The 57,671-nt window shown below is 39.8% G+C and carries 51 protein-coding genes, 2 tRNA genes and 1 pseudogene (1 of these 54 only partly in view); 28 read left to right on the forward strand and 26 right to left on the reverse strand.

Going from position 1 to position 57,671, the window contains the following annotated elements; genetic code table 11:
* Positions 1 to 1,242 carry the 3' portion of a transposase gene (locus ACZ5A8_RS15275; RefSeq protein WP_464530101.1) on the forward strand. It extends 45 nt beyond the left edge of the window, so only the last 1,242 of its 1,287 coding nucleotides appear in the window; the start codon falls outside the window, past its left edge; it ends in the stop codon at positions 1,240 to 1,242.
* Positions 1,243 to 1,749: 507 nt separating this feature from the next.
* On the opposite strand, the gene ACZ5A8_RS15280 is transcribed toward ACZ5A8_RS15275, so the two are convergent.
* Positions 1,750 to 2,883: an ABC transporter substrate-binding protein gene (locus ACZ5A8_RS15280; protein ID WP_464530103.1), complete on the reverse strand. Its 1,134-nt coding sequence runs from the start codon at positions 2,881 to 2,883 to the stop codon at positions 1,750 to 1,752.
* Between the two features lie 502 nt (positions 2,884 to 3,385).
* Between ACZ5A8_RS15280 and ACZ5A8_RS15285 the strand changes: the two genes are divergently transcribed.
* The 3 genes from ACZ5A8_RS15285 to ACZ5A8_RS15295 all read left to right on the forward strand — a co-directional run bounded on the left by ACZ5A8_RS15285 (position 3,386) and on the right by ACZ5A8_RS15295 (position 6,595).
* On the forward strand, positions 3,386 to 4,186 hold the full coding sequence (locus tag ACZ5A8_RS15285) for an ABC transporter ATP-binding protein (RefSeq protein ID WP_464530105.1): 801 nt from the start codon (positions 3,386 to 3,388) through the stop codon (positions 4,184 to 4,186).
* Entirely contained in the window at positions 4,170 to 5,180 is a 1,011-nt protein-coding gene (locus ACZ5A8_RS15290) for an ABC transporter permease (protein WP_464530107.1), read from the forward strand. Before ACZ5A8_RS15285 ends, ACZ5A8_RS15290 begins: the two co-directional genes overlap by 17 nt.
* Before the next feature lie 128 nt (positions 5,181 to 5,308).
* Positions 5,309 to 6,595, forward strand: coding sequence for a transposase (locus ACZ5A8_RS15295; protein WP_464530109.1), 1,287 nt, complete (start codon positions 5,309 to 5,311; stop codon positions 6,593 to 6,595).
* Positions 6,596 to 6,700: 105 nt separating this feature from the next.
* Here ACZ5A8_RS15295 and ACZ5A8_RS15300 read toward each other — a convergent pair whose 3' ends face one another.
* The 3 genes from ACZ5A8_RS15300 to ACZ5A8_RS15310 all read right to left on the reverse strand — a co-directional run bounded on the left by ACZ5A8_RS15300 (position 6,701) and on the right by ACZ5A8_RS15310 (position 8,493).
* The gene (locus ACZ5A8_RS15300) at positions 6,701 to 7,042 is read right to left on the reverse strand and encodes a hypothetical protein (protein ID WP_464530110.1); all 342 of its coding nucleotides are present in this window, start codon (positions 7,040 to 7,042) and stop codon (positions 6,701 to 6,703) included.
* A 183-nt stretch (positions 7,043 to 7,225) separates the two neighbouring features.
* Positions 7,226 to 7,909, reverse strand: a complete 684-nt coding sequence (locus ACZ5A8_RS15305) for a hypothetical protein (RefSeq protein ID WP_464530112.1) — start codon at positions 7,907 to 7,909, stop codon at positions 7,226 to 7,228.
* A 2-nt stretch (positions 7,910 to 7,911) separates the two neighbouring features.
* The gene (locus ACZ5A8_RS15310; protein ID WP_464530113.1) at positions 7,912 to 8,493 is read right to left on the reverse strand and encodes a hypothetical protein; all 582 of its coding nucleotides are present in this window, start codon (positions 8,491 to 8,493) and stop codon (positions 7,912 to 7,914) included.
* Between the two features lie 639 nt (positions 8,494 to 9,132).
* On the opposite strand from ACZ5A8_RS15310, the gene ACZ5A8_RS15315 reads away from it, so the two are divergent.
* A complete protein-coding gene (locus ACZ5A8_RS15315) occupies positions 9,133 to 9,381 on the forward strand; it encodes a DHH family phosphoesterase (protein ID WP_464534157.1) in 249 nt (82 codons plus the stop codon).
* The gene (gene engB / locus ACZ5A8_RS15320) at positions 9,356 to 9,985 is read left to right on the forward strand and encodes a GTP-binding protein EngB (protein ID WP_229391941.1); all 630 of its coding nucleotides are present in this window, start codon (positions 9,356 to 9,358) and stop codon (positions 9,983 to 9,985) included. Before ACZ5A8_RS15315 ends, engB begins: the two co-directional genes overlap by 26 nt.
* 103 nt (positions 9,986 to 10,088) lie before the next feature.
* Here engB and ACZ5A8_RS15325 read toward each other — a convergent pair whose 3' ends face one another.
* The 4 genes from ACZ5A8_RS15325 to ACZ5A8_RS15340 form a co-directional block, all read right to left on the reverse strand.
* Positions 10,089 to 11,795 (reverse strand): ATP-dependent DNA ligase, encoded by a 1,707-nt coding sequence (locus tag ACZ5A8_RS15325; RefSeq protein WP_464530115.1) that lies wholly within the window; start codon positions 11,793 to 11,795, stop codon positions 10,089 to 10,091.
* Positions 11,796 to 11,866: 71 nt separating this feature from the next.
* Positions 11,867 to 12,889, reverse strand: coding sequence for a homoserine dehydrogenase (locus ACZ5A8_RS15330; RefSeq protein ID WP_464534159.1), 1,023 nt, complete (start codon positions 12,887 to 12,889; stop codon positions 11,867 to 11,869).
* Positions 12,886 to 13,389 (reverse strand): amino acid-binding protein, encoded by a 504-nt coding sequence (locus tag ACZ5A8_RS15335; RefSeq protein ID WP_464530117.1) that lies wholly within the window; start codon positions 13,387 to 13,389, stop codon positions 12,886 to 12,888. Before ACZ5A8_RS15335 ends, ACZ5A8_RS15330 begins: the two co-directional genes overlap by 4 nt.
* 439 nt (positions 13,390 to 13,828) lie before the next feature.
* Positions 13,829 to 14,959 (reverse strand): helix-turn-helix transcriptional regulator, encoded by a 1,131-nt coding sequence (locus ACZ5A8_RS15340; RefSeq protein WP_464530119.1) that lies wholly within the window; start codon positions 14,957 to 14,959, stop codon positions 13,829 to 13,831.
* A 217-nt stretch (positions 14,960 to 15,176) separates the two neighbouring features.
* Between ACZ5A8_RS15340 and ACZ5A8_RS15345 the strand changes: the two genes are divergently transcribed.
* The 4 genes from ACZ5A8_RS15345 to ACZ5A8_RS15360 all read left to right on the forward strand — a co-directional run bounded on the left by ACZ5A8_RS15345 (position 15,177) and on the right by ACZ5A8_RS15360 (position 18,841).
* Positions 15,177 to 16,280 carry a chromosome segregation ATPase gene (locus tag ACZ5A8_RS15345; RefSeq protein ID WP_464530120.1) on the forward strand — a complete coding sequence of 368 codons (1,104 nt, stop codon included), beginning with the start codon at positions 15,177 to 15,179 and terminating at the stop codon, positions 16,278 to 16,280.
* 113 nt (positions 16,281 to 16,393) lie between these two features.
* Entirely contained in the window at positions 16,394 to 16,675 is a 282-nt protein-coding gene (locus ACZ5A8_RS15350) for a hypothetical protein (RefSeq protein ID WP_322225956.1), read from the forward strand.
* Positions 16,676 to 17,424: 749 nt separating this feature from the next.
* Entirely contained in the window at positions 17,425 to 18,570 is a 1,146-nt protein-coding gene (locus ACZ5A8_RS15355) for a hypothetical protein (protein WP_464530122.1), read from the forward strand.
* Positions 18,571 to 18,583: 13 nt separating this feature from the next.
* Complete coding sequence (locus ACZ5A8_RS15360) at positions 18,584 to 18,841, forward strand: hypothetical protein (protein ID WP_464530123.1); 258 nt, start codon at positions 18,584 to 18,586, stop codon at positions 18,839 to 18,841.
* A gap of 127 nt (positions 18,842 to 18,968) precedes the next feature.
* Here ACZ5A8_RS15360 and ACZ5A8_RS15365 read toward each other — a convergent pair whose 3' ends face one another.
* Together ACZ5A8_RS15365 and ACZ5A8_RS15370 are read right to left on the reverse strand one after the other, a co-directional pair.
* The gene (locus ACZ5A8_RS15365) at positions 18,969 to 19,295 is read right to left on the reverse strand and encodes a phasin family protein (protein WP_229391952.1); all 327 of its coding nucleotides are present in this window, start codon (positions 19,293 to 19,295) and stop codon (positions 18,969 to 18,971) included.
* A gap of 586 nt (positions 19,296 to 19,881) precedes the next feature.
* Entirely contained in the window at positions 19,882 to 21,345 is a 1,464-nt protein-coding gene (locus ACZ5A8_RS15370; protein ID WP_464530124.1) for an insecticidal delta-endotoxin Cry8Ea1 family protein, read from the reverse strand.
* A gap of 583 nt (positions 21,346 to 21,928) precedes the next feature.
* Between ACZ5A8_RS15370 and ACZ5A8_RS15375 the strand changes: the two genes are divergently transcribed.
* Both ACZ5A8_RS15375 and ACZ5A8_RS15380 read left to right on the forward strand, forming a co-directional pair.
* Complete coding sequence (locus ACZ5A8_RS15375; protein ID WP_464530126.1) at positions 21,929 to 22,552, forward strand: hypothetical protein; 624 nt, start codon at positions 21,929 to 21,931, stop codon at positions 22,550 to 22,552.
* Between the two features lie 151 nt (positions 22,553 to 22,703).
* Positions 22,704 to 22,961, forward strand: a pseudogene (locus ACZ5A8_RS15380) (hypothetical protein); the annotation flags it as partial.
* An 83-nt stretch (positions 22,962 to 23,044) separates the two neighbouring features.
* Here ACZ5A8_RS15380 and ACZ5A8_RS15385 read toward each other — a convergent pair.
* The 3 genes from ACZ5A8_RS15385 to ACZ5A8_RS15395 all read right to left on the reverse strand — a co-directional run bounded on the left by ACZ5A8_RS15385 (position 23,045) and on the right by ACZ5A8_RS15395 (position 25,956).
* On the reverse strand, positions 23,045 to 23,920 hold the full coding sequence (locus tag ACZ5A8_RS15385; RefSeq protein WP_464530127.1) for a DUF488 domain-containing protein: 876 nt from the start codon (positions 23,918 to 23,920) through the stop codon (positions 23,045 to 23,047).
* Positions 23,921 to 24,338: 418 nt separating this feature from the next.
* Entirely contained in the window at positions 24,339 to 25,655 is a 1,317-nt protein-coding gene (locus ACZ5A8_RS15390) for an ATP-binding protein (RefSeq protein WP_464530128.1), read from the reverse strand.
* Positions 25,656 to 25,827: 172 nt separating this feature from the next.
* Positions 25,828 to 25,956, reverse strand: a complete 129-nt coding sequence (locus ACZ5A8_RS15395; protein WP_255680687.1) for a hypothetical protein — start codon at positions 25,954 to 25,956, stop codon at positions 25,828 to 25,830.
* 571 nt (positions 25,957 to 26,527) lie between these two features.
* On the opposite strand from ACZ5A8_RS15395, the gene ACZ5A8_RS15400 reads away from it, so the two are divergent.
* Positions 26,528 to 27,115, forward strand: coding sequence for an Ig-like domain-containing protein (locus ACZ5A8_RS15400; protein WP_464530130.1), 588 nt, complete (start codon positions 26,528 to 26,530; stop codon positions 27,113 to 27,115).
* Between the two features lie 1,035 nt (positions 27,116 to 28,150).
* Positions 28,151 to 29,047 (forward strand): HEAT repeat domain-containing protein, encoded by an 897-nt coding sequence (locus ACZ5A8_RS15405; RefSeq protein ID WP_464530132.1) that lies wholly within the window; start codon positions 28,151 to 28,153, stop codon positions 29,045 to 29,047.
* A 137-nt stretch (positions 29,048 to 29,184) separates the two neighbouring features.
* Here the strand turns inward: ACZ5A8_RS15405 and ACZ5A8_RS15410 are convergent, their stop codons facing one another.
* On the reverse strand, positions 29,185 to 29,553 hold the full coding sequence (locus tag ACZ5A8_RS15410) for a cupin domain-containing protein (RefSeq protein ID WP_322223884.1): 369 nt from the start codon (positions 29,551 to 29,553) through the stop codon (positions 29,185 to 29,187).
* A 126-nt stretch (positions 29,554 to 29,679) separates the two neighbouring features.
* Complete coding sequence (locus ACZ5A8_RS15415) at positions 29,680 to 30,021, reverse strand: hypothetical protein (RefSeq protein ID WP_322223886.1); 342 nt, start codon at positions 30,019 to 30,021, stop codon at positions 29,680 to 29,682.
* A 628-nt stretch (positions 30,022 to 30,649) separates the two neighbouring features.
* Here ACZ5A8_RS15415 and ACZ5A8_RS15420 point away from each other — a divergent pair.
* The 4 genes from ACZ5A8_RS15420 (at position 30,650) to ACZ5A8_RS15435 (ending at position 32,877) form a co-directional block, all read left to right on the forward strand.
* Positions 30,650 to 30,829, forward strand: a complete 180-nt coding sequence (locus ACZ5A8_RS15420; protein WP_229390705.1) for a CsbD family protein — start codon at positions 30,650 to 30,652, stop codon at positions 30,827 to 30,829.
* A 499-nt stretch (positions 30,830 to 31,328) separates the two neighbouring features.
* The gene (locus ACZ5A8_RS15425; RefSeq protein WP_464530134.1) at positions 31,329 to 31,688 is read left to right on the forward strand and encodes a transposase; all 360 of its coding nucleotides are present in this window, start codon (positions 31,329 to 31,331) and stop codon (positions 31,686 to 31,688) included.
* 29 nt (positions 31,689 to 31,717) lie between these two features.
* Positions 31,718 to 32,134 carry a transposase gene (locus tag ACZ5A8_RS15430; RefSeq protein WP_464530135.1) on the forward strand — a complete coding sequence of 139 codons (417 nt, stop codon included), beginning with the start codon at positions 31,718 to 31,720 and terminating at the stop codon, positions 32,132 to 32,134.
* A 563-nt stretch (positions 32,135 to 32,697) separates the two neighbouring features.
* On the forward strand, positions 32,698 to 32,877 hold the full coding sequence (locus ACZ5A8_RS15435) for a CsbD family protein (RefSeq protein ID WP_229390706.1): 180 nt from the start codon (positions 32,698 to 32,700) through the stop codon (positions 32,875 to 32,877).
* 11 nt (positions 32,878 to 32,888) lie between these two features.
* On the opposite strand, the gene ACZ5A8_RS15440 is transcribed toward ACZ5A8_RS15435, so the two are convergent.
* A complete protein-coding gene (locus ACZ5A8_RS15440; RefSeq protein ID WP_464530136.1) occupies positions 32,889 to 34,133 on the reverse strand; it encodes a hypothetical protein in 1,245 nt (414 codons plus the stop codon).
* Positions 34,134 to 34,576: 443 nt separating this feature from the next.
* On the opposite strand from ACZ5A8_RS15440, the gene ACZ5A8_RS15445 reads away from it, so the two are divergent.
* The 8 genes from ACZ5A8_RS15445 (at position 34,577) to ACZ5A8_RS15480 (ending at position 43,250) form a co-directional block, all read left to right on the forward strand.
* Positions 34,577 to 34,708 carry a serpin family protein gene (locus tag ACZ5A8_RS15445; RefSeq protein ID WP_322224375.1) on the forward strand — a complete coding sequence of 44 codons (132 nt, stop codon included), beginning with the start codon at positions 34,577 to 34,579 and terminating at the stop codon, positions 34,706 to 34,708.
* A 951-nt stretch (positions 34,709 to 35,659) separates the two neighbouring features.
* The gene (locus ACZ5A8_RS15450; RefSeq protein WP_464530138.1) at positions 35,660 to 36,274 is read left to right on the forward strand and encodes a GNAT family N-acetyltransferase; all 615 of its coding nucleotides are present in this window, start codon (positions 35,660 to 35,662) and stop codon (positions 36,272 to 36,274) included.
* 248 nt (positions 36,275 to 36,522) lie between these two features.
* Positions 36,523 to 39,594: a HEAT repeat domain-containing protein gene (locus tag ACZ5A8_RS15455; protein ID WP_464530139.1), complete on the forward strand. Its 3,072-nt coding sequence runs from the start codon at positions 36,523 to 36,525 to the stop codon at positions 39,592 to 39,594.
* 48 nt (positions 39,595 to 39,642) lie between these two features.
* Positions 39,643 to 39,957, forward strand: a complete 315-nt coding sequence (locus ACZ5A8_RS15460; protein ID WP_464530140.1) for a hypothetical protein — start codon at positions 39,643 to 39,645, stop codon at positions 39,955 to 39,957.
* 172 nt (positions 39,958 to 40,129) lie between these two features.
* A complete protein-coding gene (locus ACZ5A8_RS15465) occupies positions 40,130 to 40,312 on the forward strand; it encodes a hypothetical protein (RefSeq protein ID WP_464530142.1) in 183 nt (60 codons plus the stop codon).
* Positions 40,313 to 40,619: 307 nt separating this feature from the next.
* A complete protein-coding gene (locus tag ACZ5A8_RS15470) occupies positions 40,620 to 41,828 on the forward strand; it encodes an AI-2E family transporter (protein ID WP_464530143.1) in 1,209 nt (402 codons plus the stop codon).
* Positions 41,829 to 42,455: 627 nt separating this feature from the next.
* On the forward strand, positions 42,456 to 42,653 hold the full coding sequence (locus tag ACZ5A8_RS15475; protein WP_048140583.1) for a CxxC-x17-CxxC domain-containing protein: 198 nt from the start codon (positions 42,456 to 42,458) through the stop codon (positions 42,651 to 42,653).
* 444 nt (positions 42,654 to 43,097) lie between these two features.
* Positions 43,098 to 43,250, forward strand: a complete 153-nt coding sequence (locus ACZ5A8_RS15480) for a hypothetical protein (RefSeq protein WP_464530145.1) — start codon at positions 43,098 to 43,100, stop codon at positions 43,248 to 43,250.
* Between the two features lie 541 nt (positions 43,251 to 43,791).
* Here ACZ5A8_RS15480 and ACZ5A8_RS15485 read toward each other — a convergent pair.
* The gene (locus tag ACZ5A8_RS15485; protein ID WP_464529342.1) at positions 43,792 to 45,036 is read right to left on the reverse strand and encodes an IS110 family RNA-guided transposase; all 1,245 of its coding nucleotides are present in this window, start codon (positions 45,034 to 45,036) and stop codon (positions 43,792 to 43,794) included.
* A 647-nt stretch (positions 45,037 to 45,683) separates the two neighbouring features.
* Between ACZ5A8_RS15485 and ACZ5A8_RS15490 the strand changes: the two genes are divergently transcribed.
* On the forward strand, positions 45,684 to 47,396 hold the full coding sequence (locus ACZ5A8_RS15490; protein WP_464530146.1) for a PGF-pre-PGF domain-containing protein: 1,713 nt from the start codon (positions 45,684 to 45,686) through the stop codon (positions 47,394 to 47,396).
* Positions 47,397 to 47,545: 149 nt separating this feature from the next.
* Here ACZ5A8_RS15490 and ACZ5A8_RS15495 read toward each other — a convergent pair whose 3' ends face one another.
* The 3 genes from ACZ5A8_RS15495 to ACZ5A8_RS15505 are packed head-to-tail and all read right to left on the reverse strand — an operon-like array spanning position 47,546 to position 50,351.
* Positions 47,546 to 48,331, reverse strand: coding sequence for an energy-coupling factor transporter transmembrane component T family protein (locus tag ACZ5A8_RS15495; RefSeq protein WP_464530148.1), 786 nt, complete (start codon positions 48,329 to 48,331; stop codon positions 47,546 to 47,548).
* A gap of 4 nt (positions 48,332 to 48,335) precedes the next feature.
* Positions 48,336 to 49,823 (reverse strand): ABC transporter ATP-binding protein, encoded by a 1,488-nt coding sequence (locus tag ACZ5A8_RS15500; RefSeq protein WP_464530149.1) that lies wholly within the window; start codon positions 49,821 to 49,823, stop codon positions 48,336 to 48,338.
* A gap of 3 nt (positions 49,824 to 49,826) precedes the next feature.
* Positions 49,827 to 50,351 (reverse strand): tryptophan transporter, encoded by a 525-nt coding sequence (locus ACZ5A8_RS15505; RefSeq protein ID WP_464530150.1) that lies wholly within the window; start codon positions 50,349 to 50,351, stop codon positions 49,827 to 49,829.
* 483 nt (positions 50,352 to 50,834) lie between these two features.
* Between ACZ5A8_RS15505 and ACZ5A8_RS15510 the strand changes: the two genes are divergently transcribed.
* Positions 50,835 to 51,746, forward strand: a complete 912-nt coding sequence (locus ACZ5A8_RS15510) for a hypothetical protein (protein ID WP_464530152.1) — start codon at positions 50,835 to 50,837, stop codon at positions 51,744 to 51,746.
* A gap of 197 nt (positions 51,747 to 51,943) precedes the next feature.
* On the opposite strand, the gene ACZ5A8_RS15515 is transcribed toward ACZ5A8_RS15510, so the two are convergent.
* The 6 genes from ACZ5A8_RS15515 to ACZ5A8_RS15540 all read right to left on the reverse strand — a co-directional run bounded on the left by ACZ5A8_RS15515 (position 51,944) and on the right by ACZ5A8_RS15540 (position 57,203).
* Positions 51,944 to 52,021, reverse strand: a tRNA-Glu gene (locus ACZ5A8_RS15515).
* A 630-nt stretch (positions 52,022 to 52,651) separates the two neighbouring features.
* A tRNA-Glu gene (locus ACZ5A8_RS15520) sits at positions 52,652 to 52,729 on the reverse strand.
* Between the two features lie 210 nt (positions 52,730 to 52,939).
* Positions 52,940 to 53,347, reverse strand: coding sequence for a helix-turn-helix transcriptional regulator (locus ACZ5A8_RS15525; protein ID WP_464530154.1), 408 nt, complete (start codon positions 53,345 to 53,347; stop codon positions 52,940 to 52,942).
* Between the two features lie 39 nt (positions 53,348 to 53,386).
* Positions 53,387 to 53,611 (reverse strand): LSM domain-containing protein, encoded by a 225-nt coding sequence (locus ACZ5A8_RS15530; protein WP_048134347.1) that lies wholly within the window; start codon positions 53,609 to 53,611, stop codon positions 53,387 to 53,389.
* A 531-nt stretch (positions 53,612 to 54,142) separates the two neighbouring features.
* Positions 54,143 to 54,544: a DUF3467 domain-containing protein gene (locus ACZ5A8_RS15535; RefSeq protein ID WP_461650716.1), complete on the reverse strand. Its 402-nt coding sequence runs from the start codon at positions 54,542 to 54,544 to the stop codon at positions 54,143 to 54,145.
* Positions 54,545 to 54,722: 178 nt separating this feature from the next.
* Positions 54,723 to 57,203 carry a DUF5814 domain-containing protein gene (locus ACZ5A8_RS15540; RefSeq protein WP_464530156.1) on the reverse strand — a complete coding sequence of 827 codons (2,481 nt, stop codon included), beginning with the start codon at positions 57,201 to 57,203 and terminating at the stop codon, positions 54,723 to 54,725.
* Positions 57,204 to 57,671 lie beyond the last annotated feature (468 nt).

A 57,671-nucleotide genomic window follows, 5' to 3' on the forward strand; every position in this document is an offset into this window, starting at 1 on the left:
GTAGTTAGCGGCAAAATAATTATTCCTTTGCCAAACGTTTTGTTTGGAAATCGATACTATCCTATGTTCTCCATCTTGTCTCCCACCCATTGTGATGCTTGTGACACTAACTTACATGTGAACTCTCATCACACTCGTCTTATTTTATCAAGTTACGGCACTATAGCACTCAACATCACATACTGGACTTGTCCTGTTTGTAAGAAACATTTCCATGATCAGATTATTGGTGTTCCTGGTTCTGCAAATTACAGTTCTGAGTTCTATGAAAAACAAATGTCTGTAAGATACAATGGTCGTTGCAGTCTAAACAATTCTCAACGAATTGGTGAAACATATACAGAAGGCTTGACAGCCTTCTGTGGAAGAGCTCCTTGTGCAACTTCAACCTGGTTATATGAACAAAAACAAGCAGAACTTTCAAAACAAGAACTATTGTCTCAAAACATAGGTTTTGACGGTACACTTTATATCGATGGAAAATGGATTAAAAGATGTGGGAAAAAGAAACTTGAAGATCTGTTAGGAAAAGAACTTTCAAAAAAGGAATGGAATAAGATACGTTATAAATCTGTTTACGTTGTTGCTACAAAGGAGAAAGTCATCCTGGATTTCGAAATTACAAAAAATTTACCCAAATCTGAAGACTTACTTCCTCTCCTTATTCGTATAAGAAATAGATTTCCAGAAAGTACAATACAAAAGATTGTCTCTGATGAAGATAAGGCAATCACAAAGGCTATAAAAGCTGTTTTTCCCGAAGTTGTTCATGGTTTCTGTATATTTCATCAGTTGAAAAATGTTATAAAAAGATATTCTGATGAGTTCAAAAGAATTGAAAATATTCCTGATGATGAAAAAGTCGTATATGATGAGATATGCCAATTGATACGCTCAGATACGGTTATCGATGCTGTCATACATTATCGAAATATCGTGAATTTACAAAGTAATCTGAAACTTTCTGAAGCTTCCAAGAACGCCATATCCTATGCAAAAGAGATATTCTCGAAGAATAAAGATTTGCTTAAAGAGGGTTTTATCCCTGAAACGGATAATACAATGGAGCAAATTTTTTCCTTGATATGTGACATAATAAACGTTACAAGGTCATTTAAAAGCAGTAGTGGATTAGCCAATTTTTGTTACAACCTTTTTACGTATTTCAATAAAAGATCTTTTTGTACTGGAAAATGGAGAGGTTTTTCACCCTTAATAAGGGCAAGATTACAGTACGGATAATATAAGAGAAGCAACCCTTTATGATGGCTACAATCTTGTAGCGATAGCTATCAAAAACTATCAAAAAAAACGACGAGATATAAAAAAGATATACTTTTATTGAAGACAAAAAGATAAAATTGACCAAAGTTCATTAAAATTTGAGGATTTTCTTGAAAATGGAACCAAACCAGAAAAAATTAAAAAAGACTCGTTTTCCTGCACACCGGTTTCTCGAAAACGTGACGGAAACTCTGCTAATTTGAATCCGCAACTTTGAATCCAATTCGAAAAAACAGGCTCATTTCCGCGTTCTTGCAGGAGTTAATTATAAAAATCAATAAAAGTGGAGACACCTGCTAGCAGACCCACATTTAAAATCCAGTCACTCTAAGCTTTACATAACAAAAATCGCATGTCTGTAAATATGAAGAGTATTATACTCTTCATTGTTTACGACTTTAACTTCCCTGCTTAATGATTCTTCTTACAGGCGATCCAATGTTATGGAGTTAGCAGTGACCGCGGTTAAGTATTCATTTCTTTATATTCCGATAACAGGTTCTGGTAGAACTGGTCATCCGGGTTTTCCGAAATCAACTCATCAAGTGCCTCTTTGTATACCGTGTTGTCGATATGGTCCTCAATCTTGACTTCCGTATCGATGTACCCACTGTCTTTCATCATCTGATAATACTCCTTTACACCATTTGTATTGGGATCAGGCGAAGCATAGAAATAATCGCTCCAGGTTGACTGGCGGATAGCTTCTTTATCAACATTGACATATTTCTGGATGTCGTCGACCGACTCATTCTGGTTCTCACTGAAGAACTTATACGCCCTTATCAGGCCCTTTTCAAATTTCACATAAGTATCCCGGTCTTCATTCAGGGTTTCGGTCTTCAGAGCAATCCGGCAGCATGGGTGGTTATCATAGTACTGATATGAGTATGACGCTACGGAAAGCCCCTGCTGCTGAGCAAGTATCTCATACGGAATCCATATTATACCGCCATCGGCTTTACCAGTCTTGACCGCCTCCAGTACCGCATTGGGTGAACCTAACTCGAGGAAAGTCACATCCTTCTTCCAGTCTATGCCTGCTTTCTTCAGTGCAGCTTTATAGATCAGGTCTCCATTGGACATTGCAATTGTAGCAATTTGTTTACCCTTCCAGTTGTTAAGGTCTGCCAGATCCTCTGCATCTTCGGGAGCAGCTACTAGAAACTGGCCTTCACTCATCAAACCGCCAATAATTGTAATGTCCGCCCCTTGCGCAATATAAGTGGCAGGGTCCGATGTACCGGCTCCCACTGTATCGAGCTTGTTCCCAAACAGTGCATTATAACCCTCTGTACCTTTTGTGAACTGATAAAGCTCGACATTTAAGCCTTCTTCGTCCCAGAAGCCTTCTTCCTTTGCCACAAAGATGAGTGCATCTCCGTTTGAAGGCAGGTATCCGTGCCTTACAGTCTTAACCCCGGAAGTCGAAGTACCTCCAGAAGTTGATGTATTAACACTCTGTTCGGCAGGGGTTGAAGTATTTGTTTTCTGTGAATCACCCGGATCGGAAGATCCTCCCTGGTCCAGCAGGATTATACTGACGCCTGCAAGCAAAATTAAAGCAATAAATATCCCTAATATATGTTTTTTATCCATAAGTACCTCCATTGAGGTTCTTCTGGCTGATGCCAAAAAACCGTTAACTGAGGTGTCCATAGGATAATAAGGGATTTATATATCGATATTCAAGTAAAAATGTCCTTCAATTACACATAAGCCGTTTAATTGAGGTAAAATTTCCTCATTTTTTCGATTTTTGTTCGTTACCGAAGCCTCTTTTGCCGCAAAAAATTCAAAAACGGAATTTCTTTACCAATAATTGCTCGATTCTCAGCCTATAAATCCCTTGTTTTCGTGCATATACCATAAGCAAAAATAAATAATCAACTGAAATGCAAAAGCGACACCTCGACCACGATTATCTTTTAATCTACGATCTGAGGCGTTATATGGTGTATCAGGTGTTATACGGTGTATTATATGAATTACAAATCAAACCTATATCTGGAAAAAAGCTCACATAATATATCCTTCCCTTCCGGATTTAAATTTTTATGGAGGGATAAAAACGGCAACAATTGATCTTAAGAATCTCTCATTGTCCTATGGAAATAACGGCACAGGCCATAAAGCCCTCTCAGATGTTAACCTGAGCGTAGATAATGGGGAGTTTATTTCCCTTATTGGCCCTTCAGGCTGCGGAAAAAGTACGATAATTGATGTGGTCTCTGGACTGCGCCCTCCGTCAGAAGGCTCTGTCCTCATAGACGGTGCCCGTGTAAAGGGACCTGGAACTGACCGCGGCACCGTATTTCAGGATTATTCTCTCTTTCCCTGGATGACCACATTTGAAAATGTCTGCTTTGCGATTGAGCATGCAAAAAAAACCGGGGAACGCAGAGATATAGAGAAAACGGCACAGAAATTTATCGAGCTTGTAGGGCTTGGAAAATTCAAGGATGCATATCCTGGCACACTCTCAGGTGGAATGAGACAGAGGGCTTCAATCGCCAGGATGTTCTCCATGGACCCTAAAGTCTTCCTTATGGATGAGCCCTTCGGAGCTCTCGATTCCCTCAACAGGATATATATGCAGGACCTTCTTCTGCACCTCTGGTCCGAAGGAGAGCAACGTAAGACTGTCCTTTTCGTTACTCATGACGTGGACGAGGCACTTTTACTTTCAGACAGAGTTGCTATCATGACACCTTCTCCGGGGCGTATAAAAGAGATAATTGAAGTCCCTTTTTCCCGGCCAAGGCTCCGTAAGGATCTCAGTATTGATCCCAATTACCTTGCCCTGAAGTCCCATCTGCTTTCGATATTATATGGTGAGATGGTAGAAGAGATAGAAAAAGAGGAAAAAGAACTGGAGGTATTTGATGACGTCCGAAAATAAATTCGTGTCTGGCACTGTAACCGGAAGGTTTAGTACAATTTCCAGAAATAGCCTCCGAGCAGGTATTGTTTTTGCCGTCCTGCTTGCCACCCTTGTCCTGACAGTTGCATTTCCCGATTCCCCCGAACAGGCGGCAAAGGACAATAGTGTATTCGTTGCCGTTATTCTTCTGCTCATGGTTGTATACTGGGTAAAAATATACCTTAACTATGATAAGATTGTTACAACCACCGATATATTCCTCATCATATCGTCGGGGCTGTTTCTCTGGGAACTGCTTCTGGGTAAATTTGCGCTGCTCGATTCGTTCATCTTCCCCGGTCCTGCAAAGGTTTTCATGGTCTTCCAGACCGATACTGAACAGATGGTAGATGGGGTGATCAGTTCTCTGGGCATCCTTTTTGCAGGGTACTCTCTTGCTCTTGCCCTTGCAATTCCCATAGGGCTTTATGCCGGCTGGAAAAAAAGGCTGTTTGATGTGGCTTATCCCATTGCAAAAACAGTGTCTCCTATCCCGGCGACCGTATATCTGCCGTATTCCATTGTGCTTTTGCCGACCTTCAGGGCATCTTCGATCTTCTTAATTTTCATAGGAGCATTCTGGCCCATCCTTGTTGGTTGTGTCAATGGAGTATTCTCAGCAGATCCCCGCCTTATCAACTCTGCCCGCACACTCGGTCTTTCGGACTACCAGATGATAAGGAAAATTCTCCTGCCTGCTGCGCTACCGTCTATATTTTCGGGTGCAATGATAGGGCTGATACTCTCATTTATCACGCTGACCGTGGCTGAAATGATCGCAGCAACATCCGGCCTTGGCTGGTATATCCAGTACTATCACCAGTTTGCAAATTATGATAAAGTGATTGCAGGCATGATCCTGATGATATTGGTTGTTATAGGGGTCATGAACATCTTTGACCGCATCCAGAGGCATTTTCTGCGATGGCATCCGGTACATGGACAAATGGAAAACTCTGCCTCTTCTCATTGATCATCCAAAAATCGCATTCAGAGGATCTCAATTTTAGAGACTTTTTATTATTTTCTGGTCTTCATATTTTCTCCATAAATCATGCAAAACAATAAAATTTTAATTATATTGAGATAAATTTTCTATTTATGGGAAAAGGAAATGTCTCAATAGATAAGTCAATGATAAAAACGGTAGTTGACGGTAAAATAATGATTCCTTTGCCAAAAGTTTTGGTTGGAAATCGATACTATCCTATGTTTTCCGTATTATCTCCTACTCATTGTGCTGATTGTGGCAATAAGTTACATGTGAACTCTCACTACACTCGTTTTATTTTATCAAGTCACGGCACTATAGCTCTCAATGTTACATACTGGTTTTGTCCTGTTTGTAAGAAACCTTTTCATGATCAGATTATTGGTGTTCCTGGTTCTGCAAATTACAGTTCTGAATATTATGATAAACAAATGAATGTTAGATATGATGGACGATGCAGTCTACACAATTCTCGGCAAATTGGAGAAACATATACAGAAGGCTTGACAGCCTTCTGTGGTAGAGCTCCTTGTGCAACTTCATTATGGTTATATGAACAGAAACATGCAGAACTTTCAAAGCAAGAACTTTTAGATCAAAAGATTGGCTTTGATGAAACATTGTATGTTGATGGGGATTGGATCAAAAAAGGCTGGAAAAAGAGACTTGAAGAGTTGATTGGAAGAAAGCTTACAGAAAAAGAATGGAAAAAAATGCGATATCAATCTGTTTACGTTATTGCTACTAAAGAAAAGGTAGTTTTGGATTTTGAGGTAACTGACAGATTACCAACGATTGAAGCTCTGATTCCTCTTTTCAGACGAATAAAAAACCGATTTCCTGAAGGCAAAATACAAAAAATTGTTTCTGATGAAGATAAAGCAATCATTGGAGCTGTAAAGAGTGTCTTCCCTGAAGTAGCTCACTCCTTTTGTGTGTTTCATCAATTAAAAAACGTTAGCAAGAGATACTATGAAGAATTCAACTCTGTTGAAGATATTCCAGATAATGATAAGGTTGTGTCCAATGAAATATATCAGTTGATACGTTCTGATACGGTCATCAGTGCTGTTGTATGTATTCAAAAGATACGAGAATTCTACTCTAATCTGGAACTTTCAAAAGCGTCTCAGAAAGCGATTTCTTATGCAGAAGAGATTTTCAAGAAAAATGTAAGCTTCTTGAAAAAAGGGTTTACACCTGAGACAGATAATACAATGGAACAGATATTTTCTTTGATAGGTGATATCGTAGACAAAGCAAGATCATTTAAAACCGATAGTGGCCTAACTAATTTTTGTTACAATTTATTTACTTATTTCAACAAACGGTGTTTCAGTACTGGTAAATGGAAAGGATTCTCACCCTTAATGAGGGCAAGATTCCAGTATGGATAAAAGTAAAGAGTAAATGGAAACTTTCAGTTTTAATCTGCAGCTTTACAGCGGTAGCTATCGAATAATTATGGCAAAAATAAGAAATTGATGTACAAAATCTAGATATTAGTGGAGCGACTTTTCCAAAATGAGGAAAAATGTTAAGGGATTTGGGTGAAATTCAATTGTTTTTTTAAAATTGGAGAAGAACCATAAAAAATTAAAAAGACTCAGAAATTCTTTGCCTCTCTTTAACTCTTTTTTGTAGTGTTGTGCAACCAAAGTCCCATTTAATTTTTCACTGTCAACGTCAAAATCTGAATCAAGATTTGTATTACTCTCAAATTGATAAGGCATAAATCCACTGCCCACATCAATCAAATTACTGACTTTATTTTTATCCAGAATATCTGTTATATATTTAAATTTATTTTCTTTGCTTAAAACAGCATCTTGTTTTAAACTCATTTTGTAAGTATAAAAAACGTTTCCATTGCCAGTAATTTGGGACAAGTGATATCACCATAAATAAGAATGATATAACCTATAAAAATTTATGTGTTTATGATAGTACGTTTTGATTTAAGATCAAATATTCATAAAATGTATAATCGATTAAATTAAGCGGAATAAATGTGGTATGAGATAATTTTAATATGCTTTAATTAGTAATTCTTTTTTTCCTGCGAAAAACCAGGTTCTAGAGCATATATATGCTATAGTACTAGTTATTTTAGATTTATTTCTTGGTTCTGAAATGAAACGAATTAATATTTTTTTATTTTCGTTGTAATTTTTAATAATTACTGTTAGTGGACATTGAATTATTTCTTTGCCCATATGATCAGTAATTGATATTTTCTTTATTGCATTTATATTAGTTTTAGAATCACTAGATTCAAAATCACTTCTAATCGTTACTTGATCAGGAAAATATTCTAATACTAAATAAAAATTGATCTGATTAACTAAATATTTTATGAAACTTGCTTTCCACATAAAAGAGTTTGACAATATGATTTCCAAAGATATTTGAGAATTCGAACCTGTTTTTAATTCAGATACACGATATATTTTTAAATAAGGCGACTCTTTTTCAATAGGATTACCAACACGAGTCAAATGAGTCAAATCAAGTGAGGAGACTTTTCGAGTCCTACCAACGAATAAAATAAATCCACCTATAATACTAAAAGATACTGGATATGTAGCTGCAAGACCATTTACTTTCCCAGCAATACCCAAACTAAAAAGTAATACAATACAGCCTAAATCATAAACATCAACTTTTTTTATAAAAGGAAGAAGCGTATTTATGATGCTCATCACAGACATAATCACACCATAAAGAAAGATCTAATGGAAAATGAAAGATACTGTAAGTCAGCATCAGAGTATATCATTCCAGAGATGTAAAAAACAACAGTAATGTTTTTATTTGTAACTTTTAATTTGTTGAGTCTCAATTTGTTGTTTGTTATAAGTTTAAGTATATTTTGAGAGTTTCCATCATAAAATACTTTTTCTATTTGCTCCAAAAGCGCATCTTCAAAATAATTTTCTCCTAAAAATTCGGCGTCTTCGATTGAATAATTATTTTCAACCATAAAGGTAGCTAAATTAAAAAACTTATCATCAGGGAATTCAAATAATTCATAGTCTTTATAATTCCGTAGTGTCTTTGCTAACTTATTTGGAGCTTCTATTAAACAAAATATTTTGTCATTAGATGAAATATCTTCCAAATGAATGTCGTTTTTTAGCAATTCAGTTCTAACTTCAGTATATATTGACTTACTAATATATATTAATTGGTAAAATTGAAACTTATTTTCACCCTGCTTTTTTAAAAGACGCGGTGGAGTATTAACTCTTACTTCTATTTCTTCATTATAATGTGTGCATGTAATTGTCTCCACTTTTGTCATCCCCTATGTAAACATTACAGAGATTTCTGTCTAATGCATAATACGTAATTTACTTTAAATTTTTGGTAAGCGAAATAGAAGTATTTGGTTATTTATTATACAAGCGTGTTTAAAACATCTTCGTCACAATAAATTTGTTTATATTATACAGTTCTTGTCTACTAGTAAATCGCTTTTTCTTGTTTCCTTTATCCCATTAATTTTTTTCGATAAAGTTCGTTCAATACTTTTTAAGTAGCTCATGATAGCTCGGTGGGATTCACGATGTTTAAAACAGTCTAAAGAGGAACAACTATTCTCCATCTTTATATGAGGCTTTCAGATAATACTTCTCCCTAAAATCCTTTGAATTTTTAAATATTTTCATAAAGCCTGAGGATTAGTCTAGTGTCGCGTCAATTCTCAAGGATTAAATGATTCTGAATAGTTGTAATCGATTAGATGCGATATTTTACCGATGACGCGACATTAGAGGGAAGTCTAACACTAAGAAATAAAGGAATTTATATAGGATATACGTATTTATCATCAAAAAATCATCTTTAGGCCTCCCTATTGATAATCTACTTCTATTCATGGTACGTGTTAAGATGTAGGTTTTAACTGTCTTACGGATATAGAGAAGTTGGAATCGTAGCTGAATACCACGAGAGAAAAGGCGTATATGACCTTAGCATACGTTCCCGTGGAAATGTGGACATAAATCGTATCCTTCGTTCGGTTGCACCTGAGCTTGGAGGAAGCGGCGGCGGGCACCCTGTTGCAGCAGGAGCACGCATCCCCGAAGGTTCGCTGGAGGTTTTCCTCCGGGCTTTCGATGCCAGACTCGGGGAAGTAAATGAGGTAAAACAAAATGGAAACCAGCAAGACTGCAGCTGAAAGCGGCATAAATATTGAGATTATCTTTGTAGGGCGCTCAAATGTGGGCAAGTCTTCCCTTCTCAGGGAGATTTTCGGGGCAAAAGTAAGGGTTGGAAGACGCCCGGGCGTTACCCTGCGCCCAAGACATGCCCAGGAATCGGACCTTCTTATCACGGATATGCCGGGCTTCGGCTTCATGAGCGGAGTGAAAGACCGAAAGCAAGATATTGTAAAAGACCAGACAATACGCTATCTCGAAAAAAATGCCGAAAGAATAAAAATCGGGGTCCTTGTAATAGACGGACCTACTTTTCCTGAGGTAGTCGACCGCTGGGATTCCAGGGACCAGATTCCTATCGACGTTGAAATGTTTGATTTCATGAGGGAAATCGGGATTGACACTATTGTTGCTGCAAACAAGATGGACAAAGTAAAAGCAGACGAATACGACTCTCTCCTTGACGAGGTTTCAGTTCGCCTCGGACTTGAACCTCCATGGCAGGACTGGAAGCATATCATCGCACCGATAAGTGTCAAAAAATTAGATTTGAAAGCCTTAAAGGGACTTCTCCGTGATAGGCTGCACGAAATGAAAAGAGACGACCTGTTCAAGTATGTTTGATCTGTCCTTAAACAGGTCACATCGTTTTTTACCAGTTCTTTTTTAACTCAATTATTTTTGCTTACTCTACTCATTTTTAGAAATAATATTTGAGATAAGCCTTTTAGAGCCTTTTCAGCTGCTGGCTGTATACGCGCCCCATCCGCTGGATTGTGTCCGCTTCTTCCGGGTCTTTATCGTCCCGAATGCGGATGAAGCGAGGAAAACGCAGGGCAAAGCCCGAGTCGTAGTTGGGGCTTTTCTGGATTTCCTCAAAGGCGATTTCCAGGACGACTTTCGGTCTGATTGCAAATACCCCTCCGGCTTCTCCGCCTTCCATTAATCCTGAGAGAATCTCTGTAAGTTCTTTTAGTTGCTCATCGGTAAGGCCTGTACCAACCTTGCCAACTTGCAGGAAGCGGGGAGTCTCGGGGTCATAGCAGGCAACAGTATAAGAGCCGATCAGGTTTGCTCTGCGCCCGAAACCCCATTCTGCCCCCACAATCACAAGGTCAAGAGTCTCCATGAGGGGTTTTTTCTTCAGCCAGTTTTTGCCACGCTTGCCAGGAGAATAAACAGAAACCGGGTTTTTAACCATAACACCTTCGTGTCCGGCTTTTAAGGCTTCCCTGTAAATCTTTTCCACAACCTCGAGATCACCGGTTATCACCTGACTGGCTACACAGATGGATTTCGAGTCCTCAACAGAACTCTCCACGCAGGACTCAAGCACTTTTCGCCGCTCAAGAAGAGGAAGGTCAATCAAAGTTCTGCCGTTCAGGTACATGATGTCAAAGAAGTTGAGCTGGATAGGAATCCCGAGTACCTTTTCCTCGACATTGTACTTGCGCCTGAAACGCTTAAGGATTTCCTGAAAAGCTCTGGGTTTTCCATTCTCGTCTACAGCTACAGCTTCTCCATCAAGGATTGCTGACTCAGCTCTTACATGTTTCCGGACTATGTCAACAAGGTCAGGCAGGGAATTTGTGACGTTTTCAAGCTTTCGTGAAAAAAGAGTAACTGAGTTTCCATTCTTGTGTATCTGGACTCTTGCCCCGTCGAATTTCCATTCAATTGCAACCTCTTTCATTTCCCTGATATCGGCATCTATGTCAGGGCTGATCTGCGAAAGCATCATCCGAATTGGGCGGTTGATCTCGATCCCGAGGTTTTCGAGGCCCTTTACTCCGTCTTTCTTGGCAGCAGCAGCCACTATGCCGAGGTCGTTTGTAACCATGAAAGAGTGTTCCACAATCTCTACAGGTACAGAAAAGGCTTTTGCAATGGCATCCCTGACAACTCCTTCCCCTACACCTATTCGGAGTTCTTCAAGTGCAAGCCTGGAAATGTATTTTGCTTCCCTCGGAGTTGAAGAGGTAAAGAGAAACTGAAGATTTTTGATCTTAACTTCCTGTGAGCCTTTTCCGGAAGCTTCGGATGCGATCTTGAAACGGTTATAAATCTCTGTTATTGAGAGCTCAGGCTGCTCTTCGAGGAAAGAAGAAAATGTCACCTGGTTTTTTCTTTTTTCCTTCAGGATAAGGAGTGCTGTATCCCCTATATCTCCAGTGGTTCGGATAAGAGATTCTATACTTTGTATGGACATTCCTGAGGCTTTAGAGAGTGAAACATAAAGCAGGCTTGTGCCAATACCGAGCTGCTCTCCACTCCAGGTAGGAAAAACTTCGCTCATTATAAAATGAGTGGCAAGAGGCAGCTCTTCAACGTCAACTTTTTTGAGAAGGTCAGCAACCTTATTTGTAGTTTCTATGGTGCTCGATGTTTTTTCAATTGCCTGGCAGGTTTCTGCAAATTCCCTGAAGCTTGTCATGGTCCACGCGGTTTTTTTAGTTTTTTGTTTTTTCGGATTCTGATCTATGAAGCCGATTTTTCCTGTACTTATCAATTTCCGTAAATTGCAACCATATCGCTAAGAATTGCACTTGCGGTTTCTATCGGGCCTGCGCCCTTGCCTGTGACCGTGATTTCTCCCGCAAGCTCGGTGTCTATGGAAGCTACATTAAGAGTACCTCTTACAGCAAGGGGATGGTTGATAGGTACAAGCCTTGGAGCAACATGTATTCTTTCCCTGCTGACTTCTCCTATAAGCTTGATCACATGCCCTCTTTCATAAGCCATTTCCAGAGCTTCAGGCGTGATTTTTGTAATTCCCGTAACTTCAACATCCTTATATGTTGCATCAAGCCCGAAAATTGCATTGGCAAGAATCACCAGTTTACATGCTGTATCAATTCCTTCTACATCATACGTAGGGTCGGTTTCGGCAATTCCGAGTTCCATAGACTCGGCAAGAATATCCTTATAACTTGCCCTTTCCTCGAGCATTCTGGTGAGGATATAGTTACATGTCCCGTTAAGAATCCCTTTAATGCTTCTGAGATTATTTCCTGCAAGGACTTCATTTGCCAGGTTAATAATGGGCATGGAGCCGCCGACAGTAGCTTCAAACCTGAAGTTCGATCCGGCTGTTTTTGCAGCTTCCATCAGTTCTCCGTACTTCAGGGTAAGAGGTCCTTTATTGGAGGTAACAACATCTTTGCCGGTTTCGAAGGCTGCGAACATATTCTGAAGCCCTGCTCCTCCCGTTACGATATTTGTAGGAGTGGTTTCTATTACCAGTTCATGGTCTACGGACCGGATAACCTCAACGCCTGTGAGTTTTTCTATGGCAACCGTGCCTCCTGTCCTCTTGCGGGCAAGACAGTCAGCCAGGTCCACTCCTTCAGGATTAATAGTAGCCCCTTTAGAATCCACAACTGCAACTACTAGAACTTCCAGCCCGATACTTTTCAGGTACTCTTTTTTCATAAGAAGTACCTCGGCTACACCCTGTCCGATTGCACCAAATCCTAAAATAGAACAGCGCACTGTTTTCATGTTTTCAAATCTCCTATGTTTTTTCAGGCGTGGATGTCTATTGGAAGGACCATAAGCAGGTCTTTTCTTACCGAGACTTCTTTCAGGATATCAAGCGCCTTTTGCAGATCCTCTTTACCCACAGCATCGATTCTGATCAGAGCTGAAGAAAGAAGATTAATACCTGGCATGCATAGCGAAAGGTCGACTACTTCCGCAAACCCGGTCTTGTCAATCTCATCAATCGTATCCTGAATCCCTGTGTGAACCACGTGCCCTATAAGAACCACATTTATGCTCTCTCTGAAACGCTGTTCTCCAACCCTTACAACCCTTATCCCGTTTTCCTCAAGCTTTGCTTTTATTGCTACTATGTTCTCGGGTTTTGTCTCGAGTACAAGCTGTACAGGCACTGTTTTTCTTGGAGTCCGTTTCTGGTGGTGGTGTAAAACAGTTATCAGGTTAGCTTTGAATTCCGAAAGAGGCTGGAGGGCTAAAAGCATCTGCCCGGGCACATCTTTTAATTCAATGTCCATGGAAACTCGCATACTGTCCCTCATGCAATTTATAATAATTCGATATGAAATCTAAATATGAACTCTAAGTAAGATATGAAGTCTTGGTAATAATGTCTCAATTTAATAAATGTATTAATTTAATAGACATATCAAATTAATAATCATATCAAATTAATAAACATATCAAATTAATAAGTGTATCAAATTAATATCCAGTAGTCTTATCCAATCAGCTTACTGTCAAGGTTATACTAATATATCAGCGTATGGACACTGGCTCGATTAAAGTACACCAAGGAGTATTATGGGCTGGACCTTTCAAACTTTTATTAATCTTTCCTGTTGCTTAGTAGATGAATTCAGTTATATAGTTTGCTATCTGCGGTGTTTGCTATTTGCGGTTTTTCAAAAATGTAAAGTAAAGCATCATTTTATTATTAAATTATTGTGAAGTGCCGTTTTCTCCCGACTACTCCTTTCTGCTCTGGGATTCCGTCTGCTTGATGGCCTCTCCATCGGGAATACGGATAATGTTTCCTCTGCCCCTTTTGAACTTTTCAACCAATCCGCGTTCTTCAAGATCCGAAAGCATAAGGCTTACTTTGGATTCCGAGTAAGGAGACTTTTTACGGAGTTCTCTCTGAGTAATTCGGTTTCCGTTAGCTCGAATCAGGTCCATAATCTCTTTAAGATCTTCAGGGAGACTTGCTTCAGGGCTTTCCAGACCGACAGGACTTAACAAATTAAATTCCTCTTCAGATAAGGGATTTTCAGGTGAGGGATTTTCAGGTGAGGGATTTTCAGGTGAGGGATTTTCAGATGAGGGACTTATAGATATCTCTGATTCTTCTGGCAGCTTTACATTTTGCTGTACAGACATCTCTGTCTCGAAAATATCTCCAGTCCGCTGTTCGACTGTAAGGGGTGCAGGAGGCTCATAATTTGTTTTTGAGACTTCTTCAATCGAACCAACTTCGCCGGGTTCTGTATATCCAGATATCTTTGACACGATTGTGATATTTTCAGACCCTAGTGTATCTGGCCCGGGCGAATTTAGATTTTCCATTTCTCCCGGAAAACCTGTTGCCTTTTCAGGAGAGTCTCTTTTTCCTTTTTTCACGAAATAACCAGCCAGTAGAAGTATACAGAGCGCTAATAATGCAAAGATTAAAACCGTATTTTGCGAGCGTTCCTGTGATTGGGGCTCTGCCTCCTCAAGATCCAGGTCAACAGTTTCTAAATCGTTCCCCTGATCGAGAAGCTCTTCCTGATATGTAGGGAAAAGTAAAAGGTCATGAACGTATTCCCCTTCTTCGGAAACTATAACTTTTTCTTCAGCCGTATAAACCAGCGTATTATCTTCAAAATAATTGGCAGTTATAAGGTAGGTTCCCGGAGTAAGGTTAAAAGAGTATTCAGCATCCGTTGCAACAAGGGACTGTTCCGGAGTAGAGTTGATCTCAATTATTGAGTTTTCTAGGGGTTTGAAGCTGTACCACTCATACACGGTCCCGTGAATCGTCGCCGCAAGTGCGTTCCCCTGAACGCACACTAGGAAAAAGACTACACAGGTGATCTTGCAGAGCTGTCTAAAATTCACGCAGCTTTAAAGGGGTTTTTAGCATAAATCTTTTCCTTTTCCTTGCCAGAGGTTCAAAAGTGCTGAAGGCAAATTAAAGTTTTATCAAGAAATCGAAGATCTTATCAAGCTTGGAAGTCCGTATATTGTCATTAACCAGCCTTATTCCGAAAAGTATGCTTATATTCCCCTATCATAATATGGACAGTATCTCAACTTGCCAAAAGGAGGCAGTCAGATGAAAAAATCAAGAATTGTTCGATATCTGGCTTATGTTACATTTATATTAATATTATTTTGCGTACTGCCTGGAGGATCACTCGCTACCAGAGACTCGTCAGGGCATGGAAACGGGGTTCAGTATGCAGGCGAGAATATTACAGATTCAGTAACAAATATGGGTTCAGAAAAAGATCCGAAAAATTACAACAAAAATAATGTAGAGGGCGCTAACGGCACTGAAAATTCCTATTCTGAAAATATGCAGGATCAAGACGGAATCCTGACAAAAGACCGAGATAGGATTTCTGCGTATAAGCTTGAAAGAAAACAGATACAGGAAAAACTCCAGTCGCAGAAGGAAGAATACCGGGAAGCAAAAGGTGATTTCCTTAAGGTAAGAAATCAAATTAAGGCAGGAAAGCTTGATCCCAATTCCGAAGAAGCTGTAAATGCAACGAGGCTCTACCTTAACTCAAGTATTAGTTATATGGTACTCCACCTGGAAAACGTAAAAATGGATATGCAGTACTCAAACGGCAATGGCACAGAGGAAAGAATTGCTGCCATAGACGAAAATATTAAACTGCTTGAGGCTGAACAGGCAGAAGTTGCAAGTGCTTCCAGCCAGCAAGAATTTGCAGTTGCGGTCAGGTCAGTACGTGGTGTATGGGATAACGCGCAGAAGATCAGTCTGACAAGTGCAGGACAGACAGTTAGCCAGAAAATAGGAGAATTCCTCGATAAATCCGGGAAGCTATCAGAAAAACTCGAGGCTGACATTGAGAGTCTGAATGAGACTGGTGTTAACACAGCTCAGCTCGCTACGAGGCTTGCCAGTTATAATTTATATCTAAAAGCTGCTCATGAGAAAAAAGAAGCGGCAGATTCTATTTATGAAGACGAGAGCTCTACCCGGGAAAACCTGAAAGTGGCAAACAATTACCTGCGTGAATCTCTTAATAACGTCAATAAGGCAAACCAGATACTCAGAGTGATTTTCGACGAACTGAAAAAGTATAATCTCGAAGAAGTTAACGAAATTGGAGTTAAAAACAGTATAGAAACCGAACTTAATAATACAATAAGTATAAACAATACTAATAATAATTTATCTGTATAAGCGGCACTTCTGTAAACGGACGAAATCTCTCCAGAAGGAGAAATAAATAACAACTCAGGGAAAAGGACTGAAAACTTCTCTGAGGACAGATTGGAGAACCAAGGAGATATAAAATGGTCAAACTCGCTCATCTGCTTATGCTGTCAGCTTTAATTGTCTGGCTTGCAGGGTCCGGTTGTGTCGGAAACGATGCATCTGAAGTGGAGGAAGCAGGAATAGCCCCAGGTATTGACGGAGCAGGGAATGGAGTACCAGATGACTCAGAGACAGGACTTACCCAGGCTGAGATTCAGGAACTTGATTCTGATATGGCCGAGCTCGAGAACCTGCTCGCAAATGCAAGCCTTGAGGACGAAATAGAAATTGAAACTGTGATTGTAAGTGCAGAAAGGTGAAAGTAGCAAGGTGAAAGTAGCTGAAAATAGTGAGACGGGAAAAATAGAATATGAAGTAAAATAAAATTAGGTATTGAAAGATGGTCTTCACCTGAAGAAATCTTTTCTTACTCCTGTTTTCTTAAATCCGTCTTTTCAGGAATTAATAACTGATGCAATTCCTTTCATTCATTCCATTCTTTTAGCTTTGTTTATGCAATTTTTCTTTGAAATTTCATCCTGTTTACTCATCTTTTTTCTGTCTTTTATTCAGGTTTTTTATTCAGGTTTTTTATTCAGGTTTTTTATTCAGGTTTTTTATTCAGGTTTTTTATTCAGGTTTTTTATTCCGCTTACTGGCCATCTTTCTACAAACCTTTTCCGAGAGCCATATATGCCCTGCCTCAGGACTTTATAATTTATCTTCTAAATATAGGGGACAAGCTTATATTGCGTTAATATCCGATTCGGTACTTGATATCTAAAATTCATTTTCTAAATAAAAGAGAAAAATATAAAAATATCCCCTCTCACTTAATTTTTTTATAAAAATTCAATGCAGAAATTAAATTTTAGTATAAATGTTTTACTTCTATTTTTAATAATTTATAGAATATAATGGGTTATAAAGCCCTATAGGGGGAATCAAATACATATAAAGCTCTAAATTTCATATTTATCTATTAACTCTTACTTTTAAGGAAAGTATGCTTATATATTTCCCCATCTCAATAATGTAACAATTGAATAATTTAAAGGAAGGGAGTCATATGGGAAAATTAGGGAATGTAATACGCTACGTTTCATGTTTAACTATCCTACTTATTATCACTAGTATCTTATCGACAGCAGCTCTTGCCGGAAACGGGACTGGAGAAGGTAATGATGCCAAGAATGGAAATACGCTTGAAACTATCCAGAAAAAGGAATTGATTACGCAAAAGTTTCAGGACAGAAATCAAACACAGAATGGAACTCTGGAACAGGTACAGCTGCGAGAAGGAACTCAGGAAAGGACACAGATAAAAGAACAGCTCAAGATCCAGAAAAGTAACTATCAAAGCTCGAGGAAAAACTTCCTTGCAATCCGAAAACAGCTCAGGTCAGGAAATTATGGTGAAAAAGAACTGGAAATTACAAGAGTATATCTGAACTCGAGCATCGACTATATGATAGCTCACCTTGAAAAAGTTCAGTACAACCTTGAGCAGTCAAATGGCAACGGTAAGGATACCAGGATTGCTGCTATTGAAGCCAGGATCAGCCAGCTGCAGGAAGAAAAGAAAGTTATTGAAAAAGCCGAAGACCTTGAAGATTTCGCAAATGCAACCGAATCGGTGCGCGGAGTCTGGAACAATGTAAGAAATAGCACAGCAGTGGAGACAGGACAGACTGCCGGCGAGAAGATAGATGATTTCGCTAACAAGTCCGGGGCCATTTCTAATAAACTTGAGAAAGAAATCGGAAGCCTGAATGAAACCGGTGTAAATACAACTGAACTCGAGGCAAAGCTCGCCAGTTACAATGCCCTGATGGACTCAGCCAGGGAAAATAATGAGGCAGCAAAAAAGATCTACAATAAAGAAAATGCTACTCAGGAAGAACTGCTAAAAGCAGACAACCACCTGCAAAGCGCTCTCAATGAAATAAAAGAGGCAAACCAGGACCTTAAAGAAATCTTCGGGGAACTGGAACAGTACAGAACTGAAAATGCCAGTAAAACCAGGATCAGAGATGTTCCGGGAACCGAATTAAATGACATCGGAAACACAAATAACACAAATACTAACACAGACAACAGTTCATCTGTTGGCGGCATTTCTGTGAATGGAACTGAACTCTCTCCTGAAGGAGAAACAAATACCAGCTCAGGGAACAAATCCGAAAACTTCTCTGAGGACGGGTTGGTGAATTGAGGGGGCAAAAAAAATGGTAAAGTTCACATATATGTTCGTACTGTCAATTTTAACTTTTTGGCTTGCAGGGTCCGGTTGTATCGGAGACGACAACTCTGAAGTTGAAGAGGCAGGTATAGTCCCAAACATTCCAGGAATAGAAGATGATACCTCCGCAGAACAGGGACTTACCGAAGCAGAAATTCAGGAGTTTGAAGAAAAAATTACAGATCTTGAGGCCCTGCTCGAGAATTCAAGCCTTGAGGAAGAAATAGTTGTTGAAGAGCTGTAATAGTATAAAGAATTATGAAAACAAAGATCTGTAAAAAGAAAAGCCGTAAGAAAAAAAATCGTAAGAAGAAAGAGCTGTAAGAAGAAAGAGCTGTAAGAAGAAAGTGCTGTAAGAAGAAAGGATGCTCTCATTTGAAGAACATCTTTTCTTTATTTTTCATCTTCTGGATCTCTTCTTCCAGAGTCTCTAACCTTGACTCGAGTTCATGCATATCTTTTCTGGTAAAGACGTCTGCCTTTGAGATAGCATCCTGAATCTTGTCAGATATTTTCTTTTCAAGGTCAACCCTTTGTTTTTTGCTTTCTTCAACCAGGTCCTGGACAGCTTTTTTGCCTTCTTCTCTGCTGATATCCCCTTTGTCGACCAGGTCTTTTACAAGATCATTTACTCTTTCTTCAGTCATAGCCCACAGGCCGGCCCCTATTAGCCCGAGTTTTCGAACAGATTCTTTCATATATAAAACACGCATCCTAAACTGTTAATTTGGAAATAATCAATTTGATATGATATGATATATTGAAAACTGATAATGTATTAAAAGGTAGTAATGTGTTAAAAACTGATAGTGTATTAAACTGATGATACACTAAAAATACTATTGGCTAAAAAGTACCTTTAAGTTAAAAACTCTTTACAATTCTCTGGTAATTTTCCGGTTCGCTTGAGAACGGAATGGGTTTCAGGATAGGCCCGTTATGAATTAGAGGATAAGATCATGCCTGAATTTTCGTAAAATATCATATTCCGGATTTCGCATATGATTATGAAGGTTAGTTTTTCAGGCTGGTAAAACGTAGCCTTCATACTCCTTATATGGAAAAGTAACTATTCAGTTACCATAAAATGAGCCAATTGGTATCGTTTTCAATCCTCAATTTTCTCAAATTAAGATGTGGATTAAGGCTCTTAATGTTGATTATTGGGCAGCTGAATAGTTACCTGGAAAAACAGGTTTTTATGCTCTTGATTTCTTTGGCCTGGGTGAGTGCAGATCAGAGAGAACCTGCAATCTGAATCTGGTATCAGTTTCTTCTTGCTACTCAAGTTCTTCTTGCTATAATGCTTTCACGAACATTGGCCCACCGACGTTCGCGGATTTCATCCCAATTGTTATCCTTTATCCAGGTTCGAATCCTTTCACTTGCCTCTTCTGAATTTTTAAACCCGACATAGCTTGCAAGTTCTTCCGGTTTAAGTTCAGAAGGGGAGGCAATATACATTTTTTGCAGAACAGCCTGGTCCGGTAATGTTGACTCCCTGTCGAACTTGAAACCAAAAACAGCGCAATCCGCACTCCCATAATAACTGCTGATCCCCATAATTTTAATGCTTGAAAGAATTTCATCGGGATAGGTAAAAACATGATCACTGCCGCCAGAATAGTTTCCCCCAAGCTGGTTACTGACAGCACCGTCCTTAAAGGTAAACCACCAGGTATTCAGGATATCTCCGGTTCGAGCTGTAACCTTCACTATCGGATTTTCTCTAGAAAGGTTGAAAACTCCGCCATGAGGAGGATTTGAACTACCTCCGCTCTTATCACCCATGCGGGATGTCTGAGTAACCCCTCCGGGACCTCCTCCATTCGGGTAAGTAACCTGGCAGGCATCAATCCGGTCCCAGGCCCAGACTTCTACTTTTGAGATTGGTTGTTGGGGCGCTGAGGGAAGTTTAATCGTACCGCTGTTGTCAGCCGTTCCTACTGCATCAGAGTAAATCTCCCTAGAGAGATATACACTGGTGGGTGTAGGATACTTTACAGGATCGAAATACTGCCACATATCCTTGAAATCCAGAACGTCGAGAGTCATTTCCCGTATGTATCTGTTTACCGTATTAAAGGGTTCAGTGTAATGTTTATTGCTGGGAGCGTTTTTCTGTGTGCTCTGTAAGCCGTCATTATAAATCTTTTGAGTATATTCTACATAAGAACTGATTGTTTCTACGATTTGCTCCCTGGTATGCTGCTGTATTTCCTCCGTCCACCCCCAGCTGGTGCCATATAAAGCACCGTCTCGAAGAAGGCTCAGGTGCATATTAGCAAATTGCGTGAAAAGCGGCAACAAAGGTAGCTCGTAACCTTTGGACTGGAAGTGAGGGAGCTGCTGGAGAAAATCCCCTAATGCAACATTGTATTTCTCAGATATGTATGTCTGGCTCTGGGAGTTCTGTACAGCCCACAGGTATTCATTCAGATTATTCTCCAATCCTTCCAGGTCTTCCTGAACCTGCTGGTAAACCAGTTCGCTGATTTTTTCATCTACGAGCTGTTCTACTTCATCCTTGATTTCTGACCACACATCCTGTTGCGAATCAGGCCAAAAAATCTCTACGAGAGCGCCAAGTGCAAACCCTACTCCCGGAATTTCCCCGAGAGCTGTGGATATGACCACTCTTGCTGCGTTATTGTAATCGAATTCATATTCTACTTGAACAAAATATATTATGTGTTCAGGCATATCCTTCTTAACCAAAATGTCTTGAATAACCTGGTTTTCAGTCACTATGATTTTCCCCTCGGATTTATTTCATTTCAAGGTATTTTTCCAAAACTTCTTCTGGAGACCGCTTATTATGGAGCCCGGCCTATCAGTATTTTGAGAGTTATGTTTTTGCAGAAACATCTTTCTAATTTTTATTCAATTTTTCTGCAGTGTTGCATATATTAAAAAACAAAAATCAATAGTTATAGCACGTGCAACATGCCATCCCGACAAAATTTTATTGCACCATATATACAACTATCTAATATTTTAAAGTATGTTTCCGAAACTATTTTATTCCAATCCGGACAAGCATTCCTTCGCAATATTAGCCTTTTCTATGAAGTGGAAAATAACTAAGTATCATTATTGGGCTCAGTTATTCATATCTTAAAATCCAGGAACTATTGGATTCGGTTATTCATACTTTAAACCTAGGATAGGATATTTTCAGGGAGAAAAATACTTGTTACAGTGAAACATTTTTAAATATGAATAATCTATCTTTCACAGAGACAATTCCTATTTGTCTTTAAATGTTCAGGTGACGAAATAAACGTCAGTAATTGGAAAATCCATCAATTCGATTATTAATATTGTTCTCATGGTTGCGATGTTCAATTTCGCATTTTTGATCCTTTCTGTCCTGGTAGCAGGATCTATCACAGGAGAAGAGGTTTTAAGTGCTTCAATAGAACCATTAAGAGGTATTGACGAAAGTGTCATGTTTACAGAAAACGAACCGGTAACTTTTATTTTTTCAACAAGGGAACAAATCAGAACAGAACTTTTAAACATCACTATTGTTGACCCGCAAAACATAGAATATTCCTGGCAAAAAGGTTTTGGTGGGCACAATCAATCAGGGATATTTGTAGATGATTTTACTGTGTTTACCCCGAAATCATCAGGAATTCACCAGATAAAAATAAGTAATGCAGATTTTAATACGGATATCAAGCTAGTCTCAGGAATGACACACCCGTCTGAACAGCCTCTATATTTCAAGATCCTGATCATTTCGCTAGTACTTCTGATCATCGGAGCTATGTTATTTGGAGCTTCTAAAAGAAGAGTCCCTCTTATCCCCGGGCTTCCCATTCCCATATACAGGACAGTGACCACCGGCAGGAACAGAATGAGAAGATTTACGGCTTTTCAAGACCTTGTCTCACTTTCTGCAAGTCTGTATATAGTATATAATGTAGCCTTTCAGGCTGCCTTATAAATTTCTGACTTAGAGCCTATCCGAAAAGTGGTTACCTGCTATAACTTTTACGATATGCAATATGCAAAACCGGAACGGATACTCTCACATTATAGACCGATTGTAACTTTTCAACATGCATTATCGACTTTTCGGATAGGCTCTTAGTAGAGCTTATTATGCAGCTTTTTTAGTTGCAAGAAGCTATCTGGAATCTGCAGGTTACAATTTTCCTCCTGATTCTAACGTGTACAAAAAAGTAATTGACTATATGAAAGGTAAAAACTCTTTTATAAGTAATCTTCTTTTCAATCTTAGGGACAGAAGAAACAATGCAGACTATAATCTGGATGCTCAAATTAAAAAAGGGATTACTATTTCTTCAATAAAGTCTGCACAAATGGTAATAGATGAAATTCGTAAATTGTGATATTGAAATTATTTTTTCCAGATACTTAATCAGGAAAAGCCTCTAAAAAACAGAACAATAGTTTTACGTGACCTTTATGTGTTTCAGATATTTAATACTTCCACATTTTCTTTCTGAGTTATATTTCTTGCAATAACTCCACGGTGGCACATGTTTACATCTGCTTCAAAACACATTAGTGCAACACGGTGGCTTCGGCTTAATTCCACAATTTTATCTAATAGCTCGGGATTTTCTTTTATTGTCGTTTTCTCGTAGTCCTCAAAGAGTTTTTCGTAATCTTTTAGTGTGAGAAGCTCTTTTCTTTTTTCTCCTTCTATACCGAGTTCAGGGATGTGAAGATATCGAATCTCTGAGTTTTCAAGATAATTTTTAAGGCTATTTTTTGTGAAATCGAATTTCATGCTGAAAGGATTTTTCCTGACATCAATAAGAACATCTATGGCATTCTGGATTAAGACGTTAAGAAAAAGGTCAATGTCTCTTCCTTCGTATCCGATGGTAAAAAGGCCTGGCTCTCGACTAGAAGCTTGTTTTGTCTCTTCTTGAGGGGGAAGAAGTTTACTTTTTATCATATAAGCTGGAAACTTTCGGTATATGTATGCCATAATTTCTTTGTCAGAATCAAACTTCCCGGCAACTCTATTTATTTTCAGAGTTACTTTCGGGTCCATGCCTTTTAAAGCTGCTTTCCCTTTTTCGGTTAATTCAAACCGTTTTTCCTCTTCGATAATATAGCCTTCTTTTTTCAGGCTGGAAAGATTGTTATAACATACGTTGGAAAAAGGCCCGTAACTGTAAGGAAAAAAGTTATAGAATTTAATTGACTTGTCAATTTTTTCCACATGGGATAACAAAAAGAGACTCTTCATTATCATGAATCTGGAAGACAGGTTCATTTCATGGAGTTTGCCTATAGTGTTAAGGAGAGCTCTTTGTTTGTGGTTCAGGTTTTTCATTAAACTACCATCTATCAAGTGTGTTTATTTCAAAATATTCCATTTAGCGCTTTTATATGATTTTTATATTAGCATATCTTTACGGTTTTTGATAGGACGAATTTAAAATTACTTTATTTATTAAATCGGATTCTACTGGAACTATAAATCTTTACATTGGTATTAAATTTTAGAATTTTCAACAGGATCTAATGTCCATATCATTCATTATATCGAATAATCATTCATCATATTGAATGACGGACAAATGTTCTCTATTTTTTCGAGAAAACTATCCGTTCCGCTGAGCGCATGGTCGCTAAGAATACCGGTACTTGAAATGCAAGAAGAAAAAACTCAGTAACAATACCCGCAACAATACCTTAAATAAAAAGCCGAGTTATACCAATTCTCCAAATATTTATTCAAACATCAATACTTAATGGCCATCTCCCTCAAGAAGCCAGTACCACAAAGGCACATACCTTATCCTCTTCCCATCAGCAACCTCCTCGTCAAAGATGTCCGATGTGATGATTGTCCCTTCTTTCATCCTGAAGTTTTTCATCCCGGCCAGCAGGCCGTTCACTTCGCGTTCTTTTGTTTTCGGGTCGGATAAATCTGAGCAGACCTGTATCAATCGGGTGGGTTCAAGTCCTTCCTTTGTTACAAAATCGACCTCAAGGCCTTTCTGATCCTGCCAGTAGTAGATCTCGTTTCCAGAGTGTAAGAGCCGGATGAATACAAGGTTCTCGTATAATCTTCCGGTATCGGAGGATAGTTTGAAGGAAACGGCATTGATCATGCCTGTGTCGATACAATATAATTTTCTGGGTTTGTTCATTTGTTGCTTTAGAGATTCATTGTAATGGCTGACGCTGAAGAGCAGGAATGCATCCTCAAGGTATGCAATATAATTGATTATCGCATCCGTGCTGAGGGAGGAATAACTGGCAAACAGCCTTCGGAGGGAGTTGTAAGTATGTTGTTTTGCGATGTTTGATACGCAAAAAAGGGTCAGGTCCCTGAATATAAGAGGATTACGTATGCCATACCTTGAAATGATGTCACGGTAGATGATGTCGTCAAAGTATGACTGCAATGTTTCCCGATGCTTCACTGACGGATAGACTATGGTCTCGGGGAATCCTCCTTTTTCCAGGTATTCGTTGAATCTGCGTTTGACAACTGGCCTGTCTTCCGAGTAAGGGAGCGTTTTCATATCAAAAGAGATGGAATGATAATCCAGGAATTCCGCAAAACTGAAAGGGAACATCCTGGTGCTAAGATGCCTGCCTGTCAATAGGGTGGATATCTCCTGTGAAAGCAGAGATGCGTTTGAGCCGCTTATTACCATCTTCACGTTCTGTTTTCTATCGTAGATGCCCTTAATCCATCGTTCCCATGAAGGAAAGTTCTGGATTTCATCAAGGAAAAGATACAAACGGTTTCCTTCTGATATCTCCTGCATTTCCCTGAAAGTTTCTATCAACAGCTGCAGTTCATCCCCGTTTAGAGGTTGCAAGCGGTCATCATCAAGGTTCAGGTACAATATATTGCTCTTCGGCACACCTCGCTTAAGCAGTTCCGATATCAGTTGATACATATAGCATGTTTTGCCGCATCTCCTCACACCTACGATGTCATTTACATGCGGAGTATCGATGTTCACTTCAGACCTGCGCTTCTGCAATGGTGGTAAAACTCTTCCCTGCCACTCAACAATGGCACTTTTCAGTTTCTCTCTCGTATCCACAAAGAATAATCAGGCTTTCTTGTTTATATACTCATCGAGCATAGTCGATAAAATTCTCTTATTTTGTCGTATATGGGCGATGAATTTATAAAATTACATTCGATCTCGTTAGTATAGTAAAAGAGTAACCTTTCCATGCTTCTGGTTTTAACTCTTTCTTCAAAGCTTAATTTTAGTTGTAATCCTGAGTGGTAGAGGGATTTAATGCAAAATTATCTGATGTGATGATAATCCCTCTTTTCATCTTGAGGTTTTTCATCCTGGCCAGCAGGCATTTCACCTCGCATTCTTTTGTTTCCATGTCAGACAAATTCGAGGTATAACATGTCGACAGTTTCCTCCGTCTGTATAGAAATCCATTATTCATCAAATTAGAACACAGGTATACCGGCCTGTTCAAAGTCTCTGTCTCTTCCTATTGAATAGCAATTTAATAAGATTTATACCGAGCGATAATCTCAAATAGTGTTATTCTTTTCCTTCAATGAATAGTATATACTGATTTTGGAATAAAGTTGATTTTAAGATGAGATTCATAAAAAAGATTTTTCGATCTATATCACATATTTTTCTTTTCTTTCTTTAATTTTTGAATTTATTCCTATCTTTATAAATATAATAGCTGGTCAAAGAGGCAAACGGACTACTATAATCATTTATTAAACGAATATTATATATGCCAATAATATTATCGAATATATATCCAGGAAACACGTAGTCAAACTCAAAACTGACTGATAATTTATGTCCTTCATTCTGAAAAAAGCATATTATTTAAGTTAGTTACAAACTTGAGTTCGGACATGTATCTGGAGATAATTTACAAAGTTGAGTAAGATTAAGGTTGAGTAAATAATAAAGGATAAAAATATGTGGGGGGTAAAGAACTGAAAAAGAAATATGTGTTTGAAAAGAAAGACCATCTACTTGGTGGTCTATTAGTAGGGACAACAGTAGGGACAGCCGCCGGAGCTGTGGTAGGCTTTGTTGCAGGTGTTACTGCGAAATATACTTATGATAAATATATTAAAGAGAAAAGGGTATACAAAAAACTCCATTTAGTTCCAAAGAAGATACTTAAACGCCCATATCCTGCTACAGTGAAGTCTGTTTATCCGGATAGACAAACATTTTCCAAGGACCCGAAATCTCCTATCTGGGTCGAATTCGATGCATCTATTGACAGTTCTACTGTCACGAAGGATACAGTTATAGTCAAGAGTTCAGCTTCTGAAAATCCTATAGAAGGAATTCTTGATGCTGGTACCAGAACGCTGATGTTCAGGCCTTATGAAGAGTATCCTCTGGGAGAAGATGAGACTAAAATATCTGTTACTTTGATAGGGACTGACACGGGATCAGGAGTTATCAAAGACGTGAAAGGTGTTTCTTTTGATGGAGATAAAGATGGAGAAGCCGGTGGAGATTTCACATACAAGTTCAAGATTTCGAAAAAATAAAACCTTTTCTACAGTATTTTTTTCTTTCTCAGGACTTATGCAGTTACCTGCTTTGCAGGCAACTTTTGAGTCTTTTTGATTTTTAAACTAAAGCATACATTGGATCTCTTATGAATTGATTAATAGTATTTCTCGTAATGCTACACTTCGTTTCAAACCATATAATCCCAGTTGTTATTCTTTGGATTTCAAACCTTAGAATGCTCTTATTGCCATCATAATATGTGCTCTCTGAACACTATTTCTTATTGCCTGGCAGCATTATACGACCACGCCTCGAAATACCATTCCGACGAAGAGCTAAGGTGATCTGCAAAACTGATCTGCATCACCCTGAATAAGGTCAACCTTAACCTAGATGCAACAACGATAAAAGAAATCCTCGACCGTTTAACCTAAAAGACTTTTGGACGTAAATAATATCAAAATAGATGATAAAAGCTGCGGGAAAGTTGATGGCTATATTTTCTAATTATCGAAGTAAATTGCCTGTTTTATCCTGAAATTATTTCGCTTTTTAAATTTCTTTTATTACAGTTATCTATCGTATACAGATGACCTACTATTTTACTTCAATTTCGAATTCGTTTCATTTTACATGATCATTCCACAATACCGAAATGTAATGGAATTCATTCAATGTTTAACCTTTTACTTCGCTTGCTGTTGTATCGTGTAATGAACTTTCAAATGGCTTTGAGTCTGCGAAATTATTTCAGGATACAACAGACATAAATTGCTTCCAAAATAGATTTTGGATTGGGATCATGAAAACTACAATAATAGCGATGTGCGTCTCATACATGCAGAAGAATTTGCAAGAAGGGGTATTGACGGCATATGGTTGCAGGCTTATCATTCCGAAGAGATCTAGAAGCGATAAGAGAGATTGAGAGGAAATTAATACCTATTGCAAATGATTGGAACAATAATCATAATTTCCCTAAACTTTTCAACAAACAGGATGCTAACCAAAGTAAAATCTTGTAAAATATTTAATCTTATAAGAACTTGTGTTATTGTTGGTGGGGATTCTTGGTCGATCAGTCAGATGTACATGAAAAAACCTTCAGCCCGAGTTTAAATGAAAGAACTGATGCCTTGCAGCAGCTTATAACCTTTTTTGGATCCTTTTCGGACAGGCAGCAAGCTCTGGAGGACATGCTCAGGCTCTGTTCCGATGAAGATAAAACTCTCAGAGTAAAAGCAATAAATGCCCTTGGAACAGTTTTCCCGGAACTTTCGGATGAAGAAAAAGAAAAAGGCTGGAACAGCCTGCTTGAACTTATAGGGACTGAAGACCCGGAGGTCTGGAAAGCCGTGGTAGTGTTCCTTATTTTTGCATTCGGCTATGTACCGGAAAAAAGTAAACCATGGAACTGCCTTCTCCGGCTGGCTGAAGATGAGAACAGGCATGTCAGGGAACACGCAGTAGAAGCCCTGATCCTGCTTTTTCCTTCCATGCCGAACAGGGAAAAGGTCTGGGCTGATTTTATAGCCCTTGCAGGGAGCGAGTACGGAGAAATCCGTGAACTCGTCTCGGATGCCTTTATTTTGATATACCCTTACCTTGAAGACAGGGAACAGGTCTGGGAAAGTCTGCTTGAACCTGCGGGGAGCGGAGACAGCCATGTGCAGGACAGAGCTGGAGATATCATGGCACGGATCTTCCATCAGCTCCCTGATCGAAAAAAAGCCATGCAAGACGTCGAAAACCTGACCATGGGACAAATGGGCTATATAGTTAGGCGGGCTGTAAAGTTACTACGGGACGATTATCCCGAGATTTACGATGCAGAAAACCCGGTTGAAGAGCTTTACAGGCTTGCAGCAAAAAAGGCACCGTATGCGAGATGGAAGGCTTCTGGCACAGCAGGAAAGGAGCAGGGAGCTTCCAGCAAAAAAAGAAAAGAAGAAGAAACTGAGAAGTAAGGAATAAAAGGGTGTAGAGGTGAAGGTTTCAAAATTGAAATCTTCTTCCACGTCGCTTGTTTAAAGATGACATTTCAATGTCACTTACTCAATGATGCTATTTATTCAATAATGCCACTTGTTCATGATCATGCTTTTCAGTCCGGCAGTTGCACAATTGCTGCCAGTACCTCCTCGTCCCCGATTACCCTTGTGACATGTCCCTGTCCTTCGGTATCTTCAAGCTGCATTACGCTTCCGGGACCGAAGAGGCGGATTTCCCCATCGCTTACTTTAATCTCTGTTTTCCCGGAAAGGAAGAAGAATATCTGCTTATGTGGGGCCGGGTGCCAGTCTCCAAACCAGCCAGGAGGAATCAGGAAAAATACGTACCTGGACGCCCGGTGGAAAGTCGAAAGGAAGACTGAAGGAGCCGGCGGGGCAAAATCTACTTCTGCAAATTCGATATCTCTGTCCTCAAAGTGTGACAGACCTTCAGAGTCAGTATATACTCGTATGTATTTCATTCAGAACATACCCCCAATTTTATTTGTTCGAAAAAAGGATATAAGCCTTTCCATCTAATTCTTTGAACCTGAATTGATACGAAGGACAAAGCATAGACTGACTTCTACCTTTTACATATTTTTCCTTCAAGGACCTTTGCATTCGTCTACGAATAGTATTACTCTCTCATCTGCGGTCTCACAGCTGACCCAAAAAGGTTTTTCCTTAATTGTGATGGTCAGAGTAGACTTTCCATCCCATTCGAAGCTCCCGGTAACCCCCTTTTCTGAAATTTCTCCTTCATTTCCAGGCGGGACATCGACGCCGTAATCCTGAAGCTTGTTCTTCATGCACTCAAACGCGTCAGGTGTAACGTTAATAAATGTTATAGGCTTACAACTGTTCTCTTCATTCTGTGCCTGAGCTAATCCAGGAGAAAAAACTAAGCAGATTACTATCAGAGAAGCTGCTATCAATTCTATTCTCATTCTTTAACCCCCATTGAGAATTCGACCATTCTATTAGACTGAATGTACAGAATTAATTGATAAAAAATAAAGATAATAAATTAGTACACAAAATTATACACAAAATTAAATATATTAATTTTATATTATTTAAGTAATATTACGGCTGGCTTATATATAGCTAATCTCTGTTAAGTATGAGCTCCAGTCTGAAGTACAAAGTTTAGCAGGGCCTGCGAGTCTCTATACTATAATTTGTAAAGTCTTTTCTTTATTAAATATGGTTCCAGCATAATTATAGATCTGTACGGTAGAATTAAGTTTTAGGTTTATCAAAAACTCATCAATTACCCTCGTCGTCAAGATGAGAAATGATGGGGGAAAAAACCTTTACTTTTAGGTATACTTGCACTTACTGGCAAAGCTCCCTTCCTTAAAAACCTGAATCGGTAGGCGAAGGTATTAGGAGGATTAGTTCATTATTATAATATGCAATAGATCGTAAATGGGGATATCACGGCAGGTAAAGTCCTATAATGCCGATAGTTTTCTAAATTCTTCGGCTTACATCTTTTTAAGGGCACTATAGCTGTGATCATTCTCCTGGATTAAAAAGAGAATTTATAAAATAAGAAGAAGGGGGAATACTATGAACGAAGGTACTAAGGAAGAAGCTAAAGGCAAGATTCACAAGGCGAAGGGTGAGATCAAGGAGACAGTGGGAGACCTGACCAATAATCCCGAGACAGAAGCTGAAGGGACTGTTGAAAAAAGAAAGGGGGAGGTACAGGAAAAGAAAGGTAAGGTTAAGAAAGCCCTGGAGGATTAAGGAATCCAAAGTTAAATATAAAAGCACTTTAAGGTGCTAATGAATCAATCCAAAATTCAGCAACATCAAAATAGTTGACACAAAATATCTATTTTGGGAAAAAATTCCTCATTCTCACAGGTATCTGTACTTTTTATGCGTTTGCGTAGTAGTGAGGATATGAAAAACATAAACTTTTCTTTTTTCTCTGTCAATTTGTGGAAGATTCAATCATTCCCTCCCTTAAACGATACGCTGAGTCTCTATCCCTTTGATTTGCAAAGTTTGCCGATCTTTTTCCCTGTATTTTTAGTTCCGTAAGAAAATTGATAAAATTATGAGCCTATCCCAAAAGTAATATTATGTTGAAATTATAAATATAGAGCTGATCCCAAAACTCAGGATTAAGTCCCTAAATCTTAAATCTTGAATAATCAATCGATCTTCTGATTAGGAAAATGATCCTGAAATTCTTGTTGATATGAAAATAAAATCGGTTTTGGGGTGAGCTCATAGTTATATGTCATTTCGTGAAATCGATGACGTTCTATGGAAATCAATAGAGCCTTATCTTCCTCCTCAGAAACCACATACAGGAAGGCCACGTGTAAATATGAGGATGTTAATGAACGGTATTTTGTACGTCGTTATGACAGGTTGTACGTGGAAAGACGTTCCTCGTCACTATGGATCTAAGTCAACGGTTCATAGATTTCATCTTTACCTGTGTGAACATGGTACCTATCAGAAGATTTTCAATGAACTTTTAAACAAAGGTTATGACTTGAAGAAAATAGATCTCTCTCACTGCTTTACTGATACAAAGGATATTCCGGCTAAAAAAGGGGGAATATCGGCTACGATGGACACAAAAAAGTAAAAGGAATAAAATTAAGCGTTTTAGTAGACTTGCAGGGTCTACCTCTCTCTATTATCGTTGTTCCTGCAAATAAGAATGACTCAACGCTTTATATACCTACACTTAAAAATTTCAATATAAGGAGACCTGTAGGAAGGCCTGTTAACAGGCCTTCAAAAGTAACAGCTGATGGAATGTATGATACAGCTAAAATTAGAAAATATAACAGGAGAAGAGGAATAAAGTCCAATATACCAGTAAATAAAAGAAATCGGAAGAAAAAGAGGAGAGGGAGACCAATAAAGATAGATCCGGAAGAATACAAAAAGCAAAGCATAGTAGAAAGATTCTTTAGCTGGATAGAGTCATGCAAGAAAGTATTTCCAAGATATGAAATTAAAGAGAAATCATATTTAGGAGTTGTAATGGTAGCAGCAATAATTAGATTAAATGAGGTTTTGGGATAGGCTCTTAATTAATTTAATTTAATTTAATTTAATTTCAGATGCTTGTTAAAGGATTTTTACGGGAGCTTGTGCCGTAGTGGTTGAACAGCCAGAAGGGAAGGTAGGGGATTATTAAATAACTTATATTTGCTTAAGGAGACAAAGAAAAAGAAGGAAAAAATAGAAAAAAGATACGGCGGGTGCTTTTTTGAGAAGCAGTCTTTTTCTTCCTCTCCTACTTCTTTTTTCATTTCCCGAGAAAGGTTGGCTGTAAAGTAGCCGGTAATAACTTTAGTATCAAAATTAAAACTAAAAACATTTTAAGGCATTGAATAGATATTTAAAAACATATCAATTTAGTTTATATATAAAACACCCAGGCGTCCAGATACCTTTTCTTAAAAACTTTATTAAGCGAAGCTTTTAGAAGTATTATCTCATTATTATAATAGTACTATCAAGTGGGGTATCACGGCCAGTAATGCCGTCAATTCTCAGGAGTTTTTCGGCTTACATCTATTGAAAGGTAACTGAGCTGTGACACTCCCCAAGATTAAAAAGAAACCTTGAAACGGGGGAGTATCATGAAATCAAGCACAGACGATAAAGTTGAAGGTAAGTACCACAGGGCAAAAGGAGAGATCAAGGAGACCGTAGGGGAACTGACCGGTGATCGAGATCTGGAAGCTGAAGGTGAAGCTGAAAAAAGAGAAGGCAAGGCGCAAGAAAAGGTAGGCCAAATCAAGAAAGTGTTTGATAAATAAGGAGTGGCGTATTACACGCCTGCGCCTGACAGTTCCGAAACCAGGAATTTTTCCCTAATTTTTTCTTTTTCTGCCTCATTAAGATAAGGAACAAGCAAAGAAAATGCCTGTGCCCTTCGATATTCGGATTTAATCTCGGATGCCATCCCAAGGGCTTTTTCCAAAATTTCTTTTTTTCTTGCTTCATCCAGATTTGGAATAATAAATGAGAAGGCTTCAGACTTCATGTCTTTATCTTTAAGGTTAGAAGCTAACTGAATGGCTTCTTCTATGATTTCTTCTTTGCCTTGCCTATGCATGCGCGGGGCGAGCAAAGAAAGAGCCTGCACCCTCAGATATTCAGATTGAATTCCGGATACCATATCAAAGGCTTTCTCTATAAGCTCTTTATTCAGGGGCTCATCGAGATAAGGAACTATCAAAGAAAAGATTTGGAACTTTGCATCTCCGTATTGAATGTGAGGGGCAAAGTTAAAGATCTCTTCAATGAGTTCTTCTTTTCCTGGTCCCTTCAGGTGAGGGACAAGTGAAGAAAGGACTGTGGCTCTTTCGGCTCCGTCCTGAATATTGGAGGTAAAATAAAGGGTTTTTTTTATGTACTCTTCCTTTTTTGGTCCCTCCATATAAGGAACAATCAGGGAAAGGGCCTGTGATCTGATGTCTCCGTATTGAATCTGGCAGGCAAAATCAAGAGCTTTTTTCATAAGTTCTTCTTTTTCCTGCCCCACTTCTAGTTGCTTCAAATTCTGGGTAGTGGTAGTAGTGATGACAACTGTACTGGTTTTTGCTGTAAATTTTTCAAGCAGCTCGTTAAATTCTTCAAGCACTCTAGTTCTATCGCCTGAGTCTTGAACTGCAGTACCAGCTGAACAGCTTTTAAGTGTCACCCTGTGTACAGTCCCGTCTTTAAGAATGGATGAAATTTCTTTAGCTAAAGCAGGGTTCTTTTCAAACGATTTTATAACCTCCTGAACCAGAACCTGTTTTACTTCTGGATCGGAGGGTGCAATAACCATATCTCCTGCTGCTTCTTTTACTTCAGGCAGTGTTCTGGAACATAATTTTTCCCACAGTTTTTTCTTAATCGCCCATGCCTCGAGCCCTGCTTTTTTGCCGGCTTCTACATCCGCCTTTCTGGATCCTATGACCAGATACGGAATTACAGGCTCAAGAAAATCTGTAACTGTTTGTGCCAGTTGCTTTGTTGTTAATTGCCCGATTGCCAGTTGACTGATTATTACATCCTGTTGCTGCATTATTTCATCCTTCATTTACAAAACATTCTGTTCTTCTCTCTTTGATTAAATTACACGATAAAGTGATATCAGTAAATTCAAAACCTGTACTTGAATAAATATAATTACAGATAAATACTTCGTTGGAAGCTTTAGAAAGCTCCAGTATGGTTTGACTATAATCTAAAAGTTACAGGAAATTACAGTAATCAACCAGAAGCACAGGCTGACTGTGTATTTACCGTGCATTCAGTGGCTACTGATATCCCTTCTTTCGAAATGTCATATTCAGTCAGAAATTAAACTGAGCTTTGTGCGTGCTTTCATCCTGCAGATTTTTCAGAGATTAGTGGCAGTCCATTAAAATATCCAGTGTAATTCACCAAACTTTATAGATGTGCATGAAGAAGGTACGGAAGCTGCTGCAGCGACAAAGGAGGGAGTGAAGATGGGCGTGAGCATTTATGGATTCTGAACCAAAAGAATTCAAAGACGACCCTCCGTTCGTGTTCTTCACAGAAGACAGAAGGACAAACTGTATCTTTTTCATGGGAAAAGTTGGATACCCTGAGTATGAAGAAACTGAAGATCTTTAGAGTGACAACAAAAAAGAAGCAGTAGAAAAGAAATAGCTAAAATAAAGGTTTGCTATGGCTTGAGATTTCAAAACTCTTCATTTTTTCATTTGGAAAAATTAACAATGCCGGTATCTAAACTCATTCACCAACATGCCTCGTCATTCCGGAGCCAATCTGTATATCCCTGTCTCAAACTGTCTAAAGCAACCGTATAGAGCAAAAACAAATTTGGAACTAGATAAAAAAAGTGGATAAGAAGCTAAAAATAGTTACTGCCAGGACATCTTATCAAGAATCCTGATTAAGTCACTTGCCTCGTCATAAGATAATTCAGGCCAACTCTTTTTGTATTCATCGCAATATTGACTAATTTTTTTATGTCTTTCCATATAACGAAGAGATTTTATTACGAGATTTTTTTGCCTAAAATTTATTGTAGAATCATTTAACTCCATAAAATACTCCTTAGATCATATCTTCATTTTTCAGTATTCTGTACTGCAATCAATCAAAAACCCAGAAATCTTAAAAACGTTATACTCTTTGATTGCCATCTATATATATGGCTCACACTATATATACATGCCTACGATGGTATACTTATTAGACATAAATTCTAAAATATCAGTATATAGCTCTCTATCTTTATACAAAATATTGCTGGCATTTTTATATTAACGATTTTTGGTAATATAATTCAATAATATTGGCTTCAAAAACTAGATAAATAATAAAACATCTCTATTCCTGGTTCTTTTTTCACTATTCTCGTGATCCCTGTAACCTGGCTAGACATTACGGAACGGAATGACTAATTGTCATCTATTGATTGAAAATTATAGCAATACTGATTGAACGTATAGCAAAAAAGAACTGAGAAATGCATTCTGATCTGGTAAATGCTGGGTCCTTTTCCAGACAGGACGTTACATTTGTTGTGCTAAAGCGAGTGATCATGATGGAACATATATGAGTATGAGATATATTGTTGAGATAACCGAAAACGGCACGGCTGCAAAGCCGATTAACTATCTTACAGACACGATTAAAGAGGTCATGACCTCAACTGCTGAGTTATATATGAGTGTGGGATATATGCCGCCCTGGATTGATTATCTGGCGATCGAAGAAAATAAATGTGCAGGCACATGTTCATTCAAGTCACCCCCTGAGAACAACTGCGTGGAAATTGCGTATTTAACTTTTTCGGAGTTCGAGGGGAGAGGCGTAGCTACGCGCATGGCTCAGGCACTTGTGCAGATCGCATTTGAGGCAGTACCGGAAATGACAATTGCAGCGCAGCTCTTTCCTGAAGAAAACACATCAAACAATGTGCCCAGTAAGCTTGGTTTTCAATTCTTTGCTGAATTGGAACATCCAACCGAAGTCAGACTGGCATTGAGGGAAACTTTTATTTTGTCGAGGCTTTTTGGCCCTTCCTCAATAACAGAAGGATCTTCTTTCTTTTCTCAGAAAATAAAACCACATCAATATAGAAAGTTTCCATGCAATTCTCCACTTTTTGGGAGTATTTTCTGCATTTTAAAGTCTATTTGTGATCCCGTTCAATATTCTGAGTTATAATATCCCTTATATTTGAATTGAGTAAGAAAATTTATGTTTTATTCATAACTCTGGAAATGTTTCAAATCTGGAAGATAAGCTATCAAAAATTGATCAAGCTACATTTTTATTTTCATGGAGACATCTAATACCCTCAATACTCTTTTTACTGCCAGCTAAAATTCAAAATCAATACTTATAAGAATAAACCTGTCAAACTGGAATATAATACAGCAAGAACCTAATAGAGCAGCAGTTGGTGGGAATTCTTGAGCGATCAGCCCGGGATACATGATAGGACTTTCAGTCAGGTATCGGATGAGCGGATAAAAGCTGCAAAGCAGCTGGGAGTTCTATTTGAGGCCTTTCCTGACAGGAAACAGGCGTTTGAAGACCTCTTAAGGCTTTGTTCTGACAGGGACAGTGAGGTAAGGGAGGAAGCTATCAGTTCCCTTAAGATGGTTTCTCCTAATGTACCGGACAGGGAACTGGTCTGGGAAAGGTTTGTAAACCTTACGGCTTATCCGTCAGAAAGGGTGATGAAAAAAGCAGTAAATGCTCTGATTGCTGTTTTTCCACTTATGCCTGATAAAGGCAGGGCATGGAAAGGTCTTGTCGGACTGGTAAATTCAAAATCAAGCCTTGAGGATATAAGCAGGGGAATTATCCGTGCGCTTCCAAATGTAATTTCTGAATTTCCGGATAAGAAACAGGCCTGGAAAGACCTGCTTGAAATGACTTTTTCGAATGACCCTTATGTGCGGGAAAAGGCTGCTTCTTTTTTAAATATGATTTTTCCCGAGCTTCCGGGTGAAAGGAAAAACGATGCATGGGAAGAATTAATGAAACTGGCAGACGAATCCGGGGATCTAAAGGTCAGAGAACGGGCTGCAAGGGCCCTTGGAGAGGTTTTTTCCTCTTTGCCTGACGAAAAGAAAAACGAGGCGTGGGAAGAGATGCTGGAACTGGCAGGGAAATCCATGAATCAGGTTGTGCAGAAGGAAATTCTGCTTGCTCTGCCTTCGGTATTTTCGTCTGTACCTGATAACAAAAAGGCATGGAATGACATTTTCCGGCTTACGGGAGATGAGAGCGGGCCTGTACGAAAGCAGGCAATAGATGCCCTTATTTCCATATTTCCTGATATGCCAGACAGAACCATGGTCTGGGCTGATTTCCTGAGGCTCACCAGGTCAAGGGGCGGGTACGTCAGGGACATTGCTGCAGATGCCTTTGTGAGTGTCTTTCCAGGCATGGAAGATAAAGACTCTGTATGGGAGGAACTTATCGAACTCACAGGGGATGAGGACGAATATGTTCGGAGGACCGCAGCTGATACTCTCAGTAAGGTTTTTCCACACGTATCCGATAAAAACCAGGCATATTCGGATCTGGTGAGTCTGGCTGAAAAGAAGGACAGTTATGTGCTCAGAAGAGTCGTAAAGACTCTTGCTTCTGTCTGCCCTCAATTATGTGATGAGTTCGAGATAAATGAAGTGGAGATGGAAGCAGGAGAAAATAAAGAGAAAGAGGAATGGTGGGAAAACGAAAAAAGTAAACCTTCTGGCTTTTACAAACTGGCATCGGAAAAAGCTGCTTTCGTGAGGAGGGATGCAGCACATTCTATAGGGTCTACTCTCTCTGAAGAGGGAGAAAGGAAAGAAAGAGGAGTACAGGATGAAAAAGGAGTGAAGGTTGAAGGGGAACTGAAGGGTGAAAGAAGAGTGAAGGGCGAAAGAGAAGTAAAGGGTAAAAGTAATATAGAAAGTGAGCAGGCTGGAGGAACAGAAAACCGAAAACCCGCTTTTGACCTCCTGAGGTTGACAGGTGATAGGGACAATTATGTAAGAAAAGATGCAACAGAATCCTTTGCCACAGCATACCCCTACCTGTCGGATAAAAAAGAAGTTATAGAAGAATTGCTAGGCTTGATCCTTGATCCGGACCCGCAGATGCGGAGAGGTGCAATTGAGTCTTTGCTGGCAGTTTATTCGCGAAAATCAGGTAAAATGCAGGATATCTGGAGCGAACTTCTTAAAGTATCCGGAGACGGGGACATTGGCGTCAGAAAGGGGGCTGCAGGGCTGCTTTCGTATGTCTTTCCAGCGGTCGAGGAAAAATCCGGAATTCTTTTTGATCTTGTCAGGCTTACTGAAAGCCAGGACGCCCAGCTAAGGAAAAGAGCTGCAGAACTTCTCGCCGTTGCATTTACATATTCCGATAACAAGCAGAGAGCGTGGAACGACCTTTTGAGGCTCACATCCGTTGAGGACAGAGAAGTCCGGAAAGGGGCGGTGCTTGCTCTTGCAGCTGGATATACGGGTATCCCGGATAAAGGGAAAGCTTGGAGTGATCTTATAAGGCTTTCGACCCACAGCGACAGTTTTGTGCAACGAGCCGCAACGCGAGCTCTTGGGTCTGCCTTTTTTTATGTGCCTGATAAAACACGGGCCTGGAGAGACCTGCAGGTTCTTATTGATAATCCATATATCTATGTCCGCAGGTATGCACTTCGCTCCCTTGGAAGAGCTTCCCTATGGAGGGCACTGAGAGCAGAAAACGAGGCTGCTTACCTTTTTGGACTTAAGGAGGCTGTCAAATACTTTAAAGAAGCGGCTGAAACCTCTATCGACGCCTCCATCCCTGAGTTCTATTACCCATTTTACGAAACTCTTCTACAAATACTTTTTAGCGACAGCCCTGGAAGAACTGCCAGGCTCGAAAGTGAGAGGTACATCTCAAAGGTAGCCCATGAGGTAAAGGATCTGGAAGATAATCAGAGGCTTCTTGAAATTCTAGAAGAGTTCACAGGGCTTCTTCGGGCAGCTGGGAATGTGACTGCCGGGGATTTGCCTGCCCAGAAGAAACTGCTTGAGACCTGCATTGAAGCTTTTGACAGGGTTTCAGGTCTTCTGGAAGCTATGGAAGAAGATATTATCCTTGCGCAAAAAACCGTGAAAAGAGAGTATCCAAGAATTGGAAAGGTAGTTCTGGAACAGAAACTAAAAGAGACACTTTCAGGGATACGGTACAAAGCAAGGACAGCTTGCCTGCAGGCAAAAGGCACTCCCACGGAAAAAATCACGTGCACTGTAAGCCAGAAGGTGAGGGAATGGATCTTCCAGGATCTTGAAAAGGACAGAAAAGAACTTGACAGACAGCTTGATTCTCTGCTCAATATCCTCAGAGCTCAGATTCCCAATGTTCCTGAAAACCTGTACATTTTTGAGAAACTTGAAGACATCAGGCAGGAACAGGACATGCTGGAGCGCTACAGGCGCGTTGGCAGATTCATAGGCCTGATCCCCGGTGTCAGGATGCAAAAAGCTTCAGGCAAATAAGTTTCCTTTACCCCGAAATTTATATCCGATCCTGCCAATCTCTTTGTTATGTATGGAGCAGGCATTGAAGTGACAGATGAGGACTTTGAATTTGCAAAGCCCCCTCTTTCAAAAAAATTCATTCGCCTCGTATTCGAAAAGTATCAGCTGGAGTATATCGCCTATTTCGGTGAAAACAGGTTCTATGTCTCAAGGCAAAACTCCCAGGCTCTTAATCCATTATATCCCGATTCCAGCTACCCTGAGGATATTGAACTGGTTTTTGATTTTATGGCACGTGAAAGAATCCGCAGGATAAAATGCGAAAAAGGGGTGCTTTTTCGGTCTTCAGTTCCGGGGCTGTCCGACTCTAATGAGCAGTAAATTACGGGCAGTAAACTATCTGTTTACTTTTCAGCAGCAAGTGGTGAGTCTAAGGGACGGAAACGAAAATAAACATCCAGTCACTTTTTTCTTTTGTCCGGGTTATTTATAGTTTCATCACAATATTAAATGCAAAGTTTCTCTTTATCGGTAACAGGAGGGGTATTAAATAATGAAACTATGGGAGTACGATTCTCGCAGGATTCATGGTGTGCACATGCCGCAGCAAATGAGTGACCTTGAAAGAATTGGAAATGAAGGATGGGAACTGGTTCTGATCAAGGATGACATTGATGATGGAGGAACAGTAACTGCAGTTTTCAAACGGGAGAAGAAAGAGATTTTATCACTATAACTAAATGTTCTTTAAACGTTCTCAAATAATCTCTGAATACTTTATAATTTATTTAAATATCCTTTAAGTAGCCTCTGAATGTTCCTAAATGTTTTCGGAATGTTCTTTAACTACTCTTAATATATTCTCTCTTTCTCTTTTTAGCTATACTTTTATTATAATTATTTGTAAATTATTTGATTTTCTTCAATACAATAAGGTTATGCTTTTTAAAAATACAATTAGAAACATAATAATACATGTAGAGTGATGAGTTCTTTTATATTGGTAGTAAGTTATTTATCTACTTCCTCAGTATTTTACATATATGAAAAATTATGACCCTGTTAAGGCTATATACATTGCTATAATCATACTGGTTTCTTTATATGCTTTATACATAACATCTGCTTTTTTTTGTGTTCTTGTTCTCAGCGCCCTTTTTGCATACGTTATTCATCCTGTATACTTTTTTTGTCTCAGATTCATTAAGAGCAAGCAGATTTGCGCCCTGATACCGCTTGGCGCAATCCTTCTTATTACGGTATCTTCCGGTATTATGATAGTGAAGGCTTTAATGAATGAGATTTCAAAACTGTTAGAGATTCCCAATACAATTAATGGGTTTGCAAATATGGATCTCAGGCGGATAGTAGGAGTTTTTGAGCCTTTTATCCAGACTCATCCCGGGAAACTGACTGCAAGCATCGGTGCATACTTAAATTCCCTGGTCACTGATTATGTCCCCGAAATCCAGAATAATATCTTCCAGATCTCAACTGACCTTTCGATCCTGATTATAGAGCTGGTCGTAATTATTGTCCTGACTTATTATCTCCTTGTAGAAAGCGAAACTATAGCAACCGAACTCCCAAATCTCTTTCCGGACAGAAAATTGGGAGTTGTATTTCTCGGGGAGCTCAATTACATTTACCAGAGCCTCTTCATAGTCTACTTCCTGACCTGTCTCGTGACCGGCGTAATCGGAGGAGTACTTTACTGGGTCCTTGGGATACCATATCCTCTGATCTGGGGAGTTATAACCTTCATAATGGCTCTCCTGCCGGTTGTAGGAGCAGGCACGGTCTACGGCCTCCTTGCTCTTTACTATATTCTCATACAGGACTTTTTTACGGCAGGTGCCCTGTTTTTCCTGGGGATTATCTTACTGAATCTTGTCCCGGACTTTGTTATAAGACCAAAGCTCGCAAGAAGCCGGGGAGCAATTCATCCGGCAATTACTCTTATAGCTTTTGCGGCTCCCGTCTTTGTTCTCGGCCCTATCGGCGTCATCATAGGTCCTCTTACATACGGGTTTTTGCTTGCAGTCTTCAGGACAAAGAAAATACTTGGGACTCCCACTGTCCAGACAGACAATTCAACCGCAAGCCCAAGTGAAGGTCCGGTTGAAAATACGGTAGAAAGATCCTTTCAGTTGTCGGTTGAAAAATCCGTTGAAAGGTCAGTTGAGGCTTCCGGTGACCACATTTTCAGTCCGGAAATTAACCCATGGCATGATCGAAAAAAAGCTATATGAAATTAATGGAAACCCTGATATAAACCTTTTAAATTAAAGTAGCCGTTATTCTGGCTTTATTTTGGTAGCCTGAATTTCGGCAATCTGTTTTTTAACAACCTCTTGTTCATATTATCTTCTGAATCGTGTATATTCGCTTCGAATTCTAGATTAATTGTGTTGATTTTGGATGGATGCCATCTATAAAATCTGTCTATAATATCTGTCTGTAGTATCTGTCTATGATATCTGTCTGTAGTATCTGTCTATGATATCTGTCTATAAATGCTACTTCAGTACTGTTTGGTTCAGTAAACAAGGTTCAATAATTTCTGATTATATACAACTTTTAGCTGGACTGATCTGTTGACTGATCTGTTGACTGATCTGTTGACTGATCTGGTATCTTATAAAAGAATTAATAGTAAAAGTGTTTATAGCTGATAACTCTGAGAGGAGTAGATTTTCATGTATTTTTTCCATATTTTACAGATACCTTTATATACTATATTTGTCTGGTAGATCTATTAAAAATAAAGAGACGTATAATCTGTTATTAAAAACTCACTTTTGTTTTTAATCAAAGAGCTCTATACAATCTTATTTTTAAACTATTGACTATCCGCTATAAGCGGAGGTGAAACGAAAATGGCTTTTAATGACAGAAATTTCAGAGGAAATTCCGGAGGTTTCCGCGGTAACAGCGGTCCCAGGGAAATGCACACCGCAGTTTGTTCTGACTGTAACGTCGAGACTCAGGTACCTTTCAAACCTGACCCCGAAAGACCGGTCTACTGCAGAGACTGCCTTCCTAACCACAGGACTCCCAGAGAGAACCGCTATTAAGGTTATCCGTGTAACTGAGTTACATTAACGCTTTACTAATAATTATTCACTTTCCTTTTTTTATATGTCGCTTTTTCAAGTAGATGCAAGCTTCCAGTAATCACTTTAAGTTAAACTTTTTCTTCATTTTATTTTATGTATTTTCAAATTTGCATTTGAATAAATACCTTTTTCCATCGATGTAAAAATTTATATCAAGTTCTGGCTAATTCTACTATAGTTACAATAACTAAAAAAGGATTCTCCAGACCCTCGAATGTGAACAAATACGCCGCTATTTGCGAAAAAAGGTGGTTTAAATGAGGAATACAGGTAAAACACTTATTGGCATAGTGATTTTTTTCCTTCATATTGCCTTTATTTGGGTATCAGTTTATTATTGTCGATATCTTTGGCACCTCCTGGCCTCTGGCATCTTTTGGACTTATTCTGGTGGGCGGATTTATGATGACTCAGAATTCAGCCTGGAAAAAAAAGACAATAAATAATTTTATCTCTTTGCAGCCTGAAAACTCTGCCGAATGGGTCAATAAGGGCAATGTACTCTGCGAAATCGGGGAAAAAGATGAGGCAATAAAACTTATGAGCAGGCAATAAAGTTAAAACCTGATTATGCCGAAGCCTGGTATAACAAAAGTGTTGCTTTTGTTTCCATTGACAAAGTTGATGATTCTATCAAAGCCAGGCAGAGAGCACTGGAATTAAATCCTGAATTGAAAGCTGCTATGGATTGCAAAGATGATAATATTCCGTTGTCACTAAATTCTGGAAAAGGTTTCTGGAAACAGGTTGGTTTTTGGATTCCTGTTCTGTATGATTGACTATCAAATTACAAATGGCAGAATTTTCAGAACCCACTTTCTTTTCTAAGAAAAGCTTGTTGAGCACTCTCTATAGTTTTTTCTTCTTCTTCATTTTGCCCTTAATCTATTATTTTTTACCGGATTTTCCGAGCTCTCAGGTTCAACCCGGCTGCAAAAATCGTGCTTCTTTTTTATCTTTCAAGCATTGTCTCAAAAGAAACTTTGAGCACATTGATACTTTCTTACTCAAAATATCTATGCAGAGCTTTGAGGATTTTATCAAAAAATTCTGAATATTCACTTTCTTGGCATGAAAGTACATGAGGATATCTTCCTCACGTACTCTCTCTGTCTTCTTTTCCCATAATTGCGAATATTCCACTAATTATTTTGATCCGTTCATCAGCCGAAAATATTTCAGTTTCAACAATCTTTCTCTTTTGAACTTCTCCCTTTTCATACCCTGTCTCATCTTCATACATCTCATCACTTGTGATAAGATGCCATATTATCGTTGCAATTTTCCTTGCCAGGGCAATAATCGCCTTTGCATATCCAATTGACTTCTTTTTTCTGTTAAAAAACTCTTTTAACCTGCTATTCTTCTTTCTTGCTGCTGCTTGAGCAATCTGTGTCAGAATCCACCTTGCTACTTTTGATCCTCTCTTTGTGATTCTTCCATTATGGTATTTATCTGCAGATTGATACACATTCGGAACTATCCCAAGCCATGAAGCAAGTTTATCCCCTGAAGAAAAGTCTTTGAAGTTTCCTATCTCAGCAATTAAAGTTGCCGCACTCAGTTCTCCAATCCCAGGAACTGACATTAAAATTTCCATTTCATGTTTATGATTTCTATAAGCGTAATTGAAAATTTCTCTTTCCAGAATTTCGATTTCTTCATCCAGATGTTTTATAATGTTCAGGCACATCTGAAGCCTTATTGCAGCACTCTGAGATATTTCTCTGTTCAGAATCTCTCTTATCTGACCAGCTTTCTTCCGAACATTTGGAGAAAGTGATTCTATAATCTGATCAATATTTTTTCCTGAAGAAATTCCTGATAGAATTGCTCTTCCATTTTTTCCGAAAATGTCTGTTAGCACATCACCTAGATGTAACATTTCAGAAGAAAGAATAGCATGAGCTTCATTTTTTATATCTGTCCTTTTTCTTACAAGAGTTAACCTGAGCCTGACATACGACCTGAATTCCCTGTGCTTTTTAGGAAAAACTCTTGACGGTTGAATCATTTTATTCAATGCAAGTTGTGCAATGACTTCCGAATCTATCTTATCGGTCTTTTTATGTGTAAATGCTTTCATATCTCGCGCATTTCCAACTATAACAGGCAAATGATCTATCAATGACTCATAAATCGGAACCCAGAAGTCACTTGTTGATTCACAGGCAACAACATCACATTCTTCTGATGTCACCCAATTTTTAAGGTTTAAAATTCCATCATCATCTCTATCAAAACGTTGTAGCTGTTTTTCACCGGATCTGCTGAGAATAGTAGCAATGACAAAATGTTTGTGAATGTCTAAACCACAAGATTTGTTTATTTCTCCTTCCAATTTACATTACTCCATCATTTCAAGGACAGTGGAATTGCCTCAAAGGCAATTTGGCATCCGTGATCAAAGTCACATCTGGGCCTTCGATGGCAATTCGCTGATTAGTTTTTTGACGGTTTCACAGAACCAAAGAAAAGACAACCTTACTGTCCTAAGGTAATGATGGAGTTAATAAACAAAAAAGTTAGGTATAAAAGGACTTTCATCTTTTTGGGCATGTTATTCGAAGAATATCATGTGCGTTTTTTGTGTACGAGATGTTCTTCGGAAAAAGTTATGAAAAAGAGCTGTAACTGCCCTGCATGCCATTTATAAAAAACAGGGATTACAGAACCTGTACTTCTGTGAAACCGGAAAAGCTGTAGAAAAAAGGAAAGAAGAGAAAAAAGCATGAGAAGCTTGTATCAAGTGACTAAGTAGAAAATAATAAAGTTCTGACCAGCAGACAGAGCCCTAACTAGCAGCTCTTCGATTTTTTAAAATTGTATTATTATAATTTTTTTAGTTAGATAACTTTAATTTCATAATTTTTGTTAGAAATTACATTTCTATTAATTATATGGGTGTTTGAATATTATTTGCTACTGAAACATTGCAAATCTTCTTAATATCAGATCTTTTGGTAATGCATTTGGGGGGAAGAAATTATGAAAGGATATCTGAAATTATCGTGTCTCTTGCTGGTGTTTTTCTTATTGTTTACGCCATTTAATGCCACAGCATCTGGAATAAATTCAGATGCCGCACCTGTTGGAATAAATAGCGACCTTTCCGGGGCAAACCCTGCAGACTCCCTGGTTTCCGAAACCATAGGTGCAGCTGTCTACATAGAAGAAGAAATTTACAATAATGAATACGCTACGATCTCCATAACAACAAAAAACAACGGAGAAAAATCGAGTGATGGTCATATTATTGTCTCGTTTCCGAACAATGAGGAAATCTTGAGCATGGAAGGAAGTGGGGACAGTGTGGAACTCTATCCGAAAGGAAGTTCAATTGAGACCAAAGACGGGACAAAAACTGACTTATCAGAATATCCTTTTGTCGACCTGGCAAAGTCCGGGTGGGAAACCGGAAAAAATGAAACTCTCAACCTGAAGGTCAAGCCGAATAAGGGTTCCGAAGAAGTTGTATTCCTGGTCAGGGTGGCATTGAAGAATGATGCAACCGGGGATTATGAGAGGTATCCCGGAATTTCGAGTGATGTTGACCAGCAGGGCTGGTACGTTTATAAGAATTCGATTGGCGTATCCGGCTATCCAGATATGATAATCGAGGACATTTCCTGGGAACCTGCAAATCCCCGTGAAAACGAAAATGTGACATTTAAAGTTATGCTAAAGAATGTGGGGCTTGCATCATCTGGAAATTGCAATGTAAAATGCTACCTGAACGGAAATGAAATCTCTTTTTCCCCGGTTTCCGGGCTTGAAGCGGGTTCGAAAACTTCTTTTACATTTAACTGGGTTCCAACCAGTTCAGGAAGCATGGACTTGAAGGTGGTTATAGATTCAGAAAACCAGTTTTTTGAGTTTAATAAAATGAATAATGAAAAAGCAGGGATATTTACAGTGATATCTTCTACAACATCTCCATCCTCTCCTTCATCCTCTTCAGGTTCGTCTTTTAGTTCCGGAAGTGGAGGGACAGGTGGCTCTCCCGAACCTGCCAACAATATTGAGATAAAAGAACTCGCCCAGCAGTTTGTCAGTAATGGCAACCATGCTAAATTTGTATTCACAAAAAATGTAACCTCAATAGCATACATTGAATTCGATCCCAAAAAGACTATCGGAAAGACTACAACCATTGTAGAGACGCTTAAGGAAAAATCCACCCTTGTGACGGAACTGCCCTCAGGGAAAGTTTACGAAAACACGAATATCTGGGTCGGAAACGAAGGAACTGCAAGCTCGGAGAACATTGAAAACGCAGTTGTCGGCTTCAAAGTTGAAAAGACCTGGATAAACTCAAACGGAGTGGATTCGTCTTCAGTCAGACTCTGGAGGTTTGAGGACGAAAAATGGAGAGAACTCCCTACCACCCAGACCGGTGAAGATGGTGACTATGCCTATTATGAGGCAGATACTCCCGGGTTCTCGGCTTTTTCAATAATGATCCTTTATCCAGAAGAAGATCCAGAAAGCACATCCTTGTCCCTGGGGAGTTCTGTCGAGGATAAGGATTTCAGGGCAGTTTCCGAAAACTCAGAAGAGAAAGAATCCGATGTTACTGATTCTGAAGTTGAAGAGAATAATCCCGGAATTTCCGGAAGCCTGAAAAAAGTATTGCTGCCAGTGGTTATGCTTGTTACGGTAATTCTGGCTGGCTATGTAGCTTCAAGGAAGCGAATTTAAGGCTTACTTCCCATTTAGGCTTACTTCCTATTTTTCTCTTTTTTGATTATTTTACTTTATTTTTGGATATGATAATTTTCTTCTTTTCCGTGATTTCGTTCGGATTTTGCAGGTTCTTCCGAGTTTCAGATGGAGAAGCCAGAACGAGCTTACATAAACCCGCCAAGAACCACTCCCAGACCCATGACAGCTACGCAGCCTACAGCTGCTACATCAGTTTTATTCCAGGTAAGCTTACTTTTCCCGACGCTCTGCCTGCTTCTATATCCCCGCATGTCCATGGTAAGACCGAGCACCTGGGTCCTTCCCAGGGAGTTTGCGACCAGGGGTACGAGGATCGGCTTTACACTCATAATTTTTCCACGTATTCCTTTTCCGGGGTTGTAGCCCCTTGCTAGCTGGGCTTCGTGGATGCGCTGGCCTTCTACCTGCAGGCTCGGGATAAAGCGGAGAGCTATCACGAACATGAGCACGTAGTCAACAGGGATGTGGATTGCCAGGAGGGCTTTCATGAGGTCACTTGGCTTTGTGGTTACCACCAGGAGCTGAAAGGCAAAAAGCATTGCAAAGAAACGGAGAGAAAGGACGGTCCCAAAATCCAGGGCTCCGGTTGTAATCGGAACAAGCCCTCCGGCCGCAAGCGTACCTGCAGGGATCAGGTATCCGATAGTTTCCCCGCTTTTCAGGGTGAAGACAGTGAGCAGGATAAGAGTCAGGCTTAAAAACACAAGAAGTTTGAGCTGCCTCAGAAGTTCCTGCTGGAGCCCTGCTTTAAGGGAAGCCAGAGAAATCCCCAGGACCATCAGTCCGAGGACTGCAGAATCTGTAGTAAAGACGCTCAAGGCGATAATACCTGTAACGGCAGCAATTTTCGAAAGCGGGTTCATGCTGTGCAAAAAAGTGTCCCTATTAATGTATTGCATAATTTCTTTCATACTATTACTCCCCTTCGGCAGATTTCCCTTCGGTGCTTTTGATTTCTTTTTTGACAGAACCAAGGATTCCATTTGCCGAATCTCCAACAATTTTTCCGGATTCCATCCGAATGACCCTTTCAGCATGATCCTTTACAATCTGCATATTATGGGTCACCATTACAATAGTGTGGCCTTCCTGCTGGAGCCTTTTCATAAGCTGCATCATCCGGTCTGACTCTTCGGCGTCCAGACCTGTAGTGGGCTCGTCAAGCACTATCAGCTCGGGCCGCATTGCAATTACACAGGCAACGGCAAGTCTCTGTCTCTCTCCACGGCTAAGGTGGCGAGGAAATACTTTCTCTTTACCTTTCAGATTCACAAGTTCAAGAGAACGATCAATCGCCTCAGCTGCCTGAGAGCCAGTTATCCCGATATTATTTAACCCGAAAGAGACCTCGGCTTCAACCGTATCTTCAAAAAGCATATTGTCAGGATTCTGGAAAACCAGACCCGTATGTTTCACCAGCTCGTTAATAGGCACTCTGGAGGTATCGAGCCCTTTTACGATCACGCCCCCGGAGTAAGGGCGCAGGAGCCCATTGAAATGTTTGACAAGCGTTGTCTTACCTGAACCATTTTTCCCGAGGACTGCAACAAGTTCTCCCGAGTATATCTCAAGGTCGACATTGTCAAGAGCAGTAAATTCTCCGTAGCGCTGGGTTAGCTTTTTTACGGAAATAACAGGCTGTCCTTCTTTTTCAGGACGAGAATAGTCCTGCTTACCTTTCTCAATCTCAAGAGCAACTTCTTCAGGAAAAGTTGCAAAATCGGCAGGACTTTTTACTGCTTTTATTTCTCCTTTCTCAAGAAGCACGACCCTGTCCCCTATTTCAAGGAAGTCCTCCACATTGTGGTCCACAATTATAATCGTCTTTCCTGCTTCTTTCAGCCTCTTCAGGACAGAAAATACCCTTCGTACTGCCTGTGTATCAAGTTCAGCGGTAGCTTCGTCAAGGATAATGACTTCCGTATCCAGGGCAAGGGTTGCAGCAAGGGCAGCTTTCTGCTTTTGTCCTCCGGACAGAGTGTGAGGAGCCCTGTGCTTCAGATGGCTGAGTTCACAGAACTCCATTGCCTCTTCAAGCCTGCGTACAGTCTCTTTTTCCGGGTGACCACGGTTCTCAAGTCCAGAACGGATTTCTTCTTCAACAGTTGTAAAAATCAGCTGGGATTCCGCATCGTCAAAAACCATCCCTGTATACCGGCTCAACTCCTTCATGCCGTCAAAGTCCTTTATATCCCTGTTTTTGAAACTGAGGCTTCCTTCAATTTTGCCTCCGATTTCGTGGTGAAGGATACCTGCCATTGCAAGGGCAAGAGTGGTTTTTCCGGCTGCACTGTGCCCTGTAACAAGGAGCAATTCCCCTTTTCGGACTTCCAGATTTATGTTTTTTAAGGCAGGGTTTTCCGCTGTTCCGTAAGTATACGAGAAGTTTCTGAGTTCAATCATGTTTTACGCTTTCCCCCGGGCAAGTACCTTTGAAGCAGGGACATAGAGGATCTGGACAATGGCTGCGTTAGCAATCGCGGTTAACACGACGATTGGGATTACAGCACCTGCAAAAGCCCCCATGGTCTCAAACTTTGATACGATTGTAGGAGCAACAAGAAGCATCGCAACAACTACGAAGGTTGTCCCGCTGGCAAGAGTTCCGAGCAGAGTTGAGATGGCAGGGGAGATAGAAAGTCTGCCCATAAGGATCTTATATGTAGTAAGGCAGGCTACTGCACCAACCGGCTCGCTGATGAGATTTGCAGGCGGAAAAATAGAGTGGCTTAATAGGGCGCAGACTATTCCTGCTACAATTCCTATCCCTATTACCTCGGTGAATGTTGGTATAACAAGGATAATGGCAAGACAATAAAAGGCTATTACGAGATTTGAGACGATTGGTCCCGGAATAACGAGTGATAAATAGCGAACTATCGCACCGATTGCGAGTAAAATTCCAACAATTGCAATATCCTGAGATTTCATTAAAACCATCTTCCTGCATCAATTTTCAGGAGAATAATCCTGAATTTATAAATACCACATATCAATAAAATATCATAAATCAGTTAAACACAGCAACCAGTTAGACATAAACCAATCAAACACAAAATCAATTAAACATCATGAATCAATTAAACATCATGAATCAATTAAACATCATGAATCAATTAAACATCATAAATCAATTAAATTCGATAATTGGTTAAAGGGAATAAGCCAATTCTACATTGTAGTACAACAGAGCATAATAATGTACATTAGTATATGTACTTTACGCTTTATCAACCTATTTTTACTCTTTTTTCAGCGTCTGTAAGTATCTATCTATAAAGATACCCCGATTTTCGATATAGTCAAAAGGAATTTCTTACACATGCGAAGAGATTCCGACAGAAAAATAGCTCTCATAGGAAAACTGATCATGAGACAGGACATAAGAGTAACAAAGACTAGTTGGGGTGTTGCATGTCTTCGGTAGATGAACGTGAGCTGGCTGAAGTAAGGATGATTGAAGAAGGGTTTAGAAAAGCCTACGAGGGGGATGCTGAAGGGGTGGTAGATACTTTTAGCAGCCTGAGGGATTTCGCAGTACAACTAATACATCTGGACACTACTGCAGAATACGAGATTGATGCAAAAGCTCTGATAATTGCTATGGGGGATATAGGCAAAGTGACTGCCGAAAAAGGAATGGAGATTTCATCCATAGCCTCGGCTCGTGCTCTTGGGGAAGTAGCTATTGAGGCTGCGGACCAGGAAAAAGAGCTTCTTGCACTAAAAGCACTATCTGTACTTGGGAACCTTGCCCTTGAGTTCGTAAGGGGGGGCATGTACTCCGCGGCAAAAAGCGCAGCCGAGTCCCTGGGAAATTTCGGGAAAGCCTCTTCAAGGAAAGAAATGGAAGTTCTGGCAGGCCTTTCCGAGGTCTACATTATGCAGTTGTCCATGAAAGCCATGGAAGAAAAGACCTCCGAGACCTGGGATGCTGCCGTAAAACTCCTCGGAGAAATAGGAGCTTCTTCAGCTGAACAGGCAATGGAGAACTGTGCAGTCGGGGCTGCAATCCTCCTTGAAGAACTGGGTGCTGCTGCTGCAAGGAAACGAAAAGAACCTCAGGTAAAAGGTGTAATCCAGACACTTGGAAAGTTGGGGGAGTCACTTTCTCAGAAGGGCTCTAAAAGTGCACTTGTCCAGACGGTATGGGCTCTGGAAACTCTTCGGGTCCTTGCGCTGGAATATGACATGGAAGCTGCCGGAACTGCAGGGAAGCGGGAACTGGAATCTCTGAGTACAGCAGGAATTCCTGATGAAGAGCAGAATCTGGAAAAAATCCAGGAAATAAAGGAGTTTCATCAGCGTATTCTCAGAAGGAGTTAACTGCAAATAGTGCAAGTTGTAAAAAAATCATATTGAAGTTCCGGATTTTTCAAATGGACGTTAGAGTAACTTTCGGGCATAGTTTCAACTTCACAGCTCAGCCACAGAAGAAATTATTTTTAAGATATAATACAATGAAAGTATTCAAAAATCTGTTTTTCACATTATAAAACATATTAGAAAAGAGAATTGGTATTTGGTGCTCCGGCCGGGATTCGAACCCGAGTCTTCGGCTCGAAAGGCCGGAATGATTGGCCGGACTACACTACCGGAGCACATTGCATCTCACAGCGAAACCAACAATATCCCTTGTAATATATAAATCTGTCCCTTCTTCATCAGCTTCTGGTTCAGTTTGTCGAACAAACCAGCCTGTATGGTCCGAAATTTCGGGCAATGGCTTCAATTTTTTCCCAGGTATCATATTACTGGTGGAAAAATATTTAGTCAGAAAACACCCTCCATGGCTCAGAAACTTAGGGAAGCGCGGTGACAGAGAGAAAGTGGCAAACCAAAATCAAGTACATGGATATGGCAACTAAAATTGAGTAACGAGGATACGGGGATCAAAATCGAATAATAGAGATACGATAACCGTTAAATGAAAGTAAAAAGGGGAAAGCAACAGGGAAGAGAAAGGTGACAGGTAAAGGATTCAACAAAAAGATGATAGAAAGTGTAACGGAGAAGGTAAAAAATTGTAAAGGGGAAAAATATGATGAGGAGAAGTAAAGTATGATGAAGATAAAAAACGGTAATAGAATTGATAATAGAAGAATAGAAAATAATAGTAAAGTAATATAAAGATAAGAGGTCTTAGAGCAATCAAAAGAACAGAGCAATCAAAAGAACAGAGCAATCAAAAGAACAGAGCAATCAAAAGAACAGAGCAATCAAAAGAAGTTTGGTGCTCCGGCCGGGATTCGAACCCGAGTCTTCGGCTCGAAAGGCCGGAATGATTGGCCGGACTACACTACCGGAGCAGTTTGATTATGTTTAAGTAAATTTTTTTCCCTTATTGAAGGGGGTTCTTCAATAAGGGCCTCTCATATAAATAGGTATCGGTTAAGAGAGTTTATGAGGACGATTAATTAAGGTCATTCAAGATTTTTTAAGATTCTTTTGACCTTTCAGTCCCTTCGGATTTTATGAATTTTTACTTTAACTATTCATTCTTTCTCTTAACTATTCTTTCAGATCTCTTCTTCAAATTCTTCCTCATCTTCGGCTTCAATATCCATGTCTTCTCCGGCTTCTTCAGGTTTCTCAGCTTCTTCCACCATAAGGTTTCCGATCCATTCGCTGAGTCTTCCGCAGTACTCGGGCTCGCAATCCCCGGTACAGCCAGTGCAGGATGAAAACATGTCTCTTGAGAGCAGAAGGTCATATTTCTCTTTAACCTCCTCTTTTGCTTTCAGGAGGTATGTCCTTGCTCCGTTTGAAACTCCTACCTCACGGATAATAAGGTCTTTGTCCAGAAGCTTTTTTATGATCCTGGAACACTTCCTGCTGTCGATATCCAGCTCTTTCCAGATAACGTTCTGGAAAACGCCGTCTTTATGTCTTCTTATTATATTGTATGCTTCGTCTTCAAGATCCATGCCTGTTTCCACACTAACGAGGTTCCTTCTTCAGACGTTTCAGTCTTCGACAGGAGTGATCAGTATGATGTTATTGCCCCGAAGCACTACAGAACCAAGGGAGCGGACTTTTTCCCCTCTTACGATCTCCATAGTATCGACAAGATGAAGATTCATATAGTCGTCCACACTCTTCAGAGTGCCTTCAAGCAAATTAAGGTCGCCTTTCATTTCTACCTGGATCCTTGATCCAACAATTTTCTGAACTTTTTTATTTGGGAACAAAATTAAACCCTCGCTGATTTATTCTGGATTTTCGGTCCCCCGTACTCCCGGGTTCCTTCTTCTCTTATTCCAAAGCCGGCACAGGGCAAATTGTGTCAGGGCCATATAAGCATTTACAATAAGCCTGCTGCCTTCATCAGATGCTTCCTGCCAGCAACTGAAAAACCATTCCGAATCGTCACTCCACCGGCTCTTAAGAAAACTGAAATTACATACCCTTTTCAGAGATATATAACCATCGATGTCAGAGAGTATTAGAAGATCATTGTGAGCCTTTAAATCTTAAATCAGATAAGGGTGGTTAAAACGGAGTTAAACATGCACCAGAAAGAAAGTAAGTTAAAATAGGTTAAGCGCTGCTGCCCTATTTTGAGTCAGTTTTCAAGGTTTTACAATCTTAACTCTCTAAAACTCAAACTTTCCGATCAGGTTTTCTTGAGGTATTAACCACCTGATCCTTAACTCCAATAGTAACCCGACTCAACAATTATCTGAGTTCAACAATTATCTGAGTTCAACAATTATCCGAACTTAGATATAACCCTGAATATCAGTGCTTTCATCAACAGATTTTACGGGCTCTTTTCTGGGCATTCTTGGGATCGCTCGTGCAATAGGCCCGAAAACTGATTCGTACTCGTTTATGTGCTGAGTCAGCCAGCGGTTCAGTTCAAGAGCTGCAACCGGAGAGAGTATTACTTCGGCTTCAACGCGCCTTTCGATAACCCTGGATTCTGAGGCGTCCCCGAACATCTTCGGAGTATCATTGTAAAAACCAATTCTGAAATCGTAAGGGCTGTGCCCGCCTGCAGCTCCTATTGCATATATCTGCCGGAAGTCTTCAGGCTTTACAAACTCTATTGTGATACTCTTTTTCCCTTTTTTGGAAGCTGCGCTTTCAATATTTTCCCTGGATTCAACGTCTTCGGCCATAAAAATTACCTCTGTGCTTTGATCTCGTGAGAACCCCGGTATCCGGGCTCTGGTTTTTACCAGTTATCCATAAACTGGCAGGTTATTCCTTGCAAGCTATTTTTCCCGGTATAAACAGGAATATTTACCTCTTCATCACTTATAAATCACTGGTCTGCTAAAACTTTTGTAAATTATCTCAACCCTGGACTTTCTTCTTGAGCTTCTTTGCTTCTTCTGCGACTTCCTTTTTCGAATGGACTCTTGCGATCAGCTCGACAGCATCAAGATTGCGTACTGCACCGTCCAGATACCCGAAAACATCGCCCTGGTATGCTGAAATGCCATACTTATCCTCAAGCCTCTTAATTATCTGTGAAGGATCCATGCCTTCCATACGCAGCCGGATAATCTTCTCCGAAAACTTTTGTTCTGCACAGCCGCAGTAAGGTGAGTCTCTGCACGTGCAGGTTAAAAAATCCGAGGCAAAGCTCAGCATAAGTTCCCTTATTTTTATATCAAGGTGTGATAGAGACTCTCCGTCAAAGACAATATCAAGGGCTGCTCCCTGAAAAACCCTTGAAGGCATATTCACATGTAGAGAACTTCCGATCTGGTTTGCATACTTGAAGTATGCAGCATCAAAAAATTCCAGGTTAGTTACAATTTTCAGGGAACTGTTTTCCGCAAGCACAGCATCTCGAATCAGGAAAGCTTTGGAGACCGGAAGAAAATGGGCTGCAATAATTTTCCCAAAGCGGGTAAGTGCTACTTTATTTCCCTTTTTCTCAAGGAATCTGTAGCTCTGGAGACGGGAAATCTGTTTATCCAGGTCAAAGCCTCCGAACATAAGGGCATGTATATTCCTTAAATCCTGGATCGAAGAAGTGACAGCAACTGATGCAAGAACCTCTTCAAGCTGTTCGGCTTCCCCATATTCTACTCCTGCAGAAAGCATCTCCCCCTGCAGCAACTTGATTGCAACCTCCTCTTCAGTATCAGATTGTGCGCTTGAATATGATTTCCCTGGCACGGGCATGAGCACGACAATGCCTCGATCGTGATAATCAGGTCTGCCTGCCCTTCCGCTCATCTGCATAAATTCTTGGACCGAAATCCAGTCTATACCCATTGCAAGTGATTCGAATATAACTTGAGAGGCTGGAAAATCCACTCCAGCTGCAAGGGCAGCAGTAGTCACGATTACCGGAAGCTCTCCTTTTGCAAAAAGGGTTTCTACTTTTTTTCGTTCATACTGTGAAAGCCCTGCATGGTAAGGGGAAGCCTGGATTGAAAGAGCTCCTGCAAGCTTATGGCAATTTCTCCTTGAATTCGTAAAGACTATTGTCTGTCCCCTGTGATTTTTCGAAGAGAGCATCGAATATTCTTCTTTTGCAAGCTGGGAAATCAGGTTTGCCTTCTCATTTTCCTGGCAGAAAAGGAGATGCCTGTCTATTGGAACCGGTCTGTGTTCATATCGGACAAGCCGGGCTTCGAGTTTCTTTGCATAGGCTGCAGGGTTTACAACGGTTGCGGAGAGATAGATGAACTGGGCTTCAGGCGCAATATAGCGAAGCCTTCCTATAAGCCCGTCAAGCCTGTGACCCCTTTCCTGGTCTTCGAGCATATGGACTTCATCTATAACAACAGTTCCTATCTTGCCAAGAAAATCGGCATTCCCTGAGCGGAGCATGTGGTCTACGCCTTCATAGGTCCCCACAATGATATCTGCATTCGGGCTTGTGTGCATTTTCATGCGCTGAGAGGTCTTTATGAGAATTGCGCCAATCTTAATGGAGGTTGTAAGCCCGAGTTTTGAATAGCGTTCCGTGAACTGGTCATATTTCTGGTTTGCAAGGGCTACAAGAGGAACCAGGTAGAGCATTTTCCCTTTTTTTTCCAGCAGGTTCTGAACCCCTGCCATTTCCCCAATCAGAGTTTTTCCGGTTGCGGTTGCAGAAACCACAAACTGGTTTTTTCCTTCAAGAAGCCCGGCTTCTACAGACAACGCCTGCACGGGAAGCAGGGTTTCGGATTTCTGAAGAAGCATTTCTTTGAACTTTTTTGCAAGGGGGAGGTTCTTTATCCTGACCGTGGCTTCGGAGGGTTTTGTCCTGATAGTGTCATAACGTGTGAATTCGGGGTCCAGCCTCTCAGGGCTTAACATACGGATTGTCCTGTCAAGGTCTCTTGTTTTGGAGAGAACCTGCTCAAAGAAATCAACGGACCTTTCCCCATACTGTACGCCAGCGGAACGGATTGCTCGCAGGAGTTCTTCTTTTGCACAGTCTGCACAGATAAGCTCATCGTGGTACTTGATCGACTTGCTGTTTACAAAATTAAAACGCTTATTAATCCAGCAGTGTTTGCAAATTTTCACCTTATCTGCATTGAGCTGAAACCCTTTAAGCATTTCAAGAAAAGCCTCTTCATTTGCAGGGTCCCCTCCTTCTGCCAGCATGATCCTATTTGCACTGCGCAAAAGCTCTATGAACTGCTGGGGAGGAATAAATTCTTCATTTTTTTTGCCGGCAAGAAGCCTGATTTTGTGAGGGCGCGGACCTTTGTAACTGTCCTTTATATGGAGCTCGGCCACGGAAAGAGGCTGCTTCATCCGGTCCTTTATTGTCATTACTATAATTTTTGATTTTTCAGCGTAACTGAGGACCCAGAGCGTCATTGTTTATCCTGATATGTGAATAATATAAGTAAGCTTCCTTTCGAAGTTTGAAAAACGATGGTATTCTATCATCTTGACGACATCTCCGCCTTGAAGACGCCTCTGTCTTGATGTCTTAATACTGCAGCATTGCCTGTGAAAATTAAGATGTGAATGTAAATTTAAAAGGAAATACGCAATGATTTTCAGTAACTCTTCTAAAACGGACAGGTTTTCCAGGAGACAAAACCTGATTTTCCTGGTAGTTAATGCTTTCCTGAGCACTTCTTCAGGGTATCTCCATAGTATCTACGTATATAGGATCTATTGTATTTATATTTTATCACTTGATTATTATATAATAATCGTACTTGTCTGTTTCTGGCAACAAATGTTCTGATTTTTCAGAACGTGAACTACTCCTCCCTGTCGCTTACGCTCCGAGGAAGGAGCTTCTTGTTTCATTCCCTGCACTGTTCATGAGTCCAC

It is taken from the genome of Methanosarcina subterranea (assembly GCF_055385895.1).

Coding starts and splice junctions, on each gene's coding strand:
- ACZ5A8_RS15280 (WP_464530103.1), bottom strand. CDS start 2,883: ATGGATAAAAAACATATATTAGGGATATTTATTGCTTTAATTTTGCTT.
- ACZ5A8_RS15290 (WP_464530107.1), top strand. CDS start 4,170: ATGACGTCCGAAAATAAATTCGTGTCTGGCACTGTAACCGGAAGGTTT.
- ACZ5A8_RS15295 (WP_464530109.1), top strand. CDS start 5,309: ATGGGAAAAGGAAATGTCTCAATAGATAAGTCAATGATAAAAACGGTA.
- ACZ5A8_RS15300 (WP_464530110.1), bottom strand. CDS start 7,042: ATGAGTTTAAAACAAGATGCTGTTTTAAGCAAAGAAAATAAATTTAAA.
- ACZ5A8_RS15305 (WP_464530112.1), bottom strand. CDS start 7,909: ATGTCTGTGATGAGCATCATAAATACGCTTCTTCCTTTTATAAAAAAA.
- engB (WP_229391941.1), top strand. CDS start 9,356: ATGGAAACCAGCAAGACTGCAGCTGAAAGCGGCATAAATATTGAGATT.
- ACZ5A8_RS15325 (WP_464530115.1), bottom strand. CDS start 11,795: ATGACAAGCTTCAGGGAATTTGCAGAAACCTGCCAGGCAATTGAAAAA.
- ACZ5A8_RS15335 (WP_464530117.1), bottom strand. CDS start 13,389: ATGCGAGTTTCCATGGACATTGAATTAAAAGATGTGCCCGGGCAGATG.
- ACZ5A8_RS15345 (WP_464530120.1), top strand. CDS start 15,177: ATGAAAAAATCAAGAATTGTTCGATATCTGGCTTATGTTACATTTATA.
- ACZ5A8_RS15350 (WP_322225956.1), top strand. CDS start 16,394: ATGGTCAAACTCGCTCATCTGCTTATGCTGTCAGCTTTAATTGTCTGG.
- ACZ5A8_RS15355 (WP_464530122.1), top strand. CDS start 17,425: ATGGGAAAATTAGGGAATGTAATACGCTACGTTTCATGTTTAACTATC.
- ACZ5A8_RS15360 (WP_464530123.1), top strand. CDS start 18,584: ATGGTAAAGTTCACATATATGTTCGTACTGTCAATTTTAACTTTTTGG.
- ACZ5A8_RS15365 (WP_229391952.1), bottom strand. CDS start 19,295: ATGAAAGAATCTGTTCGAAAACTCGGGCTAATAGGGGCCGGCCTGTGG.
- ACZ5A8_RS15375 (WP_464530126.1), top strand. CDS start 21,929: ATGGTTGCGATGTTCAATTTCGCATTTTTGATCCTTTCTGTCCTGGTA.
- ACZ5A8_RS15385 (WP_464530127.1), bottom strand. CDS start 23,920: ATGAAAAACCTGAACCACAAACAAAGAGCTCTCCTTAACACTATAGGC.
- ACZ5A8_RS15395 (WP_255680687.1), bottom strand. CDS start 25,956: ATGGAAACAAAAGAATGCGAGGTGAAATGCCTGCTGGCCAGGATGAAA.
- ACZ5A8_RS15410 (WP_322223884.1), bottom strand. CDS start 29,553: ATGAAATACATACGAGTATATACTGACTCTGAAGGTCTGTCACACTTT.
- ACZ5A8_RS15415 (WP_322223886.1), bottom strand. CDS start 30,021: ATGAGAATAGAATTGATAGCAGCTTCTCTGATAGTAATCTGCTTAGTT.
- ACZ5A8_RS15420 (WP_229390705.1), top strand. CDS start 30,650: ATGAACGAAGGTACTAAGGAAGAAGCTAAAGGCAAGATTCACAAGGCG.
- ACZ5A8_RS15425 (WP_464530134.1), top strand. CDS start 31,329: ATGTCATTTCGTGAAATCGATGACGTTCTATGGAAATCAATAGAGCCT.
- ACZ5A8_RS15435 (WP_229390706.1), top strand. CDS start 32,698: ATGAAATCAAGCACAGACGATAAAGTTGAAGGTAAGTACCACAGGGCA.
- ACZ5A8_RS15440 (WP_464530136.1), bottom strand. CDS start 34,133: ATGCAGCAACAGGATGTAATAATCAGTCAACTGGCAATCGGGCAATTA.
- ACZ5A8_RS15445 (WP_322224375.1), top strand. CDS start 34,577: ATGGATTCTGAACCAAAAGAATTCAAAGACGACCCTCCGTTCGTGTTC.
- ACZ5A8_RS15450 (WP_464530138.1), top strand. CDS start 35,660: ATGAGTATGAGATATATTGTTGAGATAACCGAAAACGGCACGGCTGCA.
- ACZ5A8_RS15460 (WP_464530140.1), top strand. CDS start 39,643: ATGTATGGAGCAGGCATTGAAGTGACAGATGAGGACTTTGAATTTGCA.
- ACZ5A8_RS15465 (WP_464530142.1), top strand. CDS start 40,130: ATGAAACTATGGGAGTACGATTCTCGCAGGATTCATGGTGTGCACATG.
- ACZ5A8_RS15470 (WP_464530143.1), top strand. CDS start 40,620: ATGAAAAATTATGACCCTGTTAAGGCTATATACATTGCTATAATCATA.
- ACZ5A8_RS15475 (WP_048140583.1), top strand. CDS start 42,456: ATGGCTTTTAATGACAGAAATTTCAGAGGAAATTCCGGAGGTTTCCGC.
- ACZ5A8_RS15480 (WP_464530145.1), top strand. CDS start 43,098: ATGATGACTCAGAATTCAGCCTGGAAAAAAAAGACAATAAATAATTTT.
- ACZ5A8_RS15490 (WP_464530146.1), top strand. CDS start 45,684: ATGAAAGGATATCTGAAATTATCGTGTCTCTTGCTGGTGTTTTTCTTA.
- ACZ5A8_RS15495 (WP_464530148.1), bottom strand. CDS start 48,331: ATGAAAGAAATTATGCAATACATTAATAGGGACACTTTTTTGCACAGC.
- ACZ5A8_RS15500 (WP_464530149.1), bottom strand. CDS start 49,823: ATGATTGAACTCAGAAACTTCTCGTATACTTACGGAACAGCGGAAAAC.
- ACZ5A8_RS15505 (WP_464530150.1), bottom strand. CDS start 50,351: ATGAAATCTCAGGATATTGCAATTGTTGGAATTTTACTCGCAATCGGT.
- ACZ5A8_RS15510 (WP_464530152.1), top strand. CDS start 50,835: ATGTCTTCGGTAGATGAACGTGAGCTGGCTGAAGTAAGGATGATTGAA.
- ACZ5A8_RS15525 (WP_464530154.1), bottom strand. CDS start 53,347: ATGGATCTTGAAGACGAAGCATACAATATAATAAGAAGACATAAAGAC.
- ACZ5A8_RS15535 (WP_461650716.1), bottom strand. CDS start 54,544: ATGGCCGAAGACGTTGAATCCAGGGAAAATATTGAAAGCGCAGCTTCC.
- ACZ5A8_RS15540 (WP_464530156.1), bottom strand. CDS start 57,203: ATGACGCTCTGGGTCCTCAGTTACGCTGAAAAATCAAAAATTATAGTA.